Here is a 57,671-nt window from a genome sequence, read left to right on the forward strand (position 1 = left end):
CGGAGAAATTCCAATCGAACCCGGAGATAGCTGGTTCTCCCCGAAATAGCTTTAGGGCTAGCCTCGGAAAGAAGAATCGTGGAGGTAGAGCACTGATTGGGTGCGGGGCCCGCAAGGGTTACCAAGCTCAGTCAAACTCCGAATGCCATGGATTTAGTTCCGGGAGTCAGACAGTGAGTGCTAAGATCCATTGTCGAAAGGGAAACAGCCCAGACCATCAGCTAAGGTCCCCAAGTGTGTGTTAAGTGGGAAAGGATGTGGAGTTGCACAGACAACCAGGATGTTGGCTTAGAAGCAGCCACCATTGAAAGAGTGCGTAATAGCTCACTGGTCGAGTGACTCTGCGCCGAAAATGTAACGGGGCTAAACACACCACCGAAGCTATGGCTTGATGCTTGCATCAGGGGTAGGGGAGCGTTGAATGCGGGTTGAAGGTGTACCGGAAGGAGCGCTGGACTGCATTCAAGTGAGAATGCCGGTATGAGTAACGAAAAGATCTGTGAGAATCAGATCCGCCGAAAGCCTAAGGGTTCCTGAGGAAGGTTCGTCCGCTCAGGGTAAGTCGGGACCTAAGGCGAGGCCGATAGGCGTAGTCGAAGGACAACAGGTAGAAATTCCTGTACCACCGTAATCCGTGATGAGCGATGGGGTGACGCAGTAGGGTAGTGACGCGGACTGATGGATGTCCGTCTAAGCAGTGAGGCTGATGTGTAGGCAAATCCGCACATCGTTAAGGCTGGGCTGTGATGGGGAGCGAAAATTATAGTAGCGAAGGTCATGATCTCAGACTGCCAAGAAAAGCCTCTAGCCAGGAGAAGGTGCCCGTACCGCAAACCGACACAGGTAGGCGAGAAGAGAATTCTAAGGCGCGCGGAAGAACTCTCGTTAAGGAACTCGGCAAAATGACCCCGTAACTTCGGGAGAAGGGGTGCCTCGGTAGGGTGAATAGCCCGAGGGGGCCGCAGTGAAAAGGCCCAAGCGACTGTTTAGCAAAAACACAGGTCTGTGCGAAGCCGCAAGGCGAAGTATACGGGCTGACGCCTGCCCGGTGCTGGAAGGTTAAGGGGAGTGGTAAGCTCTTTTAGAGCGAAGCTATGAACCGAAGCCCCAGTAAACGGCGGCCGTAACTATAACGGTCCTAAGGTAGCGAAATTCCTTGTCAGGTAAATTCTGACCCGCACGAATGGCGTAACGACTTGGGCGCTGTCTCAACGAGAGATCCGGTGAAATTTTAATACCTGTGAAGATGCAGGTTACCCGCGACAAGACGGAAAGACCCCATGGAGCTTTACTGCAGCTTGATATTGAATTTGGGTACGATCTGTACAGGATAGGTGGGAGCCGTTGAATCTTGAGCGCCAGCTTGAGAGGAGGCATCCTTGGGATACCACCCTGATCGTATCTAGGTTCTAACTTGGTACCGTGATCCGGTGCGAGGACAGTGTCAGGTGGGCAGTTTGACTGGGGCGGTCGCCTCCTAAAGAGTAACGGAGGCGCCCCAAGGTTCCCTCAGAATGGTTGGAAATCATTCGAAGAGTGCAAAGGCAGAAGGGAGCTTGACTGCGAGACCTACAAGTCGAGCAGGGACGAAAGTCGGGCTTAGTGATCCGGTGGTACCGCATGGAAGGGCCATCGCTCAACGGATAAAAGCTACCCTGGGGATAACAGGCTTATCTCCCCCAAGAGTCCACATCGACGGGGAGGTTTGGCACCTCGATGTCGGCTCATCGCATCCTGGGGCTGAAGTAGGTCCCAAGGGTTGGGCTGTTCGCCCATTAAAGCGGTACGCGAGCTGGGTTCAGAACGTCGTGAGACAGTTCGGTCCCTATCTGTCGTGGGCGTAGGAAATTTGAGAGGAGCTGTCCTTAGTACGAGAGGACCGGGATGGACGTACCGCTGGTGTACCAGTTGTTCCGCCAGGAGCACCGCTGGGTAGCTATGTACGGAAGGGATAAGCGCTGAAAGCATCTAAGCGTGAAGCCCCCCTCAAGATGAGATTTCCCAATTAGTAAGACCCCTTGAAGACGACGAGGTAGATAGGTTGGGGGTGGAAGTGCAGTAATGCATGGAGCTGACCAATACTAATCGGTCGAGGGCTTATCCTAAAGATAAAGCGCAAGGAAGTTTCGGATCCAGTTTTCAAGGTGTAACCTTGAAGTTAGAATTTGCGAGGCAAATTCATGTTTGGTGGCGATAGCGGAGGGGTTCCACACGTACCCATCCCGAACACGACCGTTAAGCCCTCCAGCGCCGATGGTACTTGGACCGCAGGGTCCTGGGAGAGTAGGACGCCGCCAAGCGAGTTTTATAATTATTATTCCCTGATAGCTCAGTTGGTAGAGCACTCGACTGTTAATCGAGTTGTCACAGGTTCGAGTCCTGTTCGGGGAGCCATTTGCTCTCATAGCTCAGTAGGTAGAGTGCATCCATGGTAAGGATGAGGTCACCGGTTCGATCCCGGTTGAGAGCTTGTTACAGGATGGCCCGTTGGTCAAGGGGTTAAGACACCTCCCTTTCACGGAGGTAACAGGGGTTCGAATCCCCTACGGGTCATAGGATAGTATGGAGGCTTAGCTCAGCTGGGAGAGCATCTGCCTTACAAGCAGAGGGTCGGGGGTTCGATCCCCTCAGCCTCCACCATATTTTATTCTCTTACATGGATGAAATATAGGGGAATTGTGAATCATATGCATATTGGGGATTAGCCAAGCGGTAAGGCAACGGACTTTGACTCCGTCATGCATAGGTTCAAATCCTATATCCCCAGCCATTAAGAGCCATTAGCTCAGTTGGTAGAGCACCTGACTTTTAATCAGGGTGTCGAAGGTTCGAGTCCTTCATGGCTCACCATTGTATTACATGCGCGTGTGGCGGAATTGGCAGACGCACTAGACTTAGGATCTAGCGTCTTTGACGTGGGGGTTCAAGTCCCTCCACGCGCATCCTGTTTTTGCGGACGTGGCTCAGCGGTAGAGCATCGCCTTGCCAAGGCGAGGGTCGCGGGTTCGATTCCCGTCGTCCGCTCCATATTTGCGCCCTTAGCTCAGCTGGATAGAGCGTTTGACTACGAATCAAAAGGCCGGGAGTTCGAATCTCTCAGGGCGCGCCATCTTTTTAAAATAATATAATATCGGGATGTAGCTCAGCTTGGTAGAGCACCTGGTTTGGGACCAGGGGGTCGCATGTTCAAATCGTGTCATCCCGATACTGATTTGCGGGTGTAGTTCAATGGTAGAACTTCAGCCTTCCAAGCTGATAGCGTGGGTTCGATTCCCATCACCCGCTTACCGATTACCTAGAAGCCGAAAGGCTTCTTTTTATTTTGTCCACAATACATTAACTTCTATGTATATAGAGCATTAAATGATGCCTCTTGTCATGCACGGTTGGGGATGACTTGTGCATATCCTATATAGGCTTTTATCACCTAGACCCGGATTTCCCCTCTTACGGTCCCCTTTTTCCTGTAGTAAGGCTAAATTCGTGATCAAATCCATTGAAAATAGGAATCCTATAATTATTATGTTGCGAAATTCATGGTGATAACTCTACATCTGCTCCTTTTGTTGTGCACACTCTTCTTTATTTATGTGGGTAACACGTAGAGATTAATGAGTAAACAGATTTAGAATACTGAGATTATGGCTTTTTTGTGTATATCTTTGTGGATAGAGCGCAATGAATTTCACTTTGTCAACAAATAATAAACATATACACATCATGACACAAGAATTTGTACCTTTGAAAACGCACCTTTTAAAAGAGACTGTGCATAAAGTTTCGCACATCAATAGCTATAAAATCAGATTTAATTTTTAAATTTCATTATTATGTATATATAACCAATATATTCTCCAAAAAAGTATTTCAAAAGCATGATTTTTTCCTGTAAATTTTGCAGCTTTTCATACGTTTTTATTGTATGATGTTAAGAAAGTGTCAAATTTCGTGTGTATACGTACCTTTGCTACAACTGAATAGGTGTGGAACAGATCAGATGGGGGGAAAAGCATGACTGAGCTTACGTTAACCGCTAACAAAAACCAATCCAACAATCTGCTACGGCGGGACGTTCGTTTTCTAGGAAATATTCTTGGTGAGGTTTTGGTTCATCAGGGTGGCAACGAACTTTTGGATATCGTGGAGAAAATACGTGAGGCAAGTAAATCGTTACGTGCCGGGTATCAGCCGGAGTTATACGAGAATTTCAAACAAATGGTCAGTGGACTGGATACGGATATTCGTCACCAGGTTATTCGCGCGTTTGCGATTTACTTTCAGTTGGTGAATATCGCTGAGCAGAACCATCGTATTCGTCGTAAGCGGGATTATGAGCATTCAGCTGGTGAAGAGGTTCAACCCGGTTCTATCGAAAGTTCCGTTCAGGAGCTTAAACAAGGAGGCTTCTCCGCAGAGGACGTTAGCAACATGCTGAATGAACTCTCTTTGGAGCTGGTCATGACTGCACATCCTACAGAAGCAACACGACGAGTAATCCTGGATATCCACAAACGTATTTCCGAAGATGTCATGCTGCTGGATAATCCGATGCTTACCTTGCGTGAGCGAGAACAGGTACGGGAAAATCTGCTTAATGAAGTAATTACATTGTGGCAGACCGATGAGCTACGTGATCGAAAGCCAACTGTATTAGATGAAGTAAGAAATGGAATGTATTATTTTCATGAGACCTTGTTTCATGTATTGCCGGATGTATACCAAGAACTGGAACGATGTTTGGTCAAATATTATCCTGAGCAAAAATGGCACATTCCAACTTATTTGAGATTTGGTTCTTGGATCGGTGGAGACCGAGACGGGAATCCATCTGTTACATCTCATGTGACTTGGGAAACATTACGTATGCAGCGCAAGTTGGCTTTGAGAGAATATCAGCACACGCTGAAAGAACTCATGGGTTACTTGAGCTTCAGTACCAGCATTGTGCGGGTTTCTGATGATTTGTTGGCTTCTATTGAAGAAGACCGCGCCCACATCACACTTAAAAAAATGGAAGTATGGCATAACGAAAAAGAACCTTATCGCATCAAACTGGCATATATGATTGCTAAGGTGAATAACGTTTTGGATGAAAGCAAACAGGGTACCAAGGAGCGCTACAGCTCCGCGGAGGAACTTATTGCAGACCTGAATGTTATTGACAACAGCTTGCGCCATCATTTTGCTGATTATGTGGCAGACACGTATATCCAAAAGATGATTCGTCAGGTAGAGCTATTCGGGTTTCATACGGCTACGCTGGATGTGCGTCAGCATAGTCAGGAACATGAAAATGCGATGACTGAAATTCTTTCTAAAATGAATATTGTGTCAGATTACAGTAAGTTGTCAGAGGAAGAAAAAATAGATCTGCTGGAACAGCTGCTGAATGAACCGCGTCCGATTACTTCGCCGTATTTAAAATATAGCGATAGCACACAGGAATGTCTTGATGTATATCGTACGATTTATTTGGCTCAGGAGGAATTTGGCAAGCAGTCCATTACAAGCTACTTGATCAGTATGACCCAAGGGGCCAGTGATTTGCTTGAGGTCATGGTATTAGCCAAAGAGGTGGGCCTGTTCCGCATCGAGAAGGATGGCACTGTCATCTGTACGCTGCAATCCGTTCCTTTGTTCGAAACGATAGATGATTTGCACGCTGCACCTGATATTATGAGAAGATTGATGAACCTGCCTGTATATCGACAATCTGTAGCCGCCATGGATGAGCTTCAGGAGATCATGCTTGGCTACTCGGATAGTAATAAGGATGGCGGTGTGGTTACAGCGAACTGGGAACTTCGGGTCGCTATGAATAGCATTACGGAAGTAGTAAACGAGTATGGCGCAAAAGTGAAGTTTTTCCACGGACGTGGAGGAGCGCTGGGGCGTGGAGGAATGCCACTTAACCGCAGTATTCTGGCTCAGCCTCCTCATACCATTGGTGGAGGAATTAAGATTACAGAGCAAGGCGAAGTGCTATCATCCCGCTATTCGCTCAAGGGGATTGCATATCGGAGCTTGGAGCAGGCGACATCGGCGTTAATTACGGCTGCTGCCTATCATCGCTCGGGAAAGAAAGAAGTGTTCGAGGAAAGCTGGGAGGAGATTATTGCCCGTATTTCCGAGGTATCACTGGAGAAGTATCAAGATTTGATTTTCCGAGACCCGGATTTCTTCAGTTTCTTCAAAGAATCTACACCGTTGCCTGAGGTAGGCGAGCTGAATATTGGATCTCGCCCGTCCAAGCGTAAGAATAGCGAACGTTTTGAGGACTTGCGTGCCATTCCGTGGGTTTTTGCGTGGACACAAAGTCGTTACTTGCTACCCGCTTGGTATGCGGCAGGAACTGGTTTGCAAAGCTACTATCAAAACAATGAAGATAACCTTAAAGTGCTGCAAACGATGTTTAGAGACTCTGCTTTCTTCCGGTCGCTTATTGATACACTGCAAATGGCAATCGCTAAAGCGGATTTGCTGATTGCAGAGGAGTACGCTGGGATGTCGGATAATGAAGAAGCACGACAACGTATATTTGGACAGATTTCTGCAGAGTTCAAGCTGACATCTGAGTTGATTTTGAAAATAACCGGACAATCTGAGATTTTGGACGATGTACCTGTTATTCAGGAATCTATCCGGTTGCGTAATCCTTATGTCGATCCGTTAAGTTATTTGCAGGTTCAATTGCTAAGTGAGCTGCGCGAGTTGCGTAATCAGAACGGTGATGATGCTGAAATGCTGCGTGAGGTACTGTTGACGATTAACGGAATTGCCGCAGGCTTGAGAAACACAGGCTGATATAGTTTGGCTGTATGATACAGGCAATCGGGTACTCATGGAGTGCCCGATTGTGCTGTGTTTATAGTAATGACGCACGAGTTTGTTACTTGTGTCCATACTTCAGTTGATTTCTGGATAAAATTAAACTACGATGAATAATCATAAACATATAATAAGTAACCCATCAGCAAGTCTGGGGGAGTATAGAGTGGATAATATGGAAAGCCGCTTGGTTAGGCTGGTGCAAAAAGGTGATCAGCGAGCTTTTGCGGAGTTAGTCGAGTTATATAAAGATCGGATTTTTCATCTTTCCTACCGGATGCTAGGTAATCGTCATGAGGCGGAGGATTTGGTGCAGGAAACTTTTTTGCGTGTGTATCGCAACTTGGAAAAGTATGACCATGGGCAGAAGTTCTCAACCTGGATTTATCGGATTGCTACAAATCTGTGCATTGATCGTCTGCGAAGAAGAAAACCTACATACTCACTTGATGCTGAAATGAATGATCAAGAAGGTGTTGATGGGTACGCCATGCTTGCTAGTGAAGAGCTTACCCCTGAAGGGAGTACGCTGTTGTCGGAAACGCAAGCTTTAATTCATGACGCCATTGACAGCCTTCCTGATAAATACAAGACGATTATGGTTTTACGGTACTTGCAGGAGCTTTCCTTGCAGGAAATTAGCGATGTGCTCAATCTTCCAGTTACCACAATTAAGACAAGAGTACACAGGGGACGGGATTTTCTACGCAAAAAATTGGAGCACAAGCTATAAATGATGTGCATACATTCTAGGAAAAGAGCCTGCGAGATGTTTTTATGAAACATAATGCTCGTTGTAACGTATGTAAGATGAGCAAAGTTTCTAAGCCGGAGCATGTTATGTTGAGAAACACGGAAGAATATTAGAAAGGATTGGCTCATATGGATTGCAAACAAGCCGTCTCTTTTATGCATGACTATCTAGATGGCGACCTGTCTGAGCAGGACAAACATGAGTTGGAACAACACTTGTTAGACTGCCCGGAATGCCGCATGCGTTTTAAAGAGCTGGAGCGGACGGATGCGATGCTTTACGGTACACGCTATCATCAAGTGCCGTGTGTATCGGATGAGCTGACATTTCGCATTATGAATGCTTTGCCGCCGCATAAAAGACAGCCTGCGGTGCCTATGCTAACTTGGGTGAAGAGGCATCCCGCTGTAACAGCTGCCGCCTTCTTCCTTATTGTGATATGCTCAAGTATGGCCAGCTTTTCTAGCACGGACCATCAATTGGTAGTCAAAGGAAGCAATCTAGATCAAGTTGTTATTCAGGGCGATACTGTAATTGTACCTGAAGGGAAATCCATTGCCGGAGATTTAACAGTACAAAATGGTGAGGCCCGTGTATACGGTGATGTGGAAGGAAATCTTACTGTGATTGACGGCTCTTACTATCAAGCTTCAACCGCCCATATTGCAGGACAGGTTAAAAGTATCGATCAAACCTTGGACTGGATTTGGTACAAGGTTACCGATTTGTTCGGGGGACCGTCTTCTCCATAAAAGAAGCTTGAAATGGCAAGAACGATATCGAGCGCCTTTTTCCGCTGGAAAAGGCGTTTTTTTGTATATGAATCTGGCGAATCGTACTGTATTTTACTTATTTTGGTGATTCTTTTGTCGCACAGCTTGCAACGTGAGCCTGATCGTTATAACCTAGATAGAGAGAGCATACTGTGTACATATTACACCCACTCACTACAGAAAATTGCGGGGGCATGCGCATGTTGGATTATTTTGCGGACCTGACTTGGAAAGAGTCCATTAAAGATATTATCGACATTTTAATCGTAACCTATATTATGTATCAGCTTATTTTACTTGTTCGCGGAACGCGAGCAGTTCAATTGTTAAAAGGAATTCTGTTCCTGGTCGTTATTTGGGCGGTTAGTACCTGGTTTGATTTGTACACGCTCAAGTGGTTGATGAATCAGATGTTCACCTTTGGTGTAGTGGCTATTTTTATTATTTTTCAACCTGAGTTGCGTCGTGCTCTAGAGCAGTTGGGACGTGGTAAATTATTTGGGCGTTCGTCAGTAGATGATGAAGAAATCAATAAGTTAATTGGAGAAATGATTAAGGCGCTGAATTATTTATCACGTAGAAAAATAGGAGCATTGGTCGTATTCGAGCGCGAGACAGGACTGAACGAATATACGGAGTCTGGTATCAAGACACAGGCCGTAGTTAGTTCTGAACTGCTAATTAACATCTTCATTCCCAATACGCCTTTGCATGATGGTGCGGTGATTATACAAAATAAACAGATTGCTTCTGCGGCCTGCTATTTGCCATTATCGGAAAATCCCTTCATTAGCAAGGAGTTGGGAACCCGTCATCGGGCTGCAATTGGCGTGAGTGAGGTAACCGATGCCGTAACTGTCGTGGTATCGGAGGAAACAGGGCAAATTTCGTTGGCTATCAATGGTCAGGTCGTGCGAGACATTAAGGAAGAATCCCTAATCTCCAAGCTGTATGAGGAGTTGCGGCCAACACCGTCACTGAAGGAAAAACGCGGCTCATTCTGGAATCGGAGGGGAGGCCGTGGAAATTCATGATGGACAAATGGATTAACAATAATACGATTTCCAAGATATTGGCGCTTGCGGTTGCTATAATGCTGTGGGGAATGGTTCATCTGGATACAGGTACACCTTCGTCTACGTTGACCGTTTCCTATAATAATAAAATAATTGATAATGTGGCCATTCAGGCCAGTGGTCTGGATGATTCAAAATATGTGCTGTCTACTATGGACACGGATCATGTAAAGATGGAGGTCAGAGGACAGCGCTCTGTCCTGACTACTTTTTTCGCGGATAATTATCAGGCAAAACTAAACTTAAGCGGATTAGGAGCAGGTACTAAAACATTGTCACTTGAACCGGATTTGCCGGATGGGGTGGAATTGGTATCGATGACTCCTAACCGTGTTACAGTAACAATTGAGGAAAAACAAACGAAATCATTTAATGTATCTATAGTACCTAAGGGTAGTCCAGATGCGGGGCTACAGCTCGGTAAGCCTGTGATTGCTCCTCAAACGGTAAAGGTTACCTTACCCAAAAGCCAGCTGAATACCGTTACTGCGGTGCAAGGGACTGTTAACACGGATGGCATCTCAGAAAAGTTTGAACAGAAACGGGTAAAGCTGAAGGCCTATAACAAAAAGGGGCAGGAACTCACAGGTGCGGTCATTGAGCCATCCACGGTGTCCGTTGAAATCCCAGTCACTCAGCAGGCGAAGTCTGTGCCTGTCAAGATAGTCTATTCTGGAGAGCTGCCAGACGGATTGGCGCTTTCTAAAGTAAACGCAAACGTGAAGGAAGCAGCGGTATATGCATCACAGGATGTATTAAGCAGCCTCAGCTCTTATGTCACGGTTACACTCGATCTGAGTCAATTTACGGAAGCGGGGACCCGTACGGTTCAAGCTAATTTGGCAGCTCCCTCAGGTTCTGATAAAATCGAGCCAGGGTCAATACAAATTCAGGTGACTGTCGTTCCTTCCAATGAAGTTACAGATACGGAACGGACGCTGTCAGGCATCCCAATCGTTTTACAAGGTGCAGGAGATGGAGGTAATGCGACTTTCATAGCGCCCACAGGCAAGACGATGGATGTTACTGTGAAGGGTCCTCAGGATTTGGTAAACAATTTAACCAATGATGACGTTAGTTTGGTGGCAAATGTAAGTGGCCTCTCGGCTGGTCAACACGAGGTTACTTTGAAAGTAGGCTTGCCTAAATACATTACACAAGCCGGGAATGCCGGCCAACTAAAGGCAACGGTAAACATTGAGAGCCCTTCTACGCCTGCTGTAACGAATCCGAATAGTGAGAATGAATCAAACCCCTCTGGTAGTGGTGATAAGGGGCAGGAGAGGCCACAGGAGGGGCAGGGCAATCAAGGTGGCAACTCTGACGCTAATACCGGGGACAACGCAGCTGCGGAGGATAAAACAAATCCTCATAACGGCGCAGAATCTTCTGCGAATGGAACCTCGGAGAACAGTCAGCCATAACATGTTTTATCTGTAGTAAATGATCAAGATTTATTAGACAAAAAAAGGGAGTCATTTTACATGGGGAAATATTTTGGTACAGATGGTGTACGAGGCATTGCTAATCAGGAACTAACAGCCGAACTGGCATATAACATTGGCCGCTGCGGCGGATATGTCTTAGCAGGTAATGTAGAGAAACCGACAGTTGTGATTGGTATGGATACACGAATATCCGGGCTGATGTTGGAATCGGCACTGGTAGCCGGGTTGTTGTCCATTGGGGCTAATGTGGTTCGCCTAGGTATTGTTTCGACGCCTGGGGTGGCATATCTCACACGGCAATTGAAAGCGGACGCTGGTGTAATGATCTCAGCATCTCACAATCCTGTTGAGGACAACGGGATTAAGTTTTTTGGCGGCGATGGGTTTAAATTAACCGATGAAACGGAATTGAAAATTGAAGAGCTTATGGATGCAAAAGAAGACCAATTGCCTCGTCCGATTGGCAACGGGTTGGGCACGGTTGTTGTAGACGAGCATTCCCGCTACGATTATCTGGAGTTTTTGAAAACAACAATTAGTCATTCTTTTGAAGGTCTAAAAATTGTATTGGACTGTGCAAACGGAGCAGCTTATGAGCTGGCGCCGAAGCTTTTTGCGGATTTGGGAGCTGAAGTGCACACGATCGGAGCGGAGCCAAACGGATTGAATATCAATGATCATTGTGGCTCGACTCATCCTGAAAAGCTGAAAGAGGAAGTGCGCCGCTTGAAAGCGGATATTGGGCTTGCCTTTGACGGCGATGCTGATCGCCTGATCGCAATTGATGAGAACGGGGAAGAGGTAGATGGAGACTACATTCTCTGTATTTGCGGGGATGCAATGAACCGCGCTGGAAAACTCAAGGACAGCACCATTGTATCGACAGTAATGAGTAATATCGGTTTTTATAAAGCTACTGAAAAGCTGGCTCTCAAGACTGCAAAAACTGCGGTCGGAGACCGTTATGTGATGGAAGAAATGCGTCGGGGTGGATTTAATCTGGGCGGTGAGCAGTCTGGTCATGTTATTTTCCTAGACCACAATACGACAGGTGATGGCATGCTGACGGGGATTCAGTTGGTAGATACCCTGAAAGCTTCCGGCAAGAAGATGAGCGAGCTAAAATCGCTTATGAAACAATATCCGCAAGTGCTTGTGAATGTACGTGTGCAGGACAAACGCAATTACGAGGGGAATCCTGCGATTGCAGAAGCCATTGAGCAGGTGGAACAACAATTGGGCGATAATGGGCGTGTATTGGTCCGTGCTTCAGGTACAGAGTCGCTTATTCGTGTAATGGCCGAAGGCCCGGACAAAGATGAGCTGGAGCGATTCGTCGGACAGATCGTAGATGTCGTGAAAAAAGAATTAGTTTAAAATTTTGTAAACGTAGGTTGCCTGTTAAACATAAGCAGGCAACCGCATTTACGGTTATTCACTAAGGATTTAACGCCTTTAGGATGTAATTATGAATAAAGTGTCATTGCCAAATGATGCTCTGCTGAATATAATATAGGGATGTTGTGACTCAAATAGAGAAAGCGTGGGTTGTGAGGTAACGTAATACAAGCGCCAGAGCTTGATTTTGTGCGGGGGAACTTGGTGGAGAAGCAATAGATTCCGTTGAGATGATATTGCTCGCATCGGTTCACGACAAAGCAAGCTGACGAGGTGAAGGTGTTCGAAACATTCGGCGGGGACCTTCCGGTGAAGCATCAACCCGTAAACCGGCAGCGGAAAATGAACAGGCAACTGTTTACACAACGCACCGGTAGATGCCCTAATTATTTTATAACCTAAATTATAAGATTCATTTCATGAATGTGCGGCCATCATCATTGGCGTGCGCGGTTTGGGAATTTCGTTACATTCGTGAAGAGATGCCTGTAAATTCTATAGTTATCATTGACAACTTCATAGATGAATGGACTTTATTCCACAATCTACCGCACACGTTAGTCCTGTGATGAGTCGTCTTGTGAAATGATGATCGGGAGGATAACGAATATGTGTGGCATTGTAGGATATATTGGTAATCAGAATACGCAAGAGGTATTGATTGACGGACTGAAGAAGCTGGAGTACCGCGGGTATGACTCTGCGGGTATTGCCGTGTTTACAGATTCAGGACTGCAAGTAGCCAAGGCAAAAGGTCGTCTGGCGAACCTGGAAGCTAAACTGGATGGTACGCCGTTAGTAGGTCATGCAGGCATCGGACATACACGTTGGGCAACGCACGGTAAACCTTCTGATGAGAACTCCCATCCGCATTTGGATGAGAGCCAAAAGTTTTCTGTAGTTCACAACGGAATTATTGAGAACTATCTGGAACTGAAGGAACAGCTGATCAGCGAAGGTCATACCTTTATTTCCGAAACGGACACAGAAGTTATTTCCCATCTGGTTGCACGTGAGTATAAAGGAGATATTGTTAAAGCAGTACAAAAAGCAATTACCTTTATGCGTGGTGCTTTTGCACTGGGAGTGCTGACCGAGCACGAGCCTAATAAGCTGGTAGCTGTTCGCCAAGCCAGCCCGCTGGTTATTGGTGTGGGAGAAGGCGAGAACTTTATCGGTTCCGACATTCCGGCTATTCTGAAATATACACGCAATGTATTTATTTTGAACGATGGCGAAATGGCTGTTCTGACTAGTGATGCTGTCGAATTAATGACAATCGAAGGCCAATTTATTTCTCGGGAAATGATTCATGTCGAATGGGATGCTGTAACAGCGGAAAAAGGCGGCTATGAGCATTTCATGTTGAAAGAAATTCACGAACAGCCTAAGGCTTACCGTGATACGATGTTGGGCCGTATCGATAAAGATACTAAAAAAGTTGTTCTTCCAGAGCTGAAGCTGACAGAAGAACAAATTAAAAATATCCGCAACATTCAAATTGTAGCATGTGGTACAGCTTACAATGCTGGTTTGATTGGCCGTACGGTTATTGAAAGTATGGCTCGTATTCCGGTAGAAAACGATGTAGCTTCCGAGTATCGCTACCGTTCTCCTATCGTAACACCTGAGACATTGGTGATCGTGGTGAGTCAATCCGGTGAAACTGCTGATACCTTGGCAGCACTGCGTGAAGCACAAGCAAACGGAGCGCATGTACTGGCGATTACAAACGTAGTCGGCAGCTCCATCGCCCGTGACGCAGATGATGTGTTGGTTACACTGGCAGGACCGGAAATTGCCGTAGCCTCCACCAAAGCGTATTCTTCCCAGTTGATTGCGTTTTATCTGTTGGGTCTGTATCTGGCTCAAGTACGCGGCACACAAACGGATGAGCAAGTAGCTCATGTGCTGGCTGCTATGGAATCACTACCAGAGCAAGTAGAAGAGATGTTGAGTAAAGCAGATGCGATCAAAGCCTATGCTGAGCAAATCGCTAGCAACAAGCACCTGTTCTTTATTGGTCGTGGTCAGGACTATGCTGTAGTACAGGAAGGTTCCCTGAAACTCAAGGAAATCTCCTACATTCATTCCGAGGCATATGCTGCGGGTGAGTTGAAGCATGGTACACTGGCATTGATCGAAGAGGGAATTCCAGTTATCGCTTTGGTAACTCAGGAATCCGTGTTGGAAAAAACCGTGAGCAACATTAAGGAAGTTAAAGCTCGTGGCGGTGACGTGCTTGCAATCACGTATGAAGAGCACGCTGTTGAGCTACTGAAATCCGTGGATCAAGTATTTGCAATTCCAAAAACACTTCCGATTCTGTCGGCTGCCATTTCAGTTATAGCTCTCCAATTGTTAGCCTACTATGCATCGCTTGCACTGGGTCATGATGTTGATAAACCACGTAACCTGGCGAAAAGTGTTACTGTAGAATAAGCATTAATAAAATTCTAAATTAATTGTCTGATGATAAAAAAGTGTGGAACCAATAAAAAAACTGTGGAACCAATAAAAAAACTGTGGAACCAGTAAAAAAAGTCTGGAACTAGTCATTTTACAAACATCAAGAAAGATCCCGATGATATATCGGGATCTTTTTAGCTTAGGGAGGCAATTATGTCTACAATAGGCCAACGAATTCGAACTATTAGAAAAACAAACAACTTAAATCAAATAAAGTTTGCAAATATAATTGGAATTGTAATAACGGTCAATTGACAAAAAAGCACGACGCGCAAGATCAGGTGTTACAAATGGAATTATTTTGAGGTAACCATTATAGGATACAGATAGAAGTACTATTCAAACGTTGATCCATACCTTATTGAGTGGTGAAATCCACTAATGGAGTAGTTTCCAACTTTCTTTGTATGGCGATTTTTGGTGGTTCCAGACTTTTTTTCTCGTGTTTATCAAGTGTCGGAGCTAATTCAATAAAATGAACAAAAGAGACGTCATTCTCAAACGTCTGTCTCCAAAGGGGGATTCCTAGTGCGGCTAGCCGGAGACTCGAAGTTATTCAGTGACAGGGAAAGGGAAGCCTGTCACTACACCCGCAGAATCTGTTTCTTTGCCTCTTGGAAGAGGTTTGACTCCCGTTGCTCTACCTGCTCATCCTGCTCTCTGAGCGGGTTTTTGCTTTTTATTGAGTAGAGTATAGAAATGAGATTATTAAGTCTTAAAGGTTCATCATGATTTGTAAACATCATATAGAACGAGGAAAGATGGGGGGAATTAATTATATTTACTCACTCTCCTAAGATATACGATTTGATAGATTAGTTGTATAGCAAAGTCTTTATTGTTTACATTGAAAATAACACGTATTATGGTTCTTTCTGTAAACAAAATCACTAATCTATCCGATACATACATAAGGATGTTTTATTGTTAAATATACCCTTGAAAATTATGATTTCACATATCATTTATATTAGATTTCGGTTTAAGATAACCAGCTACTTTAATACGCATAGCAGTATATAAATGCAGCAACCAGAAAGGAGATGGAACGTGAATCGTGAGGAAATTCTTCAACATTTTGCAAATGAGGTCTATGAACCGCTTAAGCACCAAATGTTATTCGCGGTGGAAGCCTCTTTTCAAAACCATAAGTATACCTTGGCCAAGACATTTCGTAATTCACTGGAGCAACTACTCGGGAAAGTCAAGCAGATGCAGCGAGAAGGTACCAAGCAGGCGTTGGGATATATATCTTACTCCATGCTTCGTACCGAATTAGCAAACGGAAGGGCGACCTATTTAGTGGAGGCCATGGACAAGACGTGGTTTATGGATCGCCATCCTTGCCGAGATATTTATGATGCAGATTGGGCATTTCGCTATTTGGACGAGTGGGAGACTGAATTATGTAAGCACGCTAAAAAATATGGCGGAAGAATCGGATTGGATGATATTCAAAGGATGAAATTGCGCGTGGCAATACATATTCACCAATATATCATGGCTTTGGCGCGTTTTAGTATCACAGAAGTATGGTTAGATGAAATTCAGTTTGCTCATGAAATACAGTTGGAAGATCTTTTCGAGCTGAGAGTCGGAGAATATTTGGACCAAAGTGAAATCGTTTATAAACGGGATGTGCGTGTCAAAGATTCGACGGTGATTATAGAGTGGCTTGAGGAAAAGAAACCATATGACTACATACATGAAGTTTTTCGGGGAATTAACGGATCTCAAGGAGATTATGAGGGAATACGTCTGCAATATGCCGATTTGAGTGAAAGTTCTTTTAACAATAGTGTTTTTACAGGAGGCAATTTGATCGGTTCCCGTTGGAATAAAGCCTGTTTACAAGAAGCGGATTTTAGCGGCTGTTTGATTCAGGAAGCCCGTTTTGAACAAGCCATTTTAAAAGGAGCATCTTTCCGGGATGCAATAGCTGTACCTGGAATTTACCAGTCTGAATATTGGGAAAGACCTGGTTTTCAACCCGTAAGTTTTGCAGGGGCGGATCTTACAGGAGCCCAGTTTCAGGGAGCTTACTTGAAGAATGCAGATTTCACCGGGGCCATATTGCAGGGGGCTGACTTTATGGGTGCAGCGTTTGAGGGAGCCTGCTTCAAAGAAGCGGTGCTGGATGGAGCCCGATTTAGTTTAGGTATGCATCCAGTCGTACAGAGTCTAACTTAATTTGGATAACACAATGTGGGGCAAACGGAATGGAAGGGACGTGGCATAGTGGAGTATTTCCTTTGTCAGCAGGATGATCGGATGTTGTATGCCGCTGTACCCGTGTGGGATGAAGAGGCAAATGCAGAGATGATGGATCTAAATGACTGGACGAATTGGCCCCCATCTTATGCTGCACAGTTTAAGGTTAATGGTCACGATTATACAGTTTACCCTGATCTTCTAATGGGTTCAAGGATGATGGTATCTGATGCTGTGCATGAATTGTTACAGGTCTATGTGCCGGGCTTGTTCAGCCGAATGGCTTTACTTCGAGATATGGAACGTTCGCAGCAAAAGTTGTATTGGATGATTCAACCTCCATTAGTGGATTGTTTGGGTGAGCAAAGTCAATTTCGTCCTGGAGGAACATTGATGAAACTGGTCGTAGATCGAAAACGTACTGAGGGGAAATCCCTATTGCAAGTCCAAGGGTTGCGTGAAACCTGCATGTTGGTCAATCTGGCATTGGCGGAAAGTCTGTTACGGAGAGGGACAAGTGGCATCACCTTTCAGGAAGTCGCCATGCAGTAATAAAGATGGGAGTGGATGATGTATGGAACATCTGGATAAGAAAATTGTCTCGTTGCTACACACAGTAACAGCAGAAAATACCGAAAATGATCAATCTTTAATTGAGCATGAAGGGTTGAATCACGCTCACGGGAAGGAACCGTTTGGACAGCCCTTACAAACATTTATGCAACTCGGTGGGAAAAGATTGATTTTTGCTCAGCGACATTTGCTGGATGAACGCATCAGTATTACGATGCCAAAGAGCTTTCGGGATATGCCCATGCACGAGCAACGATTAAAATATCCCTCTCATCATCGTCCGGATTTTATTTTTACCAATGACACAGGCACGATTAACTTAACCTTCAAGCATACCGAGAGTCCTTTACAAACCGAAGAGTTGGAGAACTTTACGGATGAGATGGCTCAGGTGGTGAAGCAAACCCAGAAGTTGACTGAATGGTTTGGCCATGAAGTGCTGGAGAACGAAGAGTGTCAGATTGGATACTGTGAATTTATGACACCAGTATGGAATGCGCGTGTGTATAATTTATCCTTTTTTACGGTGCTGGAAGGACGTGCGCTCATGTGTACTTTTAACTGTACGGATGAAGAGATGGCGACCTGGCAGCCAATAGCCCTCAGTATGCTGCTAACGTTGAAAATCGAGTCTGAGCGAAAGGAAAATCAACCCTTATGACATTAACCTATATTACATATGATCGGCTGCAAATTACACCATTTGAATTGGTTAGCATTCAGGAACTGCATATGACCAAGCGACTGAATGAGCACACCCGGCTCTCTTTTACCGCTATTTTGCCTGAAGAATTACAAGACAGTTATGTCCAGTTGATCGAAGCCGATTCTCCAGTTTGTGTGTCGCAACTAGATGAAGCAGGCACTCCAACACCGCTATTTAACGGAACGGTGCTCCATATGGAAGTCAAAGTGGTCAGAGATGTGTATTACCTGGAGGTTGAGGCGATATCCCACACGTATAAACTGGATATTCATAAAAAGAACAGGTCGTTTCAGGACAAAAATATGAAGGTTGAGGAATTACTGCGGGCTGTAGGAGCAGATTATCCCGGTTTTGATATCATTGATTCGGCTACAGGGGGAGCGGCTTTAGGCCGTATAGCAGTCCAATATCGTGAAACCGATTGGGAGTTCCTCAAGCGGATCGCTTCGCGTTACCATACTTCACTCACGCCTGCGTCGGTATTTGATGTGCCCAAGTGCTATTTTGGAGTCGAGGAAACCCAGTCTGGACTGGACTTAACCAATTATCATTATACCGTCAGCAAGCGAGTTGGAGATTATCGTTATTTTAACGGCAATGATACAGCACATGTAAACGAGCATGATTTTATTGATTACCGGGTTGAGGCGGAGCAGGTATTGGAGCTCGGCAGCACCGTTACCTTTAAGGGTAAAAATCTGTATGTGTACAAGGTGGACACTCATATGCAAAAAGGAATGATGCAGCACGTGTATACCCTGACTTCCCACAAGGGATTGAGACACCGAGAGGTGTTTAACGAGCAGCTTAGCGGTCTGTCTTTACTAGGTAAAGTCATTCAGGTAGAGCGGGATCGTATCAAACTGCATTTACATATCGATGCCACACAGGACCCTGCAAAGGCTCACTGGTTCACCTATGTTTCTCCTTATACTGCGGAGGGCCATAGCGGATGGTATGTAATGCCTGAGCTCGGGGATACCGTGCTGCTCTATTTCCCTGCCCATCGCGAGGAAGAGGGCATGGCAAGTACATCTTTGCGCGAAAAGAATCAGAGTACGGGACAACATGCTCTTGCACACCCTGACATCAAATTGTTTCGTACCGCCCACGGCAAGGAAATCAAATTAACCCCTGATGAAATTGTCATCACCAGTAAAGAGGGGACGATGTATATCCAGTTAAATGAAAAAAATGGAATTCACATTGTAAGTGATAAACAGATTCAATTTTCAGCAGGAGGAAATATCTCCATTCATTCTGGCAGTAAAGTGAAAATCACGGCTGGGGATGAAATTCAAATGACGAGCAAAGGCAGTACCGTATCGCTGGGTGGAATAACCAATGTTCTGGGTAGCGAAGTGAAAACAAACTAAGAAAGGACATGGGGAAGGGGAAGAGAAGAATGGTAAAAAAGTCTCATTCGGAAGAGGAACCTATTCAGGCTGGACGGGGAAGTAAGCAAGGATACGTAGTTGCCGGGGCCATCTTGAGCTGCAGCTTTGGTACGCAGCCGACACGGCTCAAACGTCCGTTCAGCCACGGCGTATATGTGAAGGAGAAAGCCCAAATGAATGTTGGAGATTACTTGTCCGGCACCAATATCAAGAATTTTGGCCGTTGCTCCTGTCCAGCCAATCCAGCGGTCAAAAGCAGTGACATGGTCGATATCTATGGGGTCAAAAAAGCGAACTGTGTTCCGGTTATTACCGGACCCTGGATCGGCGGCAAAAGCGATGTGCTTGTTGAAGGAGAACCAGCCCTGCTGGATCAATGTTCGAATGCGTGCATATACGGGGGAATGATTCGGATTACAGACGATGGCCAGACGCTGGAGTAGGGAGGCACAAGTTGAATCATACACAAACAATGTTAACGTATACGGAGTTGGAATGTATAGGTCCATATCCTCTTCAGACGATCCATGAACTGCGTATTGAACGGAAATTGAACGATCATGCCCGGTTAAGGATCAGTGGATGGATAGATGAAGAGCAAAGAGATCATTACATAGAACAGGATCAGGATAACGAACCGGTCATTATCCGTACCAAAACAGAAAATGATCAGCCTGAACGCATTTTGTTCCATGGTTTACTGGTCCATGCAGAAACACGGATGGTGCGTGGCATCTATTATGTGGAGCTTGAAGCCGTATCTCATACAATTCAGTTGGATATCACACCTGTAACTCGTTCTTATCAGGATACTTTAATGCCCTACGGAAATTTGATCAAGCAAATCATACAGAAGTACAGCCAGGCCGATGTTATTGATAACGTAACAAACGGTGCTACCCTGCATGCATTTACTTTACAGTATCAGGAGACGGATTGGGCCTTTCTCAAACGGATCGCTTCCCGATTTGGAGCTGTGCTGGTCCCGGAAATTTCACTAAACGGGCCCAAATTCTGGTTGGGTATGCCGGAGGGACAACACGTTGAAATGAAGCATCCCGTTTACCGTACTCGGCGCAGTTTTGATCCCAACAGCAAAACAAAATTTAGTTACTTGCTGCAGAGTGAAACGCTTGCCCGGCCCGGGGATCTGACGGATTGGAATGGCGAGCAATGGATGGTAGCGGAAGTCACTTCTGAATTGCAAAAAGGAGTACTGCTACACGAGTATGAACTGGTTCACGAACAGGGGATTCAGCAAACAGAGATTTTGTGCTCGAACCTCACCGGAGCCTCACTGGAAGGGCATGTATTAGAGGTCCAGTCAGGCCGAATACGTGTTCATCTTACAGTGGATGAAAAGCAGGATCGGGAAACGGCATGTTGGTTTCCATATGCCAGCAGTTATACAGCGGAAGGGAATAGCGGTTGGTACGTCATGCCGGAACGAGGAGATAGGGTATCCGTCCGGTTCCCTACAGAGCAGGAGGCGGATGGATATGCGGCAAGCTCCATACGACAAGGGAGAAACTCGCCAAAGCTCGCTGACCCAGCCACCAAGTATTGGGGGACACCTCATGACAAGGACATCAAGCTAAGTGCCAGTGAGTTGAAGATGACGGCCAAGTCGGAGCAGGTTCATATTCAATTGAATGCATCGGGTGTTCAGGTCGTCAGTGAGCATGAATTGTCATTGTCGGCGGGCAATACACTTTCATTGCATGCAGATGGGGAACTGAATATTCAAGCTGCCGAGGCCATCTATTTCAAAGCGGGCAGTAGCAGCTTGGTGCTGGACGGTGAAACGGATATCCGGTCCGCTAAAGTCCAACTGGAGGGTACGGTTAAAAAACCGGTTTTTGTAGCTGAACTGGCACCAGTCTGGGAGCCGCCATTAATGTCTGTAAAAGCCTATGCGGAGGCGCAGGCGGCGAAAAGTGCAGCAAACAGCAGTACAGGAGGAAGCTCCAATTCAAGCGTTACATCGAAAGATGGGGGAGCCGTTAAGTCAGCCGTAAACACTCTGAATTCACCGAAGGCTAGTCTACTCGATGGCGTATTAGGATTAGCTCAGAAAGTATGTGATGTGGCTGCGTCTATTCCTGTCTTGGGAGCTATACCGAAAGCAGCAAGTCAAAAAATAGCTTCGATTCGTTCCGAAGTGGCTTCCTCTGGACCGTCATCCATAGTTAAATATGCGGCAGCCGGATTATCCATGATTGCCAGCGTACCTTCCCATGGTTGGGGAGTGGTGTTGGGGAAGACGGCCAAGGTTGCTGCTCAAACCTTACACGCGCACGCTGAGGAACAAAGGGCGCGTGAACGGCATGCAATGATGGACTTCCTCGGCAAGGTATGGACGAGCGCCAGGGGGTATGGAGAAGTACAATCCATACATGACTTCATCAACTATGTAAAGGGAGTCAATCAGGCTTCCGTCCAAGCCTATAGTGATATTCCTTCTGATATACGGGAACGCTGGTATCAAAGAAATGTGGATCAACAGTTTGAGGATGCGCTGGATGCTTATTATAATAATCAGGATCTCTCCACAGATATAATTGCATTAATGGAGCATCAGCGGCAGACAGACAACCATTTTCGATATAGTGACAGAGCTTTGATGAGTTCCAAGTATCGGGATGATATGAAAGGGTATACGACGGAACAGAAGAAATATTTGATTGATTTTCTGAATTCAATTGACGAATATAGAAAAGAGTATGGGCCGTTTAGGGAAAGTCCTTTTATGAAAGACCTGGATGAGACTGAGCGGATTGTGTTCAATGAAATCAAAAACTCTGCTCATGAAAATGTAGAGGCGATATGGGAGCGAATACGTAACTTTCCTAATCTAGATATTCGTCAAATGGTGATTGATAACTACGAAGGAAAACAAGACGTAGCAGATAAAATTGTTAAAGTCATAACGGAGCCAGATGCTGTTTATGAAAAAGCAAAAAACAGCTCCAAACAAGAAACTGCCCATCTGTTAGTAGAAGCAGCATTTGCGTTTGTAGTTGGAAGGAAAGGAAAGAGACATTCCAGAGATGATGGTGCTTCACCAGGAGGATCGCATAATGATCATTCTTCTGAGGAGACGAATAATGGTGGTTCGGGCGGTAGTAGGACTAGAATAACTTCAAGTGTTGATGATTTATCAGATGCTGCAAAATCTAAAATCACTACTAGTCAGAGGGCTACTTTGAATCAACAAGAAAGAACATACTCACATTTAACCGAAATGGATTTAAAAGGAGCACAGAGAGACTTAGATGGCAACCCTGTTCCAAAACCAGGTGGAGGCTATTATGATCATGCTCAAGAAGTTTCTGACGCATATCGTGGTTTAGTTGATATGAAAAAAAGTTGGGAAGGGGTTCTTAGAAATCCTAATTTGGACACTGAACTCCGACAACTTTATACTTCTAAGTTAAATGAAGTAGACGATTCGATGAGAAAAATTGAAGATATGTTTGCCCCTCATGGCGGAGTGTTTCCACCTAAATAATGATTGGAGTAATGTATATGATTAATAGAAAAAAAGCATTAAAAGAGTTTTTGACAAATGAAGAATATGAAAATATTGTAAAAAACGCAACGCAATTTTCAGATATGTCACTACCTGTATGGCACTTACAGATTACAGGGAAATGTCTTTTTGAGCTATCAAACTTTGATTTGATTCGTTGTATTAGACAAGACATTTTTACCAATCTAGCAATATTTGAAATTATTGAAAGGATTGATGAACAGAATACACCTTTCTATGCTGATATTGATTCAATGGAATTGATGGAGAAATTATCATCTGTTAGTTCTGAAATGCTTTCAGTGTATAAGGTTAAATTAGATAAAATCATTGAAAATATTGAACAGAAGCACTTAATAGATTTAGCAGATATCTGGATGTTTGATGAACAGAAAGAAACATACAAAGACTATATCAATAAAATAAAGAATAAAATCCAATGATTTAATTTAATGAGGTGCTTTTAAATATGAATATCTGTCAAACGAGGTATGGTCAAGCCCCCATTTAGTGGATAGTAGGAACTGTAAGATATTTTGTGTAAACATTTCACAGTGTGAACATGAACCTCTGAATTCTGTTTTGTAGTGTGACCTTGAAAGGCTGTAGTCTTTCAAGGTTTTTCTTTGTTCACCTTGTCAAAGAAGAAGTAAATCATCAGGAAGTAATTCTGCCCTATCCTCAACGCTTGAATAAGCAATGCTACCACGTAAAAGAGTGACGATTGGGATGCGTTCTGCATCCCAAAGTATTGTTTGCTAGACTGATAAATTGACGGTAAAGCCGTTCTTGCTTTCTGGTGATTCAGTATACTGAATTATAAATTGCAAAAAGGGTATGATGCTCACAAGACCACTAAAAGAAAGAGAATTAAAATTGAAAGTTTCTATCTGATTCAAAATCGTCAAGCTTGCTAAGATGAATATGGAGACCATGGTGTAATGCGAATTATTTATAAGCAAACTCCTAAAGGGATTGAGTGGCATGTAGTACAATGGCACTAGATTTTCTATGGTAGAATTACTTTTATTGCCATTAATCTGATATAAAGTCGTTTAAAAAGTTAAATTAAGTAACACTAACAATAGAAAGGGAGAAAGTCTAGTGGACGAGAAAGTTAAATATATTAATGAGCTATTCAAATATCTAACACAAAATAATGATACAAAAGAATATCAAACGTTTTTTGCTCTACTAGAAAAAGTAAAATATAATCCTAGCTTGCTAGAGTATTACGGAGAAGAATTTGTTGAACATTTGATGGACCTTCTCCCGCGTATAGAAGATAAGTATGATCAAGCTTCACTAATAGAAACGATCATTGAATGTTTAGACATTTACACATTTAGTGAAAACTACCTCAAGGAAATCTTTGATAAATATATGTTATGTATAGCTGAAAAAGCTGTTAATGTGAAAGGAATGTCAGCTTGTTTAATAGGGTTTATACAAGCGGGAATTAGTGGGAAAGAAATAATTAAGAAGTTGGAGGAGAATTTAGAGAAAGAACACTTAATAAGCGTACTCTCAAGAATGTACATCAATTATCTTGTTAATTCTGTAGAAACCAATTCTTACTTGATGAAGGAAGTACAAGAGGCCTACTATTTAAGCCAGCGTTCTGGAATTGTTGCTCAATTTTTATTATTAGTGCATCCACATGTTCGGAAATATGCGGGATTAAGTCAAATCACTTTCTTATATGATTCATACAGAGGTGTGTATGAGGATTGCTGGCCAAGAGGGTTACTTCCTAATATGAAAGACACGCTTATTAAGTCAAAGGTGTTGTCATCAAAGGAAGTAAGTGTTTTAGAAGAGTTGGATAGGTTAATCAATATGCAAGAAAAAGAATTAGATTCGATGGAAGTCAGAAAATTGTATGAAGATTTTTTCGAAGGTAAAGATCCACTTGAGGTAATCTTTACTTTGCCAGTGTAGAAAATTACGTAAAGAGTTCTACCTAACCACTTGATGATATGTTCCTTGGATTAAGCGGGCGTTAGATAACGAAGCCAAGCAAATTCGATTATTCTTACCCCTGCTAAGATTGAATTGATATATTATTCCGATGTGACATATTCAAGATTAAATAATCGCCCTATGCTTCTGTGTGTGATTCCTACCTATAGAGTGTCTACCATATAAGGGGAAGTATCTCGAAAGGAGAAATCGTTTATATCATCCTGTAAAAGACTGTATTCAAAAGTTTGGGCTAACACATCGGGCGTTTGTCGTTCTGTATGATATCTCTTGAGAGGTTTCGTAGTTGCTTGTATTGCTACACTGATTCCATCCCCCGCTTCGGCTACGATGAACAGGAAGCATATATCTTATGATGGAAGTGGAGAGCAGCAAGAACCTACCGCCGCAGCGGTAGGCAGGGCGAATCAATGAAGCATCTCCTTTAGATACGAGATAGTCCTTATACGGCGGGAGAATGTGCTTGAACATGGTTCTGACAATATGGACGAGCTTGTTAATCTTCGTCAAGCATATCAAAAACCAGTCGGCAATCTTCTACAACAAATTTATGAAGAAGATTTAATAAGGCCAATACACGATATCAAAATAATCAAAAAAACTTGTTTTGTATGCAGAAACGACACTCTTTTTCTTTATCCTGATATAAAATATTCTTCTCCTCACAACTTAATAAGGGAGAGCATTACTTTAAAATGGGTAAGACAGTTTGTACTAATTGTGGGTTTAAACTTTATATGATGTAAGCGAACCAGCGGATTATGGAATAAACTAAGAGGAAGACCGCGTTTGGGAGTCGGTTTCCAACTTTCTTTTCATGGTAAATTTTAGTGGTTCCATACTTTTTATTTCTCGTGTTTATCACGTGCCGCAGCAAACCCAATAAAACCAACAAAATTGGTTCCGTACTTTTTTATCACCCGACATTGATCGGTGCCAGATCAGTAGTCTACTTAAATAAAGGCTATGTCGGTACTAATAGTAACCATAGGTACAATGAAAATCAGGCCTATTCCTACGTTACGGTTCCAAATGCGTTTTTCAATGATGGTGAGGTTTATGGATACCATGCCTTTGAGCACTCAGGATTTACAAGCTGGTACCCCGAAACATACGGGACCTAATAATATTAGGTAAAAAATCATATAAGACAGAGCAGATCAGCGATGTGCTGATTTGCTCTTATTTACTTTAAAGGAAGTGGAATATGAAAAAGCATAGATGGTTGGTATTAGTGTGCATGTTTTCACTGTTTTTTATTTTCATAGGGTGCTCAGACAAATCAGAAAATACAATTACACAGAGACCAAATCAGAAAGAGTCCGCAGATACAAGTAAATTCCAAAACCGTATACCTAGCACGGCCAATAGAGATAACTTACCATTCGCAAAAAGCGGAGGTGGGGTCACTTTAGGGTTGTATAATCCAAATGGACAGATCGAAACCAAGTATCATTTCCAGGTGAATAAAAATGAGAGCATAAAAAAATTCATTTCCATTGGTAACTTGGTTAAAAGGGATAGAACATATAAGGTATTGCTGTTTGTGGATTACCAGCAAGCGACCTTTAGTGTAGATGGAAATAAACCTATGCTGGATTATGACGTTAAAATGAAAGCAGGGGAAACCATCGAAATTCCAGTTGAAGTGGCCTCATTGAGTGAAGGTCTGCACGATATATTATTTGTTATTGTAAAATATCCAGATAAAAAACTATTAGATGAAGAATTCAGAAAACAAACGGATTTAAATCATTTATTATTCCAAAGATTTAGTGTAAATGTAGGGAATGAACAGCCTGCACGGAATATTCAATTTGATAATCTAGGAGAATTTAAAAATGAGAACTTAGGAGGCGTTTTTGTTTCTAAGGATAATAATTATCGTAGGTGGCTTACCCAGGATGTAGGGTTGAATAAGAAACTTGATTATTATATACATGTAGGAAATACCACCCGCAAAGAAAATCAGAAATATGCATTAATTGTTTTGTTTGATTGGAAGCAGATCAACATTAAGGATCAAAAAAATGTTTTATTCTATAACATGAAAAAGAATAACTCATATGATTTAAAAACACAGCTTTTGGTTCCTGATCGTAAAGACGTATATGATTTGACTGCTCTGTTAATCAGCAATCCATATCAGAAACTTGATATGTATAACCGAGAAACAGAAGCATCCATTCGGATAGGTATCAACGCTAAATGAGAGAGCTATAGGAGAACTTTCGGGTTTTCCTTGCTTACATAAAACTGCTCCTACAATAGAATTTGTTGTGTTGTATATTTGAAAATAATATCAATGGAGGTCTATATATGGGCTTTCTAGAGGACAGTTCTAAAAAAGATGAAATTCAAGAACGTTATAAACAATTATGGAGTGAACTTTTAAATAAAGATGAGGAAAAAACGGAACGTGTTTTAAAAAAATTAGAATATGAGTTGCTGCCTACCCGTCAGAAAACCCTAAGAAAATGGGGAAAAATCCTGTCTCCATTTAAAAACCGTCTTATCTGGATTATCCTTCTTAGTGTGATTGGATTTTTCCTTTTAGCTTACGTCTTATTTATATATGCATCTTTATGGGTTGAGGATTTTTAAAGACGTTTCTCGGAAACTGGAATCTTCTTTTTTACTAATTTTTATAGTTATGATAATTACAGAAAAAGGTGGGTGGAAGTTAAAAAAAGCAAAGTATTTTTTGTTATGTTAATCGCTGGTCTAATTGTAACCGAGCGGGCGGTTGATATTCCTACGACTCGTGGACGTGGCGAAGCAATTTACAAGATGGGTATGTTAATCCCTGCCCAAGATTTTTAATTTCTATTGATTAAGGAGTTGAAATATGGTTAATAGCAAAATCAAGAAAATTGGTGTAAATAGTGCGATTTTTGTTACGTTAACCATTATTTTTGTTTGTTCTTATCAAGTTTATCAAAATGTAGAAACTGTCCATAATTACTTTTCTCCTAAAGTGACCTCAGTTATGGCTATTGAAAAAGATACTGATGAATGGAACAGCATTAAATTTGATGGTCAAGATTCTATCAAATTTGATAGTGTTTTTTGGAAAAAGACAATCATAAATGATGCAAACAGTGCAGGTAATGCGCATGTGAGAGTTAAAGATGAAAAGGGAGATATCGTGATAGATGAGTTTCAGGTGTCTCCTGGCAATAGCAAACAACTGAATGGTTTAAATAATGATAAACAATATTATTTTGAGATCAAAGCTGCAAAAGGACAATTCATCATTAATGCAGTATAGTGAAAATAGAGCATCCCTTGGGGATGCTCTCAGGCTGTCGAGACTTTCTCGACAGCCTGGGGTAGCCATAAGGCTACCTTTTTATATTTACTCATTTTTTATTACTCCTACGAAGAGTTTGTATATATTAGGTTTCAACTAGGTAGATTCTAGGCCAATCGGCTGCCCACAGGGGCCCGGGGACAACGGGGATCTGGAGCGTAGTGCTGATCATATCCATAAGCTTTAAGAGCTTCCCTGACACATCTTCCGAGACCTTCATGACACCGCTGGAAATCGGAACAATCATGGCAAGGTCCGTTGGAAACGGCAGCCTGCTGTGGGTAGGCCAGCTCCAGGGCTTTTTGCGAATTCCATACCTCCAGCAAAGTCTGTTTCGTTAAATCGCCGATAATGAAATGTTCGTGATTGTATAGCTCCTCGCAGATGGTTACCTTACCGTCTGGCAGCACAACAACACCGCGCCGGTTAGCCGTACAATAAGCTCTTTCCCAAAAATTTTTCTTCCTTAACGATTCATCTCCAGCATAGGGATTATCATTGGCGCCGCTGAAATTGACTTTGTCCGGAAATTCCTTTTGAATCTTACTAAATTCTTCCTCAAAAATCTCTATATCCTCTGGGGAACAAAATAGGCTATCGTCGTGGCGATATAAGGAACGTCCGTAGCAAGTAAAGTTGCTCCTCAGTACATAGGGCTTCTCCGTCAAATACCAGGCCAAGGATACGGCATCCTTGACGTTAATTGGAGTTAACACCGTGTTGGTGCGAACCTTTATTCCCGCCTCACCTAAGTAATCGAGGGTTTGCAGTATTTTCTCCCCATAACCGGTAAGGCCCATAAGACGGTCAATGATGTCCGGGTTAAGAGCGTCAATACTAACCTGGATGGTGGATAGTCCGGTTGCCGCCAGCCGTTGGGCCATACCTCTGGATAAGGGGTACTTAGTGGGTATATTGAGATACAGACCTGCAGACAGAGTGCTCTCAATGAAGTCAAATGCATCCTCTCGGCAAAAAAAATCACCCCCCGAGAACTCGACGGTTTCTATACCGCAATCACGAGCCTCTTTCAACAGGCGACGGTACAGATTTAAATCCAACTCCTGTTTTCCTCTGAAACCCTTACGATTAGCATAGCAATACCTGCAATTGGTCACACAACGCATGGTCGGGAGTACCAGCAAGGAGTAGGGCATTTTGCACCGGGTATCATCCATATTAATCATTTCTTCCGGAACAATAAAAGTCTTGGGATCGTAAATCCTTGCCTGATACGGGTTGTTGTCGGAAACTTCTATAATCAATGTTTCAATGGTCTGTTTATCATTTACCCGAATACCCAGCAGGGTATCCACTTGCCGAGACGCAGCTTCAATATCCAGATCGAAGATATAGGCCACCGCTTCACGTACGGCAGTCAGGTCCCGTTTCCCGTCAAATAAGGAAAGGATTACAGCCTGCTGCGGGTAGAGAAATTTAAACACTTCCTGTGGGCTATCCCCTGGATTGGCGGTAAACAAGATTGACCTTCCCCCGTCAGGCCGCAGCTTCACCTCGGGGCTTAGAAGAAGTCCCATAATTATAACCTCCCTTTCATTTAGCTGTTCCTCCAGTGGAGCATCCTGGAGAACATGAAGTGCAGCGCATTGAACATCCTATCGTACATCTTGCGATATCCTCCACATCCTCCGTTACAGCATCAATGAGAAGTTCTCTTAACAACTCACGCTTCGAGAGACCTGTATCGGAAAGAAGGGCCCTGATTTCCTTTAACATACTCATTAGTGTCACCTCATCCTCTATGATTTGAAGTTTATAACCTGTGAATCACTTTGCCGTAGGCCCAGTATTGCAGCCTGTTTGACAATTGATACACCCCGCTTCACACTGCCCGCATATGGCCCTATTGTCCATAACAGCATCAATCAGCTCTTTTAGAAGCTGACGCTTGGATAGACCGCACTGGCGCAGAAGCTCCTTGAGTTCCTGTAATTCTCTCATCACTATCACCTCATCATTAGCTATATTGTACATTTTTTCACATGTGTTGGTTTTTCATACCTATTTTTGAAATATGGTTCTTTCTTAATTTAACGAGTGGTTGGATTACTTGGTAAATGAGGTAGCCCTTGAATGAACTCATTCTATTTTTGAAGTGACTTGCAGTAGATCAGTTCATGAGGATCTGCTTTTTTCATTGAAGTAACGGGCAGATTAGCACAACCAAGATAAGATAAGTAGATTTCGTCTGCTATAATACCTACATCGACTATGAATGGAAGGGGATTGAGCAATCAATGCTTTTAGAAGAGGAAGCTCCCACATTATTGAGGGAGGTTTACTAGTTGAAAACTTCAAATTGAAACGGAAGAGAAAACATAAGAGCAGGTTAGATGAATTACGGAGGAATGAAAATGTATTTAGATAAATTCATATTGCCTATAGATGAAGAATCCTCATTGATAGAACAAAGAATGGCATACAATGGCGGTAGGTTTGGATATGTCGACGAAACTTACCCATGTGGCATTTTCTCAAAAAATCGGTTTTCCGAATTGAGCTTTTCAAAAATCACAATTTTATATGGAGGAAACGGCTCGGGGAAAAGCACACTTCTAAATCTCATAGCGAATAAATTGGAACTAAATCGTATTGCACCATTCAATTCAAGTGAATTGTTCAGTTCATATGTTGAACATTGTAAATTTGAACTTGGACTTGACGACGAGGGATTTAAACATCGAATTCCAAATGGAAGCAGGATAATCACAAGTGACGATATTTTTGATTATATGCTTACAGTCCGCACAAACAACGATGAAATCGTGGATAGCACAGAAGATATAAGATCGGAATGGGGAAATCTGAAATTCGGCAATACAGTGAAAATGAATAGCATGGATGATTATGAAGCATTGAGGTTACAGGTGCTCTCAAGAAAAAAATCAATTTCACGCAGGGAGTTTATTCGCAGAGTCGCCGGCACCGAAATTAAACTGAACAGCAATGGGGAGACAGCCCTGAGTTATTTTAATTCCAAATTTAAAAATGACACATTATATTGTTTGGATGAACCGGAGAACAGTCTATCTCCTAAAATGCAGCTTGAACTTGTCAAAATGATAGAGGAAATGGCTCACTATTGCGGATGTCAATTTATCATTGCAACGCACTCACCGTTTTTACTGGCGATGGAGTTTACAAAAATATATGATTTAGAAGCTAATCCAGTCGACATAAAGCAATGGTGGGAATTAGAAAACCCAAAAGTGTACTTTGATTTTTTCAATAAGCATAAAGGGCTGTTTCTACACAATAAGTAGAGAAACAAGATTTGAACAAAAATATATCCGCCGCGTATATTAAAAAAAATTTGAGCTTATTTATCGCTGATTACGCTAACGGGAAACGTTAGCTCAATAAAACATAAGTTAAAAAAGGACTATAACACCACCTTGATGATGTCATAGTCCTTTTTTGATAACACGGCTGAAATGGGAGGGACTGTCATAGCCTACCTGAAAAGCGGCTTCCGCCGCATCAGCAGTTTCGAATAACAGCAGGCGCCGCGCTTCCTGCAATCTGATTCTTTTCTGATACTGCAGTGGGCTTATCGCTGTGACTTCTTTAAAATGTCTATGCAACGATGAAGGACTCATATTAGCCAGCTCGGCCAGCTCCTCGATTTGCAGCGGCTGGGCATAATTGTCCTTGATTTGTTCGATGACCTCCTTGATCCGGTAAGCGCTGCTTCCCTCCACAGCAATCTGCTTCAGCACATCCCCTGCTGCACTTTCAAAATCCTGTACAAGAATTTCACGAATGTACATTGGTGCCAAAGCTTTAATGTCCTCAGGTGTCTCCAATAACCGTACAAGCCTTATACGCCCCCAGATTCCTCCAGAAACACCCTTGTTTCTATGCTATAAAGGCCGAAGTCATATCAAACAGATCCATTTATTAAACCATATAAAAAATGCTCCTGGAGAAATTCTGATTTCCCAGGAGCACCTACTAACTAATCTTCTACCCATAATGCTATATATATAAATATGACGTAAGCTAAAACAAAAAATATAATCACGCCAAGAGGGATAATCCAAGTAAGATGAGTCTTAAATGGTCTTATTATCTTCTGGCTAGTCGGAAGGAATCTATATTCTAATTTTTCTAACACCTTTTCTGCTTCTTCTTCATCTCTAACTAAAAGTTCACTCCATAATTGCTCATAACGTTCTCGAAATGATCAAACACAATAAAGATGAGTTCTAAAAATTCAAGCTTATTTATTGTTGTACCGATGTACTAAAGTTATGAATTTTATAAAAAATAGTAAAATATTATATTAAAATCAATTAAGTGATTATTTGTAAAAAAACCCGATGAGTAAGTTTCATCGGGTTTTTATTTAAGTTAGGAATAGTCTTGTATAATAATTGAAAATGGGTAAGCGAAACGAATATATACTTGAATGAGGACGGGAGAGAGAAAGTTGGACGGAGCTATATTGGAACTTACTAAAACAGATGTACGTGAAGCGATGAGAAAAGAACTACAAATGAACCAACTGTTTGTCGAAAATAGCGTCGTTTACCGTAATTCACCGCGATGTTTAAAATTCAAGTGTTTACGGCTATGGCACGTAACGAAGTTCTTCGCCATTTTCTCAATCTGGAAACCTCCATACAGACTCCGAACAGTTTAAAACCTGACCTCCCAATGAGCGAAGCATATCATCATTTGATGAACAAAATAGGTGCTACCAGCTATGCTCATCATGTGGTAACCCAGATGAAAAGCCAGTTTCAGATACGCCACAAGTAATCGATGATTCGAGTCAAACCGGCTTTGGAAATGAAGGAGACAGCGGGCATGATTCTCCGAGTACTGTTAACGAATCTCAAAAGATCAATAATGATGGTAGTAATAAGATTGCATCTTCAGATGTGGTAAGCAATGAGACGGAGTTGACAGCTTCTTCCGAGATAAGCATGGTTATAGTAGAAAATACTAATTTTTTTACTCTAGGTTCTCCAAAGGAAAAGGTGATCGATGTTATGGGAACTTCGACGTCGATCAACCATAATTTGAAAGTATCTATTGGGACAAAAAAGAAGGGGGCCGCCCCCTTTACGATAGGATCTTCTGTCCAGGATGTAATTGATGCCATGGGTACCCCTACATCCGTGATTGGGGATTCGTGGGGATATGGTTTTTCGACGGTTCAATTCGATTTAAATGGTAAAGTTACGAGTTGGTCAAATATGGATAAGAATCTAAAAGTCACGATGAACTCAAAGTGAGGGGCCTTTCCTTTACTTGTTTGCTACATTTCACGCATATGGTTGTTAAAGTAAAGATAGCAAGACCTTTTGGACAGGTCCTGCTATCCATATGGTTTAGATCAATTTTTCCATAATCATAACGTCTATATACTGACCGTCCATAACCCCTTGTTTTTCAAAAATGCCGACTTCACGGTAACCAATCTTCCGATAAAGCCTCTGACCGTTTTCATTGAAGGGAAAGGTGAATAGGACGATCTTATAAAAATTGTTTTTCTTGGCCTCTTTCTCTAATTCCGCATGAAGCGTACTACCAACACCTCTACTTCGGAAGGTTCGGTCTACGTAAATCGATAGGCCTGCTACACCATCATAAGCACAACGATGAGAATAACGATTCAAGGAAGCCCAGCCAACCACAATTCCGTCTGCTTCTGCGACCAAAACGGTGTAGCGATTTTGATGTTCCCTAAACCAGTCAACTATATAGTCGAAGTCTTTTGCTTCCGTCTCTAGTGTAGCTATCCGATCTTCAATCCCCTGATTGTAAATGTCTAGAATACGATCCAGATCTTCTGAGGTTGCTGTTCGAACGTTCAATATTGGCATGCTGATCCCCCACCCATAAGCACATTAGGCTTTCTTGGCCTTTATGATCGCAGAAACAATGTAATTATCCACGTTTGCACCAGGTACCCAATCTTTGATGAATGATTTAGACTCATCTTTAGGCTCGATGCTAATACTCGTAAATCCACTCTGCAGAAGCATGGACTTCACTTCTTCCAATGAAGAGGCGCCGGAAATACAGCCGGAATACAACTCGCTCAGGTCATTTTTTATTTCAGAAGGAAGCTCAGCAGTAGTAATAATATCGGAAATTGCTAGTCTGCCGCCCGATTTCAGAACACGAAAAGCTTCGTTGAAGACCTGCTGTTTATCCGGTGAAAGGTTGATCACACAATTTGAGATAATCACATCTACTGTGCCATCTGCTACTGGCAGATGTTCGATTTCTCCTAAACGAAAATCAGTGTTTGTGAAATTCCCTTTAACTGCGTTACTGCGGGCCCGGCTGACCATATCTGGGGTCATATCGACTCCGATGACTTTACCGTTCCCTCCTACTTGTCGTGAGGCCAAAAAGCAGTCAAATCCGCCGCCGCTGCCCAAATCCAAGACGATTTCACCGACTTTTAATTCAGCAATAGCTTGCGGGTTACCACAGCCAAGCCCGAGATTTGCTCCTTGGGGAACAGCTGTTAACTCCTCTGTGGAATAACCTATTTGTGATGAGAGGGCATCCGCATCGGACGGGGCCCCACAGCAGCTACCTGCTGCGGGGCGATTGACTTCCTTAACGGCAATTTGTTGGTAATGCTTCCGTACATTTTGGCGGATTTCATCATTCGTAGGTTTATTCATCGCAAAACACTCCTTTAAATTGGATAGATGGAACAGAATTTTAACGGCTATTATGCTTTAGTTAGCAGCAAGGCGCGCAGCAGATGGAGGTTTGCACTGGCTTAGGAAGAAAAAAGTCAAAAGACAACCGGCTTTTTTTAGAATTTGCATTTGACCATTTCCAAACAGATTGAGATCGGTGCTGCTTTTCCAGTTCATGAGCTTTCATCAGGTATTCTGCAACATAGATATTTTCATTCATTTTTAATACCTCCAACGATATGAATTCGATAATTGTAATTTGCAACTATAAGGAGTGAGTATTATCCTTTCACCGGAAAACAGCATTTGCTGGATCGAGCCATAGCATCATTAAAGAGTTTTACGGACCGAATCACCGTTTCTCGTTCAAAGTCGGTCAAATACGAAAAAACTTCGTTTAAGTAGTCATTCATCTGTGTGTCAATGGTGGTCGCTACATATTTACCTTCCACGGTGAGGGATAAGGTATAGACTCTTCGATCACTAGGCTCCGGCGTTTTCTCAACCAGATTCATCTTGGTTAAGCTCTGAACCTGTCTACTAAAGGTGGTGATATCGGTTCCAAGGGTTTCAGCAATTTGCTGCATGGAAGGTTTATGCTGGCGATCAATCTCATAAAGAATATGGCTTTGAACCGGAGAAATGTCGTGCCCACCCACCGTACAACAGTTTTTGTTCAGTAAGCCTAAACGACGGGTCATGTTTTGAAATAACTCTCGTGTATTTTCCATGTATGTTTCACCTCATGCCTTAGTTATATATTATTAATTTGCAAATTACAAGTAATATTCTTTATTGATTTCAAAATGAATTTGAATTAGCATATAAGCATATAGTTATATGAATGGAAGGAGGCAACTCATTGGAGCAACTTGGTTATGTAGCCGATCATTTAAAGCTATTGGGGGATAAAACCCGGCTGGCGATGATTTCTCTATTGAGAGAGAGAGAATGGTGTGTCTGCGAATTTGTAGATATCTTTGATATGTCGCAACCAGCCATTAGCCAACATTTGAGAAAATTAAAGTCGCAAGGGATGGTTAAAGAAGAAAGACGAAGTCAGTGGGTATACTATTCCTTGAATGTAGACGACAAACCACATATTCAAGCTGTTCTTGATTGTATGCCGGATTCAAAACGGATTTTAAAATGGCTGAATAAAGAAGGACCTATAGCAACTTGTGGGCCGGATTCCTCAGGCTGCTCTTCCTAAAGGTTGTTCAGTTTATCTCCTTGCAGGGGATAAATGTTGTCTTCAATATAAGTATATGATTATAAGGTTATAGATTACAAAGAGGAGGAATCAGCTAAACGTGAAGATGAGGACTATGGATATCACGGGTAATGGAGGTTTTGAACATTGGTTTGGTTAGCTTGCATTATATTTCTAGCCACTTTAGTGTTGGTGATCTGGCAGCCTAAAAATTTGTCTATTGGCTGGTCCGCCTGCGGAGGAGCTGTACTTGCTCTACTGGTAGGTGTCGTCGATTTGCATGATGTTTGGGAAGTGACTCAGATTGTCTGGAATGCAACCCTAGCTTTTGTGGCCATCATTCTGATTTCGTTGGTGCTTGATAAAATCGGATTTTTCGAATGGGCGGCGCTTCACATGGCCAGAGCTGCACAGGGAAGCGGAACTCGGATGTTCGTGTACGTGACCATTCTTGGAGCTGTTGTCGCTGCTTTTTTTGCAAATGACGGTGCGGCCTTAATTCTGACACCCATTGTTCTAGCGATGGTTCGAGCACTTAAATTGGATGAGAAAATGGTTTTTCCGTTCATCATAGCGAGTGGCTTTATTGCAGACACGACGTCGCTTCCGCTTGTAGTCAGCAACCTGGTGAACATTGTATCGGCCGATTTTTTTGGCATCACGTTTATGGAATATGCGGGTCGTATGGTCGTACCTAATTTATTTTCCTTATTGGCTAGTATTGTAGTTCTGTATCTCTTTTTCCGCAAAAGGATTCCAAAAACGTTTGATGACGCACAATTAATAGCACCTACAGAAGCGATTAAAGATCCAAAAATGTTCCGAATGTCCTGGATTGTTCTTGTGGTGCTGTTGGTTGGCTACTTTGCATGCGAATTTTTTAGTATTCCTGTCTCAGTCGTAGCCGGTATCATAGCCATCTTTTTCTTACTGCTGGCGAGAACAAGTCCTGCGGTACCATTGAAAGAAGTCATCAAGGGTGCTCCATGGGCTATCGTATTTTTCTCTATCGGCATGTATGTAGTGGTGTATGGTCTGCGTAATGCCGGTTTGACGGATCTGCTGGCTCATGTGATTCAAGCGGCTGCCGATCAAGGTATGTTTGTAGGCACCATGGGCATGGGTTTTATCGCGGCGGTTATCTCATCGTTGATGAATAACATGCCTACGGTCATGATTGATGCGCTTGCCATTAATGCCACCCATACGACTGGAATGGTGAAAGAAGCGCTGATTTACGCTAATGTCATTGGATCGGATTTGGGTCCGAAAATAACCCCGATTGGTTCATTGGCGACATTGCTATGGCTACATGTGCTTAGCTCTAAAGGTGTGAAAATATCTTGGGGAACTTATTTTAAAACAGGCATTGTTTTAACGATCCCTACTCTTTTTATTACGCTATTAGGCTTGTATCTGTGGTTAGTCATTTCATAATTGAATATTAAAGGAGACGTTTCCCATGGAGAAAAAGACAATTTACTTTTTGTGTACTGGTAATTCTTGCCGGAGTCAAATGGCAGAAGGATGGGCTAAGAAATATCTAGGAGACAATTGGAACGTATATAGTGCAGGCATTGAGGCGCACGGCCTTAATCCTAAAGCAGTGCAAGCGATGAGTGAAGTAGGTGTCGATATCTCTGGTCAAACTTCTGATATTATTGATCCTCTCTTGCTGAACAGCGCCGATCTGGTGGTGACGTTGTGCGGGGACGCGGCTGATAAATGTCCTATCACTCCTCCACAAGTTCGCCGTGAGCATTGGGGATTTGATGATCCGGCCAAAGCTGAAGGATTGGAAGAAGAGAAATGGGGCGTCTTTCAGCGGGTTCGTGACCAGGTAGGAGAACGCATTAAACAATTTGCAGAAACCGGAGAATAGCAGTTCCTGCTATGAATTCGATAGAGGGAGAATGATTCAGGTGAATTATCACGCGCTTGTTGAGAACAAAGTATATATTGGTGGAGAGAGTGCATTGCTTCAAGTTCTTCGGGAGCAAGAGATCACAGATGTTTTTGATCTGCGAGATAACGGTACTGAGGCAGAAGGATTTCCGGCAAAGGTAACGCGTCATCATTATCCGATTGTGGAACATGAGACTGGACAGGAGGATTCTGTGCAAGCTGCTATTCAGGCGGTTAAAGAAGCGGTGAACAGTGGGAAGACCGTGTATTTTCATTGCGCCGGCGGACGGAATCGAACAGGAACCGTAGCAACTGGAGTGTTACTTGAGTTGGGTTTAGCTACCACAGTGGAAGAGGCGGAAGCCTTGGCCAAAGAAAAACGTCCAGATATCAATATAAAGCAAGAAATGCGTGATGTGTTGAAGGGATTTTATCCTTCCAAATAATTAAATCGATATAACATGGGACTACTTCCTTCGGGAGATAGTCTTTATTTTTTTCAAATAATAAGATTTTTATTAGTAGAAAGGAGAGCATCCAATATGATTTGATAACTCACTTTATTGTATATGTTCAGAATTGTAATCGATGATTTTGTTGTCTCGGAACTCAACTTTATTGTCTGTACACATTAATGTTGTGTACAGACAATAAAGTTGTATACTAATTATTAATGACGGATAACAAGAATATATCTTCTTGATAAGTATTTAATAAAAAGCCCGATGAGCACGTATCATCGGGTTTTTATTAAATTCAGAGGGTGACTGCTTAGGTTTCAATCAGAGCGAATATAAATTGCATAACAAGTCAAAAGTTTTTGAATCCTTTCCTGTTAGCGAAATCCGAGCAAATGCGTTAAACCAAAGACTTGTTGGTGTAACCGGCTGTATCCGTATAATGCACCTCGATGGCCAAGTCCGTTTCATGGTGGAGCAAATCGTCGATGACGTGTACGGCATCCCGAGTGTTCGTATCGATGACTTTCGTGTAGAAAATGGAAAATTGGTCGCTCACGAACCGATAAATCGTAGCTCCTTTTCCCGTCCCGTAATGGGACTTCGCATCTACGTGAAGCGTCGAAACTATTAGGAGATTCAACTGATGAAAACTCAATATCTTATACATACAAAAAGAGCAGCTAAACAGGCTGCTCTTTTTGTATGTATAAGAATGTAACTGATAGAATTACCGTCCAGATTGGAGTAGAGGATATGACTGTCCCATTTCCTGTAGATTAATTAATTATACATATTTTACTTCTTAAAGGATACTCTACTAGAAGATAAGAATATAATCTTTTCGTCAAAATATTTATTAAAATGGTTGTACGTTTTTAAATGAATATCAGGCTGATACCATTTAGAAAACCCATTTCGCTGAAACAACAAAGGCATACCCAATTGCACGGATCGCTTCCCCTTTAAACCATCTCCAATGTTCAGCGAATCAATATATATTCGATCAACAATCCTCTGTAATCTTTTGGGGAAATCTGGCGTGAAGGGCAAAAGAGGAGAAATGGCTGCCTGTGTATTAATTCCTGCTGCATGGACATTTCTAAGAGCCTTTAAGGGCTGGTTGATCCCTGGAGCTAAAGGTGCAAAAAGTCGCTTTACACCTTCTCGGTCTGTTTCAATAGTCATAGAAACTAATAATTCACAACGTTGCTGCAATTCTGATAGTATATCGAGGTCTCTGACCACCAGAGGACTTCTTGTTTGGATTTGAAGGAAATCTGGTGGAGATTCAATCATCTCCGTTAATATCTTTCTTGTGATCTCAACCTTACGCTCGATGGGTTGGTATGGATCTGTAGCAGTAGACATGAATATATTGATAGGTTTATTTCTTCGGCGGAGACTATTAATTTCTTTACTATAGTTTTTCAACAGCATTTATTTTAATATCATTCCATTCTCCCCAAGGAATATCTTTATATTTTTGAATGGGCATTTCTCTAACATAGCAATAACTACATCCAAAAGCATAACCACTGTAAGGATTCAAAGAGTGAGTAAATCCAACAGTAGATGCTCCTTTGGTTTCGCTCAAAATTTTTTTGCCACCGTATTATCAATCTACATGTTAGATACCCCTTCATTTTAAATATTTACGTAAATGAAATTCCGAATGAACAGAAACTCCCTCTACCAGTTCAACTGATAAAGGGAGTTTTAATTAATTATAGTAAAATTAGAACGCATCAAGAACTGATATAATCCCAGGATGGCGGACAAAAGACCAATGGGAATGTACTGTACGCCATTCGTCATTAATTAAGCGAAAAACTTCAGTAGTATTCCAACATTTTTGAAGTTTTTCTTGTCCATCTTCTCCTGCTACGTAATTGTATAAATTATAACTCAACACAGCCAAATCACCAGCTTCACTGACAGCGACATCTGAATTGAGTTATTCACTCCGAAGAATATTAGGATTTATATAGCGTGACATTTTGACACTACCGTATGTGACAGAAAAACACCTAGAATCACAGAGGTAGTTTTAACACATTAACAATAAATGAGGAGGGGATTTTCATTGTGTATGATAAAAATTTAACGAGGCGTGAAAGGGGAAACAGGTATGACCTATTTATGAAAAACAAACCAGTAACAAGAGTGTTTTAAGGAAAATAAGTAATTTCTAGGGTTAACATACATGTGGAAAAAAAGGAATTTACCGTTTGTTAGGACACAATAGCGTTTGTGAAAATAATAATGAGTAAAGATAATTGCAAATCCACTCTTGCCCTAAAACAGCAGATAATTACCGATACAATATGAATAGAGGAGAAGAATATCTTTATGAAAAAGCATTGTCAAATTACATCTACAGGTTTAGTTCTTTTAATGATTGGAAGTTTTCTGTTATACACAACACCAACCTCAATTGTAAAAGCAGAGCCCACTCAAAATGTATCTAGTTTGTTACAAACAAGTACCCAACGAGATTGTACTTCTGCTAAGCAAGCAATGCGGGATACACTACAACTTGGATACCCTGGGATACTTGCTGAAATTTATAAGAGTGGAAAAACATGGAGTTATGCTGCTGGGATAGCGGATCTGAGAGCCAAGAAACCGATGAAAACAGATTTTCGTTTTCGCATTGGCAGTGTGACGAAGACATTCATTGCAACAGTTCTACTTCAATTATCTGAAGAGAACCGCTTGAATCTAGACGACCCCATTGAAAAATGGTTGCCTGGTGTCATTCAAGGAAACGGATATGATGGTAACCAAATTACTATCCGGCAGATATTGAATCATACAAGTGGTATCGCTGACTATGTAAATTCAAAAGACTTTGATTATACGGATACAAAAAAATCGTATACGGCTGAAGAATTCGTAAAGATGGGGATTTCTCTTCCCCCAGACTTTGCCCCAGGAAAGGGTTGGTCTTATTCAAACACAGGATACGTAATACTGGGGATCCTTATTGAAAAAGTAACTGGAAACAGCTATGCGGAAGAGGTTGAAAATCGGATTATTGAACCGCTTGATTTGTCAAATACATTCCTACCTGGCAATTCAAGCGTGATTCCAGGCACCAAGCATGCCCGTGGCTATTTCCAACTAGACGGAGCAAGTGAGCTAAAAGACGTTACTTATATTAACCCAGGTAGCTCGGATGGAGATATGATTTCTACTGCTGACGATTTAAACAAATTCTTCTCTTACTTACTCAGTGGTAAATTACTGAAGGAACAGCAACTAAAACAAATGCTTACTACAGTTCCTACAGATAGAGAAGGAACCGGATACGGTCTTGGGATCTTTGAAACTAAGCTTCCAAACGGTGTCTCGATATGGGGACACAAAGGTAGAGTTCTAGGGTTTACCACTTTTGCTGGTGGCACACTTGGAGGCAAGCATACATTGGTCGTCAATTTGAATAGCTTTAAAGCTGATAGTCCTGATCCATTTAAAAATATTTTACTTGCTGAATTTAGCAAGTAGGCAAAAAGGAAAACCGGATAAATTTTGTCATAGTTTTTATAGTTAAAAATATGCCTTTCTGGTTCAAAAAACAACTTACTCTAAAAAAATTTGAATAAAGCAAGTTCTTAAGTTGATAGGCATGAGGTCCCGCCACGTCGCCATCAAACTAGGGTCTTGAAGTATCCCCTGGTCCTTAGAGCATGTCAAAAAACTAACAAATAAGTATTTTAGGAGGGTTTTATGAAAAAGAAAATGATTATTGCACTTGGTGTTTCTGCTATAATACTGACTAATTTTGTAGGAAGTACTTATGCAGACTCGAAAACAGGAGTTTCTGTTACAGCACCCTACAATACAAATCAAATAGCGGAATGGTTAGAAATGCATGCAAAGCCTTTAAAAACAACTAATCCAACTGCATCTTTTAATGATTTAAAACCACTTAAGAATATGGTAGGTTCAGCTTCAATTGTAGGTTTAGGTGAAGCTACGCATGGGGCTCATGAAATTTTTACAATGAAACAACGCATTGTTAATTATTTAGTATCTGAAAAGGGATTCACCAACTTAGTTTTAGAAGAGGGATGGGACAGAGCTTTGGAGCTTGATCGATATGTTCTTACTGGTAAGGGAAACCCAAGCCAACATCTATCACCAGTATTTAACACAAAAGAAATGTTAGATCTACTTAGTTGGATTCGACAATATAATGCTAATCCAAAACATAAATCTAAAGTGCGTATCATTGGGATGGACATTCAATCAGTAAACGAGAATGTTTATAATAATATAATAGAATATATAAAAAGAAACAATTCAGATCTTGTGCCTAGAGTAGAAGAGAAGATAAAAGGTCTTATTCCTGTAACAAAGGATATGAATACTTTTGAGAGCCTTACGAAAGAAGAAAAAGAAAAGTATATTTCAGATGCTAAACAAATCAGAGCTTTATTAGAACAAAATAAAAGCTATCTAAATGGAAAATCCAAAGAGTTCGCATGGATAAAACAAAATGCCCGTATTATTGAACAATTTACTACAATGTTAGCGTCACCACCTGATAAACCATCGGACCTTTTTTTGAAACATGATATTGCAATGTATGAAAATGCGAAGTGGACTGAAGAACATTTAGGGAAAACCATAGTTTGGGGACATAATGGACACGTTTCGAAAACAAATATGATTCCATTTATATACCCTAAAGTAGCTGGGCAGCATTTAGCAGAATATTATGGAAAACGGTATGTATCTATTGGAACATCTGTTTATAAAGGACAATATAATGTCTATAATAATGATGGTGAATTTGGCCCATATGGAATATTAAAATCAGATGATCCAAACAGTTATAATTACATTTTTGGACAGGTCAAAAAAGATCAATTTTTTATTGATTTACGTAAGGCGAACGGAGTGACAAAAACTTGGTTAAACGAACAACATCAAATTTTCGCTGGAATAACTAAAGAAGGCCCTGCTATACCAAAAACTGTTGATATATCATTAGGTAAAACGTTTGATATACTTGTTCAAATTCAAAAAGTCAGTCCATCTCAACTACATCAATAATTTGTAATAATGTGCGAGAAGGCTTACTTAAGGGCACAACGATTCGTGAAAAGTTTGAATTTGGTTGGAATCGGGTTATCGAACTTGGGACATTTGTTTATATGCTGAAGGCCCATCTACATGGAATCTTCGAGTTAAGCAGTGAGAGCGTTAGTAGTGCAATCCGTTTGTGTTGGAATGCTGTAACTCTTAGAGATTTAACATAGGTAGATGGACAATAGCCGCTCTCAAAGGAAGTTCGAAAATAACCTTTGAGGGCGGCTTCTGTTTTATGGATGGTTTATTACAAAAAATGGAGTTAGGTACACAACTTTATTGTCTGTAAACAATTAATGTCTGGTGATAAAAAAGTGTGGAACCAGTAAAAAACAAACAACTTAAATCAAATAAAGTTTGCAAATATAAATGGAATTTCTCAAGGAACGTTGAGTGAGCTGGAGCAAGATAAATACAGACCCTCTTTTGATATACTTATAGCAATTAAAGAAAACTTCAATTCCCATATAGAGTGGTTAATCTTTGGAGATACGCCTGTAGCAATTGAGCCCACACAGTAGGGGAATGTCATTCGATTAGCAATACAAAGTAAATAATCAGTTGTAACGTCAAAAACCTTTGCTAAAGATATTAAATGATTAATTTCAGGCCGTGCTACGTTTCACTCCCAATTAGAAACAACCTGTTTAGTTACCCTGATTATTATAAATATCCTTTTATGTACATTTATGGATTAGTATCAAATTTTTACATTACTGTTTCAAAGTATTCATGAATTCATCTCTATTAAATCAAATAGGTTTTACCCGACCCATCTGCTTACTAATTATACCTACTTATAGCCCATATTATAGCTTATTCATGCCCTACTGTACCCTACGAGTAGCCTATGAATAGGATACGAAGTAAAATATAGCTAAAAAATATTACTTTGCTATTGTATAAAGCTGTGAGTTGTTATATTCTACATTTGTATTTTGAAGTAAAACTAAAATATATCTTAGGAGTAGAAAAGGATAACTGAACTTTACTTTGATTTAGTAGTTCTAAAAAGAAGGTGAATAATGAGCAAAATTCGATCAAGTAACTCTATAGCATCTATTCAACGGAAAATCAAAGAAGGAAGAGGTCAAGGCCACTTTTCGGAATATAAACCTTGGTTAACTATACATGATGTACCTTCAATAGGGATAGTTACTCGAATTCTTGGTTAGAAAAGTGGTCGACTTCACCATTATCTGTCTGAACACTTTGAATTGGCACATCATTACTAAATGGAGTGGTCAGAGCAAGTGATTGATATTCGCGAACAATTTCCTTTATTACCTCTAGATAAAACCCTCTTTATTGCACAAAAGTTAGGCATTAAACATCCAACTGACCCCAAGAATAAGCTTCCCATCATTATGACTACAAATATGTTACTTACAGTAAAACAAGAAGAAAGTATATAATTTATTGCACATTCTATCAAACCTTCTAACAAGTTGACAAAACGAGTTGTAGAGAAATTACAGATTGAAAAAGAGTTCTTTAAAGACCAAAAGATAGAGTGGGCACTTATTACGGAAAGACAGATAAACTACAATTTGGTTAGGAATGTCGAATGGCTTCATAATGCTAAAAACAACGATAAATTGTTAAATCACCATATAAATAGTCTCGAAGATAATCTCTATTGTGCTATTCAACAAAGTGAAAAACCACTTGCAAAAGTTACAAGAGAACAAGATGAATTATTTGGTTTACCAAGTGGGTAAGCGCAAGGATTCGGAGCACCGGCAGAGAATGTCTCCAGGGAAGATCTCCCAAATCGGCCGGCACCCCGCCTGAATGTCGACACGCGTCGAATTCCTCGATTGATGGCAAACCATTCCCAGCGTTTCTTCTCCATTCGCTTTTTTAGGCAAAATATTAACACTTTATGTTGGACAGACCAAATTTAACTAAAGTTTTACTATACATTCTTGGAAATTTTGATATAATTCTACCTAGGTTACCTTTCCAATTATGATAGAAAATAGAATTAGATGGTTTTTATATCTATGCAAGCTGTGCGCGAGAAACCAATCCACTGGCTACCCAGCAAGCAGGCATGCGGAGACCGACAATTGTGGAAAATGACAGCCGAGAATATGTTGCTCCATGACGTCAGAAGGTTCAGAAAGGATGAAGCCAACCTTATCCCAATTCCAATGGAGGATGAAGCGCGTGATCATTTTTGAAAAGATGTAATTTACTTCCAAAATAAAGACTGTCCCGTTCATGCCATACGGAGCATTCTTTGAGCCTCATACAGACCCATCGTCACATCTAATCGTCAGGAAAAGCTCAGTACCCCGCAGCCGTATCTTTACTTATCCACACCAGACGGGGGAATACACACATCGTACATAGAGTGTATCAATATCCCTTAAACATAGGCTTCGACAAAGGCAGCTCCGGTGCCGAATCCGGAGGTACGGCCGACTTCCTGCTGGCCGGCCGGAACCCTACAGCAAGCCTTACATCGATGGGAGGAACATCCCTTGTCCACCCCCAATTCCAATTCCGAACCCAATGTTAAACCAAAGCCCGTCTTCGGGCGGCTCGTCCGCAGCAAGCATATTGAAGCGGAGGAGCCGGAAGCAGCCGCATCTCTTGCGTAGAACGATGCTCTTAGTTGTCTTTCACGCATAGGAGCCGAGCGGGACAGCTGCTAGGCAGAGGATTGCCGCATGCGATCAACCGGGCAAGCAAAGCGGTGACCTGGCGAAAGCCATTGACATTCTTGTCACATGTTTGAAAAGGCGGGGAGCGAGGCTGAAGCGTTGCTGCGGCATATGCTCCGCCGGATTGCTTTTACCGATGAAGAGAGGGGAACGATCCAGATGGCTTTTGAAAAAGAAACGTTGTTTTGGAACGAAAAATTCGGTAGCGACGATTATACCCTGACGCGGCTGCCTTACAGCAAAGCTCCAAGCTCCCTGGCGCCCATTATGACAACCGTCGGCGGGACGCTTCCGGAGGAAGTGGCGCAGCGCGTCCTTCAAATGAGCAAGGGCGCTCCGCTGGCCACTTTTATGATTTTGCTCGCAGGTGTTCAGTCGCTCTTGCATAAATATACAGGCGCTTCTGACATTCTGGTCGGCATGCCGGTTGTACGGAAACCGACGGAGACGCGCCGATCCGTTAATCATACGGCCATTTTGAAAAACTCGCTTTCGGCGGGTGCGACTTTTAAAACGCTTCTGAGCGAGCTGAGGACTTCCTTGCCGGAAGCGATTCAGCATCAACATATTCCGTTCTTGAAAATGACAGAGAAGCTGGACCTGCAATATGCAGACGGGATACCCGTCGTCCATACGCTAGTATCCCTTAAGGAGCTGCATCTGGACGAAATCGGGCAAAATGTGGTCACGGATTGTTCCTTTGAATTTAGCTTAACCGGCGGGACGATACAGCTAGCGCTGTCATATAACGAGCACTTATATGACTCCGAGTTCATGACGCGGGTCGTCGGCCATCTGAATCGCCTGCTGGCCGTGGGGCTTCACGAGTTGGAGCTGGACATTGTGCGGGCGGACATGCTGTCGGAGGACGAGAAATTTCAATTGCTGCAAAGCTTTAACGATACCGAGAAGGACTATCCCCGTGATCGGACGATTCATCAGCTCGTGGAGGAGCAGGCGAAGCGGGTGCCCGAAGCGACGGCGGTTGTCTTTGAGGGGCGCCGTCTTTCGTACGCGGAGCTGAACGAACGGGCGAACCGGCTGGCGCGGACGCTGCGATCGGTCGGCGTGCTGCCCAATCAGCTGGTAGGCTTGATGGCCAGGAGATCGCTGGAGACGGTCGTTGGCATTCTGGCGGTTCTGAAAGCTGGCGGTGCCTACGTGCCGATCGACCCGGAATACCCGGAAGAACGCATCCGCTACATTCTGGAGAACTCGAACGCGCAGCTGCTGCTGACTCAAAGGGAGCTGCAGCAGCAGGTGCCGTTCGAAGGGACCGTGGTGGCGCTGGATGACGAGCAGGCCTACAGCGACGATGGCTCGAACCTGGATCCGGCCAGCGGTCCGAATGATCTGGCTTATGTCATCTATACATCAGGTACGACGGGCAAACCCAAAGGGGTCATGCTGGAGCATCGCGGGCTGGTCAGCCTGAAACTGACGTTTGCCCATACGCTTCACACGACCGAACAGGATCGAGTGCTCCAATTCGCCAGCCTATCGTTCGATGCGTCGTGCTGGGAGATGTTCAACGCTCTATATTTCGGGGCGACCTTATATATACCGTCAACCGAGACGATTTTGGATGATCAGCTGTTCGAACGTTTCATGAACGAGCATGCAATTACGATCGCCACTTTGCCGCCAACTTATGCGGCTTATTTGAATTCAGACCGCCTGCCGAGTCTGAGCAGGCTCATCACGGCGGGCTCCGCCGTTTCAGCCGAATTCGTGCAGCAGTGGAAAGACAAGGTACAGTACTATAACGCGTACGGTCCGACGGAAGCCTCGATCGCCACATCCGTGTGGGCGGCGTCTACGTATGACACCGAACGCAGAGCGATACCGATCGGACGTCCGATCTGGAACCATCGCTTGTATATACTGGGCGCACAGAATCAACTGGCGCCTATCGGAGTGGAAGGGGAATTGTGCATCGCGGGCGTCGGCCTCGCCCGGGGATATTGGAACCGGCCGGATCTGACGGCGGAGAAATTCATCGAACACCCGTTTGAGCCTGGAGAGAGACTGTACCGGACGGGCGACTTGGCCCGCTGGCTGCCGGACGGAAATATTGAGTACTTGGGCCGGATTGACCATCAGGTGAAAATCCGTGGATTCCGGATCGAGATCGGCGAGATTGAAGAGCAGCTTCTGAAGATCGACTCCGTGCAGGAGACGATCGTAATCGCGCGGGAAGGCAAAAACGGGCAAGAACTGTGCGCTTACCTGGTCGCGGGCCGCCCGCTTACGCTCGGCGAACTGAGAAGCGCGCTGGCGCAAAAATTGCCAAATTACATGATTCCGGCGCATTTTGTTCAGCTTCCGCGGATGCCGCTCACGCCGAACGACAAAATCGACCGCAAGGCTTTGCCCGCTCCGGAAGGAAACGCGCTGACCGGCGGCGCGTACGTAGCTCCCCGCAATGAAGCCGAGCGGACGCTTGCCGATGTGTGGCAGGCGGTATTGAACGCCGATCGCGTTGGGGTAACGGATCATTTCTTCGAGCTGGGCGGAGACTCGATCAAGTCCATTCAAGTATCTTCGCGGCTTCATCAAGCCGGGTACAAGCTGGAAATCCGGGATTTGTTCAAATATCCGACTATCTCACAGCTCAGTCTGCATGTGAAACCGATCGGACGTACCATCGATCAAGGCGAAATAACGGGTGAAACGGCGCTGGCGCCGATTCAGCATTGGTTTTTCGAGAGCTCCTTTGCGGCCCCGCATCATTTCAACCAGTCGGTGATGCTGTACCGGAAGGAACGCTTCGACGAAGAGACGGTGCGTCAGGTGCTGCAAAAGCTGGCCGAGCATCATGACGCCTTGCGGATGGTGTTCTGCAAGACGGAACAAGGGTTTAGTGCGCAGACCCGCGCGATTCAGGAAGGCGGGCTGTTCACGCTGGACGTGTTCGACTTCAAGGATGCGGAGAATACCGCGCAGGCTGTGGAAGCGAAGGCAACGGACATTCAAGCGGGCATCGATCTGGAGAACGGGCCCCTCGTGAAGGCGGGACTGTTCCGGTGCGCGGACGGCGATCATTTGCTGCTCGCGGTTCATCATGCCGTGGTGGACGGCGTGTCTTGGCGCATTTTGATGGAGGATTTCGCTCTGGGTTACGAGCAGGCCGGCAAAAGCGAGGAAATTCGTTTCCCAGCGAAAACGGATGCGTACCGCACTTGGTCCGAGCAGCTGGCCGCTTACGCGCAAAGCCCGGAGATGGCGAAGGAACGGGCCTATTGGCAGGCCGTGGAACAAATTGCGGTTCCGGCCTTGCCGAAGGATCTGGAGGCGGACGTTACGACGCAGCAGGACAGCGAATCGCTGTTCGTCCGTTTGACTCCTGAAGAAACGGAGCTGCTGCTGAAGCGGGTTCACCGGGCCTACAACACCGAAATGAACGATATTTTGGTAACGGCGCTCGGCATAGCCGTTCGCAAGTGGACGGGACACGAACGGGTGCGGATCAATCTCGAAGGACACGGACGCGAATCGATCGGAACGGATATCGACATCACGCGCACAGTCGGCTGGTTTACGACCAAGTTTCCGGTCGTCCTGGAGCCGGAAACCGACCGGGATTTGGCCTATCAGATTAAACAGGTCAAGGAAAGCTTGCGCCGCATTCCGAACAGGGGGCTTGGGTACGGCGTATGCCGCTATCTCTCCAAATCGGAGGATGGCTTTGTTTGGGGCGCAGAGCCGGAAATTAATTTTAACTACCTCGGCCAGTTCGACGATGATGTCAATCAGGACGAGATCGGCATATCTTCTTATTCCAGCGGCAGCCCGGCCAGCGACCGGCAGGCCCGCAGCTTTGTGCTGGATATCAACGGCATGGTGCTGGAAGGCGCTTTATCGCTCGATCTCAGCTACAGCCGGAAGCAGTATCGCAAGGAAACGATGGAAGCCTTCGCTCAGCGGCTTGAGCAAAGTCTCCGAGAGCTCATTACCCACTGCGCAGGCAAAGAAAACACCGAATTGACGCCGAGCGACGTGCAATTTAAAGGCTTGACCATCGCGGAATTGGAGCAAATCGTCCAGCGCTCGGGCCATCTCGGGGAAATCGAAAATATTTACTCGCTTACGCCGATGCAGAAGGGCATGTGGTTCCACAGTGCGCTTGACCAGCAAACGGCAGCTTACTTCGAGCAGACGCAGTTTACGATGCGGGGAGCGCTCGACGTCCAGCTTTTCGAGAGGAGCTGGATGGAGCTTGCGAAACGTCATCTGGTGCTACGGGCGAATTTTGTGAAAGGACCAGCGGGCGAGCCGCTGCAAATCATATACCGCGACAAGCCGGTCGGCTTTGAATATGAAGAGCTGCTTCATTTGCAGTCGGACGAGAAACAAGCGTACTTGGATAAAAAAGCCGAGGATGACAAGCTTCGCGGCTTCGACCTGGAACATGACGCGCTCGTTCGGGTTACGATCCTGCGCACCGAAGAGCAAAACTATCATGTGCTGTGGAGTTTCCAGCATATTTTGATGGACGGCTGGTGCCTACCGCAGCTGACGCAGGAGCTGTTTGAGACGTACTCGGCCTTGGCATCCGGCAAGCAGCCAGCGGGAGATAAGGGATCGGATTATGGCGCCTATATCGAATGGTTGGAGAAACAGGACGATCAGGCGGCATCCGGCTATTGGACGGCATTCCTGGCAGGTTATGAAGGGCAAACCGTACTCCCGGGACAAAAGGAACCGGCGCCGAACGGCAGATTTACGGCTGATCACGTCACCGCCGAGCTGGGCAAAGACTTGAGCGAGCGGATGGACCAGGTGGCGAAACAGCGTCTGGTTACGGTCAATACGCTGCTGCAAGCCGCTTGGGGCGTGATGCTGCAAAAATATAACGGGACAAACGATGCCGTATTCGGCAGCGTCGTGGCCGGAAGACCGGCGGAAATCCCGGGCATCGAGTCCATGATCGGACTGTTCATCAATACGGTGCCGGTCCGCGTCACGAGCGAAGCGGACACCGTGTTCGCCGACCTGATGGCGAAGCTCCAAGAGCGGGCGCTGGAGTCCGGGCGTTATGATTACTATCCGCTGTATGAAATTCAAGCCCGCAGCGTGCAAAAGCAGAACCTAATCAACCATATCATCGCTTTCGAGAACTATCCGGTGGACGAGCAGATGGAGCAGGCGGGCGACCAGCAGCACGGCGACCTGACGATCGCTGACGTTCAGATGGAGGAGCAGACGAACTATAACTTCAACTTGACCGTGGTGCCGGGAGTCGAGATCGAAATTCGGTTCGACTTTAACGCCGAAGTGTTCGATAAAGACAGCATCGAGCGGCTCAAGGGGCATCTCGTCCATCTGCTGGAGCAGGTGACGGATAACCCGGAAATTACAGTGGGCGAGCTGGAACTTGTGACGGAGGCGGAAAAAACCGACCTTCTCGGACGTTTTAACGACACCATCACGGAATTTCCGCGCGGGAAGACGCTCATTCAATTGTTCGAAGAGCAGGCGGAGCGCATCCCGGATGCAGCCGCCATCTCCTTGAATGAGCAAGAGCTGACCTACCGCGAGCTGAACGAACGCGTCAACCGCCTTGCCCGTACCTTGCGTAGCCACGGGATATCCAAAGGCCGTCTGGTCGCCATTATGGCTGAGCGTTCCATTGAAATGGTGGTGGGCATGCTGGCGGCACACAAAGCCGGAGCTGCTTACGTACCAATTGACCCGGAATATCCCGAGGAGCGTATCCGTTTCTTGATCGAGGATTCGGGAGCGCAGGTCATGCTGACGCAAAGCCGCTTGCGCGAGCGCCTGGCGGGTTCAGACTCCGTGATCTTACTGGATGACGAGGCCTTCTATCACGAGGACGGCACAAATCTAAATCCAGGCACCGAAGCGACAGATCTGGCTTGCGTCATCTATACGTCAGGTACGACGGGCAAGCCGAAAGGCAACCTTGTTTCGCACCGCAACATCGTGCGGATCGTGCGAAATACGAATTATATCGACATCACCGAGCGGGATCATGTCCTCCAGCTTTCGAGCTATTCGTTCGACGGAGCGATTTTCGATATTTTCGGCGCTTTGACCAACGGGGCGCGGCTGGTGCTGGTTCTCCGCGAGACTTTGCTGGAAATCGGCCGTCTGGCGGATCTCATCCAGCGCGAGCGCATCTCGGTCATGCTGATTACGACGGCTTTCTTCAACATCCTTGTAGATGTGAACGTCGACTGCCTGCGGGATGTCCGGGCGATTTTGTTCGGAGGAGAGCGCGTGTCGGTCGGCCATGTGCGTAAAGCGCTCGCCCATATCGGACCGGGCAGGCTCAACCATCTGTACGGCCCGTCGGAAAGCACGGTTTATACCACGTACCTTCCGGTCGACTTCGTCGATGAGTCGGCGGTTACCGTACCCATCGGCCGGCCGATCAGCAATACGACGGTGTATATCGTCGACAGCCGGAATAAGCTTCTACCAATCGGCGTGGCCGGGGAGCTTTGCGTCGGTGGAGAAGGTTTGGTACGGGGCTACAATAACCGGCCGGAGCTGACGGCGGAGAAATTTGTGGACAATCCGTTTGTGCCGGGAGAGCGCATGTACCGGACGGGGGATTTGGCGAAATGGCTGCCGGACGGCACGATTGAATACGTAGGACGGACGGATGACCAAGTGAAAATCCGCGGCTTCCGCATTGAACTGGGCGAGATCGAAGCTCAGCTTCAGAAAGTGGAGGGAATTCGGAAAACGACGGTATTCGCGTGGGAAAACGCCTCCGGCGAGAAGCAGCTTTGCGCCTATTATGAAGCGGACCGCGAGCTTCCGGCGGCCGAGCTGAAGAGCGCGCTTTCCCAGGAACTGCCGGCCTACATGATCCCGGCGTACCTGATCCAGTTGGAGCGGCTCCCGCTGACGACGAACGGCAAGGTCGACCGCCGGTCCCTTCCGGCGCCGGAGGAGAGCTTGCAGCCGGGCGAAGGACGTACTCCGCCTCGGACTCCGCTGGAAGCCAGCTTGGCCGGAATTTGGAAAAGCGTGCTCGGATTGGAGCACATCGGGGTTCATGACAACTTCTTCGACCTGGGCGGCCATTCCCTGCGGGCGACGACACTGGTGAGCAAGGTGCATCAGGAGCTGAACGTCGAGCTGCCTCTGCGCGACGTATTTCGCTACTCGACGATCGAAGAGATGGCTCTGGCCATCTCCCGGATCGGAGAGCAGTCGTTCTCGTCGATTCCGCTGGCAGGCGCAAGAGCATATTATCCGCTTTCCTCAGCTCAGAAGCGGCTGTTTATCCTGAATCAGCTGGAAGGGGCCGATCAGAGCTACAACATGCCGGGTGTGCTGCTGCTGGAAGGATCGATTGACCGGAGCCTGCTGGAGAAGGCTTTCCGCGGACTGATCGCACGGCACGAAACGCTGCGAACTGGCTTTGAGATCGTACAAGGCGAAGCTGTACAGCGCATTTACGAGAGCGTCGACTTTGCCGTTGAGTACCGTCATGCGAGCGAGGAAGAAGCGCCCGAAGTCGTGCAGGCCTTCATCCGGCCTTTCGACTTGGCGAAGCCTCCGCTGCTGCGGGCGGAACTCGTAGAGCTGGCAGCCGAACGTTATTTGCTAATGTTCGACATGCACCATATCGTCTCCGACGGGGTTTCGATGGACGTGTTAGTCGAGGAACTCGTTCGTCTGTACGGCGGCGAATCATTAGAGCCTTTGCGCATTCAATACAAGGACTATGCGGTATGGCAGCAGTCGGACGAGCAAAAAGTGCAGTTGAAACGCGAGGAAGCTTACTGGCTGGATCGTTACCGGGGCGAGCTTCCGGTTCTGGAAATGCCGACGGACTATCCGCGTCCTGCCGTGCAGAGCTTTGAGGGACAAACGCTGACGTCCTTCGTGGACGAGGCAACGAACGAAGGCTTGAAGCAGCTGGCCGCTCAAAGAGGAACGACGCTGTATATGGTGCTGCTTGCGGCATATACCGTGCTTTTGCATAAATACACAGGTCAGGACGATTTGATCGTCGGAACGTCGATTGCGGGCAGAACGCACGGAGACACGCAGCCTTTGATCGGAATGTTCGTCAATACGCTGGCGCTCCGCAATTATCCGGCTTCGGAGAAGACCTTCCTGTCGTATCTGGAAGAAGTGAAAGAAACGACCTTAGGCGCTTACGAGCATCAGAATTATCCGTTCGAAGAGCTCGTCGATAAAGTGCAGGTCAGCCGGGATTTGAGCCGCAACCCGCTGTTTGACACGATGTTCTCCCTGCAAAACTTGGAGGATAAAGAGTTTGAGCTGGAAGGGCTGAAATTGTCCCCGTACCCTAGCGAATACGGCACGGCCAAGTTCGACCTGAGTGTGGATGTTACGGAAGAAAACGGCGGCCTGGAGTGCAGCTTTGAATTCGCAACGGCTCTTTATAAAGAAAGCACGATCCGGCGGCTGTCGACTCATTTCGGACATTTGCTTGCGGCGATCGTAAGCCGTCCAGATGCGAAGATTGCCGAGCTGAACTTGCTGACGGCAGAGGAAAAAGAACAAATTCTCGGCGCGTTCAACCCGGCACAGCCGGAAGCGGCTCCTGCGGCCGCGTTCCACCGGCTGTTTGAGGAACAGGCGGAGCGCACGCCGGAAGAGGCGGCCGTCGTGTACGAGAACGACCGGCTGACGTATGCGGAGCTGAACGAGCGGGCGAACCGCTTGGCGGCTACGCTGCGCGCAAATGGCATCGGCCGGGAGAAGATCGTCGGCATTCTCGCCGAGCGTTCGGTGGACTTGCTGGTGGCCGTGCTGGCCGTCTGGAAAGCGGGCGGGGCGTATGTGCCGCTGGACCCGGATTATCCGGCGGAGCGCGTGCGGTTCATGCTCGAAGACAGCAGAGCGAAGGTGCTGCTGACGCAAACGGCGCTGCGAGAGCGTGCTGAAGCCTGGCTTGACGAAGAGGAGCTGGCGCTGGCGGCGGTGCTGTACCTGGACGACGAAGCGTCGTACAGCGAGGAGCGGGCGAATGCGCCGATTGGCTCGGGCATGGTCTCCGGCAAGCTGACGGATGCTGTGGACGACGGCGATGAGAGCCATCAGCATGTTGGCACCGACAGCTTCCATGAAGCCCGTCCGGAGGATCTGGCGTACGTGATCTATACGTCGGGAACGACGGGCAAGCCGAAGGGCGTGATGATCGAGCACCGCAGCCTGGTGAACACGGCGGCGGGCTACCGGCGGGAATACCGGTTGAACCAGTTCCCGGTGCGGTTGCTGCAGCTCGCAAGCTTCTCGTTCGACGTGTTCGTGGGAGATATCGCGCGGACGCTGTACAACGGAGGCACGATGGTGATCGTGCCGAAGGACGACCGGATTGATCCGTCTCGTCTGCACCACTGGATTGAGCGGGAACGGGTCACCATCTTCGAATCGACGCCGGCGCTGATCGTGCCGTTCCTGGAGTACGTGCACGAGCAGCGGCTGGATATGAGCTGGATGGAGCTGTTGATCACGAGCTCGGACAGCTGCAGCGTGGCGGATTACCGGACCTTGCAGGAACGCTTCGGCTCGTTGTTCCGGATCATCAACGCATACGGCGTAACGGAAGCGGCGATCGACTCCAGCTTCTACGAAGAGGAGCTGGCGAAGCTGCCGCAGACAGGCAATGTGCCGATCGGTAAAGCGTGGCTGAATGCGAAATTCTACATCGTGGACGCGCATCTGAACCCGGTGCCGATTGGGGTGCTAGGCGAGCTGGTCATCGGCGGAGTCGGAGTGGCGCGCGGGTACTTGAACCGTCCGGAGCTGACGGAAGAGAAGTTCGTAGACAGCCCGTTCGCCGCGGGCGAGCGGTTGTACCGCACGGGAGACTTGGCGCGGTGGATGGAAGACGGGAACGTGGACTTCATCGGCCGGATCGACAACCAGGCGAAAATCCGGGGGTACCGGATCGAGACGGGGGAGATCGAGTCGCAGCTGCTGCGGGTGGAAGGCGTGCGCGAAGCGGTGGTGCTGGTTCGAAGTGACGCGAACGGGCAGAAGGCGCTATGCGCGTATTACACGCCGGATACCGGAGCGGAGCTGGCAGTGAACGATCTGCGCAGCGCGCTGGCGCAGGAGCTGCCGGGGTACATGATCCCGTCGTACTTCGTGGAGATGGAGCGCCTACCTCTGACGCCGAACGGAAAGATTGACCGGAAGGCGCTACCGGCGCCGGAAGGGGAAGCGGGAAGCGGAACGGAGTACGTCGCACCGCGCAATGAGCTGGAAACGAAGCTGGCAGCGATTTGGCAGGAGGTGCTGGGGCTTGCGAAGGAGATTGGCGTTCACGACAACTTCTTCGACGTCGGCGGCCACTCCCTGCGGGCGACGACGCTGGTCAGCAAGATTCATAAAGAGTTGAACGTGGATCTGCCGCTGCGCGACGTGTTCCGCCATTCCACCATCGAGAGCATGGCAGCCGCCGTTTCCCGGCTGGATGAGCAGACATTCGTTGCCATTCCGGTGGCGGATGACCGAGAGGTGTACCCGCAATCTTTTGCTCAAAAACGTCTCTTTATCCTGAATCAACTGGAAGGCGCGGAGCTTAGCTACAACATGCCGGAAGCGATGCTGCTGGAGGGTGCTTTGGACCGGGCAAGGTTCGAAGAAGCGTTCCGTAAGCTCGTGGCGCGGCATGAAACGCTGCGCACCGGGTTCGAAATGGTGGATGGCGAAGCATCGCAGCGGATTTACCAAGACGTGAATTTTGCCGTGGAGTTCTATCGAGTGGATGAGCAAGAGGCCGAAGAGATGGTTCGTCGTTTCGTCCGTCCGTTTGACTTGGCGAAGCCTCCGCTGCTGAGGGTAGGCCTTGTCGAGCTGGCTCCAGAACGTCATATTCTAATGTACGACATGCATCATATTATTTCCGATGGCGTCTCGATGGAAATCTTTGTTGAAGAATTCGTCCGCTTGTACGGCGGCGAGCAATTGGAGCCTCTGCGCATTCAGTACAAAGACTACACCGTTTGGCAGCATTCGCAGGAGCAGAAGGAACGGCTTCAGCGTCAGGAGGCGTACTGGCTGGACATGTTCCAAGGCGAGCTTCCGGTGCTGGAAATGCCGACCGATTATCCGCGTCCGTCCGTGCAGAGCTACGAAGGCCAAACGCTGGAGTTTTTCTTCGACGCTTCGAAAACCGACGGCCTGAAGCAGCTGGCCTCGGAAACGGGCA

The 57,671-nt window shown here is 45.0% G+C and carries 37 protein-coding genes, 11 tRNA genes, 2 rRNA genes and 5 pseudogenes (2 of these 55 running past the window's edge); 45 read left to right on the forward strand and 10 right to left on the reverse strand.

Annotation, left to right across the window (positions count from 1 at the left end; genetic code table 11):
- The 32 genes from ACXHJ2_RS01255 to ACXHJ2_RS01410 form a co-directional block, all read left to right on the forward strand.
- Nucleotides 1–2,105: ribosomal RNA gene (locus ACXHJ2_RS01255) — 23S ribosomal RNA — on the forward strand; it begins 825 nt to the left of the window's first position.
- A gap of 78 nt (nt 2,106–2,183) precedes the next feature.
- Nucleotides 2,184–2,300, forward strand: a 5S ribosomal RNA gene (gene rrf, locus ACXHJ2_RS01260).
- Nucleotides 2,301–2,318: 18 nt separating this feature from the next.
- Nucleotides 2,319–2,394, forward strand: a tRNA-Asn gene (locus tag ACXHJ2_RS01265).
- A 3-nt stretch (nt 2,395–2,397) separates the two neighbouring features.
- Nucleotides 2,398–2,470: transfer RNA gene (locus ACXHJ2_RS01270), tRNA-Thr, on the forward strand.
- A gap of 11 nt (nt 2,471–2,481) precedes the next feature.
- A tRNA-Glu gene (locus ACXHJ2_RS01275) sits at nt 2,482–2,553 on the forward strand.
- Between the two features lie 11 nt (nt 2,554–2,564).
- Nucleotides 2,565–2,640 (forward strand) — tRNA-Val (locus tag ACXHJ2_RS01280).
- A 55-nt stretch (nt 2,641–2,695) separates the two neighbouring features.
- Nucleotides 2,696–2,770 (forward strand) — tRNA-Gln (locus tag ACXHJ2_RS01285).
- Between the two features lie 4 nt (nt 2,771–2,774).
- Nucleotides 2,775–2,850, forward strand: a tRNA-Lys gene (locus ACXHJ2_RS01290).
- Nucleotides 2,851–2,861: 11 nt separating this feature from the next.
- Nucleotides 2,862–2,942: transfer RNA gene (locus tag ACXHJ2_RS01295), tRNA-Leu, on the forward strand.
- 10 nt (nt 2,943–2,952) lie between these two features.
- Nucleotides 2,953–3,027: transfer RNA gene (locus ACXHJ2_RS01300), tRNA-Gly, on the forward strand.
- 5 nt (nt 3,028–3,032) lie between these two features.
- A tRNA-Arg gene (locus ACXHJ2_RS01305) sits at nt 3,033–3,109 on the forward strand.
- Between the two features lie 22 nt (nt 3,110–3,131).
- Nucleotides 3,132–3,205: transfer RNA gene (locus tag ACXHJ2_RS01310), tRNA-Pro, on the forward strand.
- Nucleotides 3,206–3,214: 9 nt separating this feature from the next.
- Nucleotides 3,215–3,285 (forward strand) — tRNA-Gly (locus tag ACXHJ2_RS01315).
- Nucleotides 3,286–4,011: 726 nt separating this feature from the next.
- On the forward strand, nt 4,012–6,804 hold the full coding sequence (ppc, locus tag ACXHJ2_RS01320; RefSeq protein ID WP_025675905.1) for a phosphoenolpyruvate carboxylase: 2,793 nt from the start codon (nt 4,012–4,014) through the stop codon (nt 6,802–6,804).
- Nucleotides 6,805–6,994: 190 nt separating this feature from the next.
- Nucleotides 6,995–7,561: an RNA polymerase sigma factor SigW gene (gene sigW / locus ACXHJ2_RS01325; protein WP_013373239.1), complete on the forward strand. Its 567-nt coding sequence runs from the start codon at nt 6,995–6,997 to the stop codon at nt 7,559–7,561.
- A 149-nt stretch (nt 7,562–7,710) separates the two neighbouring features.
- The gene (locus tag ACXHJ2_RS01330) at nt 7,711–8,334 is read left to right on the forward strand and encodes an anti-sigma factor (RefSeq protein WP_013373238.1); all 624 of its coding nucleotides are present in this window, start codon (nt 7,711–7,713) and stop codon (nt 8,332–8,334) included.
- A gap of 221 nt (nt 8,335–8,555) precedes the next feature.
- Nucleotides 8,556–9,389: a diadenylate cyclase CdaA gene (gene cdaA, locus ACXHJ2_RS01335; RefSeq protein ID WP_013373237.1), complete on the forward strand. Its 834-nt coding sequence runs from the start codon at nt 8,556–8,558 to the stop codon at nt 9,387–9,389.
- Nucleotides 9,386–10,855: a CdaR family protein gene (locus ACXHJ2_RS01340; protein WP_165084405.1), complete on the forward strand. Its 1,470-nt coding sequence runs from the start codon at nt 9,386–9,388 to the stop codon at nt 10,853–10,855. The genes cdaA and ACXHJ2_RS01340 overlap by 4 nt, the downstream gene beginning before the upstream one ends.
- Nucleotides 10,856–10,915: 60 nt before the next feature.
- Nucleotides 10,916–12,256 (forward strand): phosphoglucosamine mutase, encoded by a 1,341-nt coding sequence (glmM, locus tag ACXHJ2_RS01345; RefSeq protein WP_165084407.1) that lies wholly within the window; start codon nt 10,916–10,918, stop codon nt 12,254–12,256.
- A 630-nt stretch (nt 12,257–12,886) separates the two neighbouring features.
- Nucleotides 12,887–14,719, forward strand: coding sequence for a glutamine--fructose-6-phosphate transaminase (isomerizing) (gene glmS / locus ACXHJ2_RS01350; RefSeq protein WP_165084409.1), 1,833 nt, complete (start codon nt 12,887–12,889; stop codon nt 14,717–14,719).
- Nucleotides 14,720–15,796: 1,077 nt separating this feature from the next.
- On the forward strand, nt 15,797–16,936 hold the full coding sequence (locus ACXHJ2_RS01355) for a pentapeptide repeat-containing protein (protein WP_165084411.1): 1,140 nt from the start codon (nt 15,797–15,799) through the stop codon (nt 16,934–16,936).
- Between the two features lie 15 nt (nt 16,937–16,951).
- Nucleotides 16,952–17,509 carry a hypothetical protein gene (locus ACXHJ2_RS01360; RefSeq protein ID WP_102999288.1) on the forward strand — a complete coding sequence of 186 codons (558 nt, stop codon included), beginning with the start codon at nt 16,952–16,954 and terminating at the stop codon, nt 17,507–17,509.
- 22 nt (nt 17,510–17,531) lie between these two features.
- The gene (locus tag ACXHJ2_RS01365; protein WP_165084412.1) at nt 17,532–18,191 is read left to right on the forward strand and encodes a hypothetical protein; all 660 of its coding nucleotides are present in this window, start codon (nt 17,532–17,534) and stop codon (nt 18,189–18,191) included.
- Nucleotides 18,188–19,612: a phage baseplate assembly protein V gene (locus tag ACXHJ2_RS01370; RefSeq protein ID WP_165084414.1), complete on the forward strand. Its 1,425-nt coding sequence runs from the start codon at nt 18,188–18,190 to the stop codon at nt 19,610–19,612. Before ACXHJ2_RS01365 ends, ACXHJ2_RS01370 begins: the two co-directional genes overlap by 4 nt.
- 29 nt (nt 19,613–19,641) lie before the next feature.
- Entirely contained in the window at nt 19,642–20,076 is a 435-nt protein-coding gene (locus ACXHJ2_RS01375) for a DUF4280 domain-containing protein (RefSeq protein WP_165084416.1), read from the forward strand.
- A gap of 11 nt (nt 20,077–20,087) precedes the next feature.
- Nucleotides 20,088–23,144 (forward strand): phage baseplate assembly protein V, encoded by a 3,057-nt coding sequence (locus ACXHJ2_RS01380; RefSeq protein ID WP_165084418.1) that lies wholly within the window; start codon nt 20,088–20,090, stop codon nt 23,142–23,144.
- Between the two features lie 17 nt (nt 23,145–23,161).
- Complete coding sequence (locus tag ACXHJ2_RS01385) at nt 23,162–23,608, forward strand: contact-dependent growth inhibition system immunity protein (protein ID WP_238791155.1); 447 nt, start codon at nt 23,162–23,164, stop codon at nt 23,606–23,608.
- A 661-nt stretch (nt 23,609–24,269) separates the two neighbouring features.
- A complete protein-coding gene (locus ACXHJ2_RS01390) occupies nt 24,270–25,106 on the forward strand; it encodes a hypothetical protein (RefSeq protein WP_165084420.1) in 837 nt (278 codons plus the stop codon).
- 525 nt (nt 25,107–25,631) lie between these two features.
- Nucleotides 25,632–25,889 (forward strand): hypothetical protein, encoded by a 258-nt coding sequence (locus tag ACXHJ2_RS01395; RefSeq protein WP_457874502.1) that lies wholly within the window; start codon nt 25,632–25,634, stop codon nt 25,887–25,889.
- A gap of 466 nt (nt 25,890–26,355) precedes the next feature.
- A complete protein-coding gene (locus tag ACXHJ2_RS01400) occupies nt 26,356–27,360 on the forward strand; it encodes a hypothetical protein (protein WP_165084422.1) in 1,005 nt (334 codons plus the stop codon).
- A gap of 107 nt (nt 27,361–27,467) precedes the next feature.
- Complete coding sequence (locus ACXHJ2_RS01405) at nt 27,468–27,752, forward strand: hypothetical protein (RefSeq protein ID WP_165084424.1); 285 nt, start codon at nt 27,468–27,470, stop codon at nt 27,750–27,752.
- A gap of 244 nt (nt 27,753–27,996) precedes the next feature.
- Nucleotides 27,997–28,419, forward strand: a complete 423-nt coding sequence (locus ACXHJ2_RS01410) for a hypothetical protein (protein WP_165084426.1) — start codon at nt 27,997–27,999, stop codon at nt 28,417–28,419.
- Nucleotides 28,420–28,568: 149 nt separating this feature from the next.
- Here ACXHJ2_RS01410 and ACXHJ2_RS01415 read toward each other — a convergent pair whose 3' ends face one another.
- Together ACXHJ2_RS01415 and ACXHJ2_RS01420 are read right to left on the reverse strand one after the other, a co-directional pair.
- Nucleotides 28,569–29,999, reverse strand: a complete 1,431-nt coding sequence (locus ACXHJ2_RS01415; RefSeq protein WP_165084428.1) for a radical SAM/SPASM domain-containing protein — start codon at nt 29,997–29,999, stop codon at nt 28,569–28,571.
- Between the two features lie 250 nt (nt 30,000–30,249).
- Complete coding sequence (locus ACXHJ2_RS01420) at nt 30,250–30,423, reverse strand: hypothetical protein (protein WP_165084430.1); 174 nt, start codon at nt 30,421–30,423, stop codon at nt 30,250–30,252.
- A 413-nt stretch (nt 30,424–30,836) separates the two neighbouring features.
- On the opposite strand from ACXHJ2_RS01420, the gene ACXHJ2_RS01425 reads away from it, so the two are divergent.
- Entirely contained in the window at nt 30,837–31,745 is a 909-nt protein-coding gene (locus tag ACXHJ2_RS01425) for an AAA family ATPase (protein ID WP_029515791.1), read from the forward strand.
- A gap of 162 nt (nt 31,746–31,907) precedes the next feature.
- On the opposite strand, the pseudogene ACXHJ2_RS01430 reads toward ACXHJ2_RS01425, so the two are convergent.
- Nucleotides 31,908–32,306: pseudogene (locus tag ACXHJ2_RS01430) on the reverse strand (helix-turn-helix domain-containing protein); the annotation flags it as partial.
- Between the two features lie 724 nt (nt 32,307–33,030).
- Here ACXHJ2_RS01430 and ACXHJ2_RS01435 point away from each other — a divergent pair.
- Nucleotides 33,031–33,246, forward strand: coding sequence for a hypothetical protein (locus ACXHJ2_RS01435; RefSeq protein ID WP_238791794.1), 216 nt, complete (start codon nt 33,031–33,033; stop codon nt 33,244–33,246).
- A gap of 167 nt (nt 33,247–33,413) precedes the next feature.
- A complete protein-coding gene (locus tag ACXHJ2_RS01440; RefSeq protein WP_457874503.1) occupies nt 33,414–33,725 on the forward strand; it encodes a hypothetical protein in 312 nt (103 codons plus the stop codon).
- Nucleotides 33,726–33,821: 96 nt separating this feature from the next.
- Here the strand turns inward: ACXHJ2_RS01440 and ACXHJ2_RS01445 are convergent, their stop codons facing one another.
- The 4 genes from ACXHJ2_RS01445 to ACXHJ2_RS01460 form a co-directional block, all read right to left on the reverse strand.
- The gene (locus tag ACXHJ2_RS01445) at nt 33,822–34,316 is read right to left on the reverse strand and encodes an arsinothricin resistance N-acetyltransferase ArsN1 family A (protein WP_165084434.1); all 495 of its coding nucleotides are present in this window, start codon (nt 34,314–34,316) and stop codon (nt 33,822–33,824) included.
- A gap of 24 nt (nt 34,317–34,340) precedes the next feature.
- The gene (locus ACXHJ2_RS01450; protein ID WP_165084436.1) at nt 34,341–35,132 is read right to left on the reverse strand and encodes an arsenite methyltransferase; all 792 of its coding nucleotides are present in this window, start codon (nt 35,130–35,132) and stop codon (nt 34,341–34,343) included.
- A 61-nt stretch (nt 35,133–35,193) separates the two neighbouring features.
- On the reverse strand, nt 35,194–35,373 hold the full coding sequence (locus tag ACXHJ2_RS01455) for a hypothetical protein (RefSeq protein WP_040103017.1): 180 nt from the start codon (nt 35,371–35,373) through the stop codon (nt 35,194–35,196).
- Between the two features lie 61 nt (nt 35,374–35,434).
- A complete protein-coding gene (locus ACXHJ2_RS01460) occupies nt 35,435–35,884 on the reverse strand; it encodes a MarR family winged helix-turn-helix transcriptional regulator (protein ID WP_165084437.1) in 450 nt (149 codons plus the stop codon).
- A 131-nt stretch (nt 35,885–36,015) separates the two neighbouring features.
- Here ACXHJ2_RS01460 and ACXHJ2_RS01465 point away from each other — a divergent pair, with 131 nt between their 5' ends.
- The 4 genes from ACXHJ2_RS01465 to ACXHJ2_RS01480 all read left to right on the forward strand — a co-directional run bounded on the left by ACXHJ2_RS01465 (nt 36,016) and on the right by ACXHJ2_RS01480 (nt 38,717).
- Nucleotides 36,016–36,366 carry an ArsR/SmtB family transcription factor gene (locus ACXHJ2_RS01465; protein WP_165084439.1) on the forward strand — a complete coding sequence of 117 codons (351 nt, stop codon included), beginning with the start codon at nt 36,016–36,018 and terminating at the stop codon, nt 36,364–36,366.
- A gap of 147 nt (nt 36,367–36,513) precedes the next feature.
- A complete protein-coding gene (locus ACXHJ2_RS01470; RefSeq protein WP_165084441.1) occupies nt 36,514–37,803 on the forward strand; it encodes an arsenic transporter in 1,290 nt (429 codons plus the stop codon).
- A gap of 25 nt (nt 37,804–37,828) precedes the next feature.
- Nucleotides 37,829–38,248, forward strand: a complete 420-nt coding sequence (gene arsC / locus ACXHJ2_RS01475) for an arsenate reductase (thioredoxin) (RefSeq protein ID WP_165084443.1) — start codon at nt 37,829–37,831, stop codon at nt 38,246–38,248.
- A 31-nt stretch (nt 38,249–38,279) separates the two neighbouring features.
- On the forward strand, nt 38,280–38,717 hold the full coding sequence (locus ACXHJ2_RS01480; protein WP_165084447.1) for a protein-tyrosine phosphatase family protein: 438 nt from the start codon (nt 38,280–38,282) through the stop codon (nt 38,715–38,717).
- A gap of 392 nt (nt 38,718–39,109) precedes the next feature.
- Here ACXHJ2_RS01480 and ACXHJ2_RS01485 read toward each other — a convergent pair.
- The 3 pseudogenes from ACXHJ2_RS01485 to ACXHJ2_RS01495 all read right to left on the reverse strand — a co-directional run.
- Nucleotides 39,110–39,357 (reverse strand): annotated as a pseudogene (locus tag ACXHJ2_RS01485) (Tn3 family transposase); the annotation flags it as partial.
- Nucleotides 39,358–39,508: 151 nt separating this feature from the next.
- Nucleotides 39,509–40,329 (reverse strand): annotated as a pseudogene (locus ACXHJ2_RS01490) (radical SAM protein).
- 138 nt (nt 40,330–40,467) lie between these two features.
- A pseudogene (locus ACXHJ2_RS01495) lies at nt 40,468–40,668 on the reverse strand (nuclear transport factor 2 family protein); the annotation flags it as partial.
- 413 nt (nt 40,669–41,081) lie between these two features.
- On the opposite strand from ACXHJ2_RS01495, the gene ACXHJ2_RS01500 reads away from it, so the two are divergent.
- The 6 genes and pseudogenes from ACXHJ2_RS01500 to ACXHJ2_RS01525 all read left to right on the forward strand — a co-directional run.
- Nucleotides 41,082–42,239: a serine hydrolase domain-containing protein gene (locus tag ACXHJ2_RS01500; RefSeq protein WP_165084614.1), complete on the forward strand. Its 1,158-nt coding sequence runs from the start codon at nt 41,082–41,084 to the stop codon at nt 42,237–42,239.
- A 222-nt stretch (nt 42,240–42,461) separates the two neighbouring features.
- The gene (locus ACXHJ2_RS01505) at nt 42,462–43,793 is read left to right on the forward strand and encodes an erythromycin esterase family protein (protein ID WP_165084616.1); all 1,332 of its coding nucleotides are present in this window, start codon (nt 42,462–42,464) and stop codon (nt 43,791–43,793) included.
- 383 nt (nt 43,794–44,176) lie between these two features.
- Nucleotides 44,177–44,350: pseudogene (locus tag ACXHJ2_RS01510) on the forward strand (helix-turn-helix domain-containing protein); the annotation flags it as partial.
- Between the two features lie 714 nt (nt 44,351–45,064).
- Entirely contained in the window at nt 45,065–45,244 is a 180-nt protein-coding gene (locus ACXHJ2_RS01515; protein WP_342212807.1) for a PDDEXK family nuclease, read from the forward strand.
- A gap of 33 nt (nt 45,245–45,277) precedes the next feature.
- Entirely contained in the window at nt 45,278–45,550 is a 273-nt protein-coding gene (locus ACXHJ2_RS01520; RefSeq protein WP_446724849.1) for a TnsA endonuclease C-terminal domain-containing protein, read from the forward strand.
- Nucleotides 45,551–46,567: 1,017 nt separating this feature from the next.
- Nucleotides 46,568–57,671: the 5' portion of an amino acid adenylation domain-containing protein gene (locus tag ACXHJ2_RS01525; RefSeq protein WP_457874506.1), read on the forward strand. 3,893 nt of this gene lie beyond the right edge of the window; only the first 11,104 of its 14,997 coding nucleotides appear in the window; its start codon is at nt 46,568–46,570; the stop codon falls past the right edge of the window.

It is taken from the genome of Paenibacillus sp. ALE3, assembly GCF_054113405.1.

Bases quoted from the DNA above. Each gene is read 5' to 3' on its own strand.
- ACXHJ2_RS01505 (WP_165084616.1), top strand. From the start codon at position 42,462: ATGAAAAAGAAAATGATTATTGCACTTGGTGTTTCTGCTATAATACTG.
- ACXHJ2_RS01415 (WP_165084428.1), bottom strand. From the start codon at position 29,999: ATGGGACTTCTTCTAAGCCCCGAGGTGAAGCTGCGGCCTGACGGGGGA.
- ACXHJ2_RS01440 (WP_457874503.1), top strand. From the start codon at position 33,414: ATGGTTATAGTAGAAAATACTAATTTTTTTACTCTAGGTTCTCCAAAG.
- ACXHJ2_RS01435 (WP_238791794.1), top strand. From the start codon at position 33,031: ATGTTTAAAATTCAAGTGTTTACGGCTATGGCACGTAACGAAGTTCTT.
- ACXHJ2_RS01515 (WP_342212807.1), top strand. From the start codon at position 45,065: ATGGAGTGGTCAGAGCAAGTGATTGATATTCGCGAACAATTTCCTTTA.
- ACXHJ2_RS01405 (WP_165084424.1), top strand. From the start codon at position 27,468: ATGGGCTTTCTAGAGGACAGTTCTAAAAAAGATGAAATTCAAGAACGT.
- ACXHJ2_RS01400 (WP_165084422.1), top strand. From the start codon at position 26,356: ATGAAAAAGCATAGATGGTTGGTATTAGTGTGCATGTTTTCACTGTTT.
- ACXHJ2_RS01445 (WP_165084434.1), bottom strand. From the start codon at position 34,316: ATGCCAATATTGAACGTTCGAACAGCAACCTCAGAAGATCTGGATCGT.
- cdaA (WP_013373237.1), top strand. From the start codon at position 8,556: ATGTTGGATTATTTTGCGGACCTGACTTGGAAAGAGTCCATTAAAGAT.
- ACXHJ2_RS01460 (WP_165084437.1), bottom strand. From the start codon at position 35,884: ATGGAAAATACACGAGAGTTATTTCAAAACATGACCCGTCGTTTAGGC.
- glmM (WP_165084407.1), top strand. From the start codon at position 10,916: ATGGGGAAATATTTTGGTACAGATGGTGTACGAGGCATTGCTAATCAG.
- ACXHJ2_RS01410 (WP_165084426.1), top strand. From the start codon at position 27,997: ATGGTTAATAGCAAAATCAAGAAAATTGGTGTAAATAGTGCGATTTTT.
- ACXHJ2_RS01365 (WP_165084412.1), top strand. From the start codon at position 17,532: ATGGAACATCTGGATAAGAAAATTGTCTCGTTGCTACACACAGTAACA.
- ACXHJ2_RS01500 (WP_165084614.1), top strand. From the start codon at position 41,082: ATGAAAAAGCATTGTCAAATTACATCTACAGGTTTAGTTCTTTTAATG.
- ppc (WP_025675905.1), top strand. From the start codon at position 4,012: ATGACTGAGCTTACGTTAACCGCTAACAAAAACCAATCCAACAATCTG.
- ACXHJ2_RS01375 (WP_165084416.1), top strand. From the start codon at position 19,642: ATGGTAAAAAAGTCTCATTCGGAAGAGGAACCTATTCAGGCTGGACGG.
- ACXHJ2_RS01480 (WP_165084447.1), top strand. From the start codon at position 38,280: ATGATTCAGGTGAATTATCACGCGCTTGTTGAGAACAAAGTATATATT.
- ACXHJ2_RS01450 (WP_165084436.1), bottom strand. From the start codon at position 35,132: ATGAATAAACCTACGAATGATGAAATCCGCCAAAATGTACGGAAGCAT.
- ACXHJ2_RS01420 (WP_165084430.1), bottom strand. From the start codon at position 30,423: ATGAGAGAATTACAGGAACTCAAGGAGCTTCTGCGCCAGTGCGGTCTA.
- ACXHJ2_RS01370 (WP_165084414.1), top strand. From the start codon at position 18,188: ATGACATTAACCTATATTACATATGATCGGCTGCAAATTACACCATTT.
- ACXHJ2_RS01395 (WP_457874502.1), top strand. From the start codon at position 25,632: ATGGACGAGCTTGTTAATCTTCGTCAAGCATATCAAAAACCAGTCGGC.
- glmS (WP_165084409.1), top strand. From the start codon at position 12,887: ATGTGTGGCATTGTAGGATATATTGGTAATCAGAATACGCAAGAGGTA.
- ACXHJ2_RS01385 (WP_238791155.1), top strand. From the start codon at position 23,162: ATGATTAATAGAAAAAAAGCATTAAAAGAGTTTTTGACAAATGAAGAA.
- ACXHJ2_RS01340 (WP_165084405.1), top strand. From the start codon at position 9,386: ATGATGGACAAATGGATTAACAATAATACGATTTCCAAGATATTGGCG.
- ACXHJ2_RS01455 (WP_040103017.1), bottom strand. From the start codon at position 35,373: ATGAATGAAAATATCTATGTTGCAGAATACCTGATGAAAGCTCATGAA.
- ACXHJ2_RS01330 (WP_013373238.1), top strand. From the start codon at position 7,711: ATGGATTGCAAACAAGCCGTCTCTTTTATGCATGACTATCTAGATGGC.
- arsC (WP_165084443.1), top strand. From the start codon at position 37,829: ATGGAGAAAAAGACAATTTACTTTTTGTGTACTGGTAATTCTTGCCGG.
- ACXHJ2_RS01425 (WP_029515791.1), top strand. From the start codon at position 30,837: ATGTATTTAGATAAATTCATATTGCCTATAGATGAAGAATCCTCATTG.